Genomic DNA, 57,671 nt, shown 5'->3' with positions numbered 1-57,671 from the left:
TAAGTTGGGGCGCTGACTTAGATATAGCCAATAAACCATTATTTATTTCAGCTTCTGAAGCACCCCTTGTCATGATGGTAATGGGGCGTGACCATAAGCTTTATTATGAGGCTTATAATGATGCCAGTGATTTAAATAACGATGGTAACTTAGATACTACTTATAAACCCAATGAGATGGATTACTTTGGCTATTTTAATTCAACTCTTTGTTATGATTACAATCAAGGTGAAGAAAGATATGAGCCTGTAGCCACAACTGTAACAAAAAACAGGGGTGGAAAAGAATACAAAAAAACCTGTGAAAATAATAAATGGAGTGGTGACTTTTTAAATTACTTAACAACGTCAAGAATGGATGCTTTACGAAAAGTATTATATGGAGGGTATCGCTCGGTTGATGAGTATGAACTGACGGTGCTAAGAAGAAGCTATATACCACAGGATGCCCATAGCTGGGGAAAAGAGTATACCAGCTTAGCGCATGATGGCTATCATATTAATGACTATTCGCCTTTGCCAAGTCCTCCTGCAGATACAAGGCACTTATTTGCCAATACCTCATTGCTTGATTATACAAGGTCTGCAAGACGTGACACTTTAAGGTTGACGCCTGTAGAACCAGCAATTGGCGAAAGTGTTAGTTTACCTCTTTTACGTGTAGTGCCAAGTACTGAAGTTCGCATTTGGGAGTGGGTGTCAAAAGAAAGGCCTGTTGCAGATGCATATACATCTAACCCAGCAACTACAAGTTTTCAACTAAATAGGGGGACTGTAATAAATGGTCCTGTTGCAAATAATTTATACGACTTTGCAGTGCAGGTGGAAGTATGTGATAAAGATTTCCCTACAGAAGATTGTAAAATATATGCAGGAAATCAAAAAGATGATGATGACAATTTAGTTTCTGTTTATAAACCAGTGGGAGTATTACAGGAGTATGGTGAAAATGAAAAAATGCGTTTTGGATTATTCTCTGGATCATATAACAAAAATACATCTGGTGGGGTTTTAAGAAAAGCTATTCGGGATTTTAAAGACGAAGTGGACCTTAGTACAGGGATTTTTACAAACATCAATGGAATTATTAGCACTATTGATAAATTTAGAGTTTTTGGTTTAGCTGGAGAGAGAGATTACTATACTAAAGAAGATAATGGGTATCGTTGTAAAGATAAAAAAGTGACTTATAACGATGAAGGGGAAATAATAGAAAATATTTATTATGGTGATTACTTTAACACCTTTAATGGTGAGCTTCGCCCATTACAAGATGGCAAATGTGTAGACTGGGGTAATCCAATAGCAGAGATGATGTATGAAGTTGTCCGCTATTTTTCAAACACAGGAAATCCTTCGCCGGCATTTACCTTTAACAATAATGGTAGTATTGACGAAGCATTAGGTTTAAATATTGCGCCTTGGAACCAGCCCTATAAAACAGCCGACAATCGCGCAGGCTACAATGTGTGTGCTAAACCTGTGCAGTTGGTAATTAGTGATATAAACCCATCCTACGATTCTGACCAAATTCCTTCTTCAATATTTAGTAGAGGTGTTGCTACTGCAACCAACGATCTGGTGGGATTTAATGTCAACGCTTTAGCACAAAACATATGGAATAATGAAAGCGAAAACCTACCTTCATCTAATGTATTTATAGGGCAATCAGCTTTAAGAAATGATGCAGATGGATCCAATGATCCACTTGATTTAACTATAGAAGAAGGGAACAAGAAGCCAGTTGTACATTATGATGGCGCCCCAACAGCCAAGCCTATCTCTTCTTTTGGGAATATTAGAGGGTTAGCACCGGAAGACCCTAATAGACAAGGTAGTTACCTTTCAGCTGCAGTAGCACTATATGGAAGAAGTAATAAAATCAGTTCTGGAAGGTATATGATTCAAGAAGGGGTTGATCGCCCCAACAACCTGGAAAATACAGGGGAAGAAATGCTAACTTACTCGGTGGCATTGGCTTCTCCGCTCCCTAAAATAAAAATACCAGTTGGTGGTAATACGGTTACGTTAGTGCCTTTTGCCAAAACAGCGAATGGTACCTTTGGGGAACACAAGCCTACCAACCAAATTGTTGACTTCTATGTAGAAGAAATTAAAAAAAATGATAATTCAGGTTCCTTCAGAATTAATTTTGAAGATGTGGAACAAGGTAACGACCATGACATGGATGCAATCGTTCGGTATGAATACCAAGTTTTGGCTGGTAATAGAATACAGATTACCTTGCGCTCAGAATATGCAGGTGGTGGTGCACAACAACATATTGGCTATGTAATTACTGGCACAACTAAAGATGGTATTTATTTAGAGGTAAGAGATAAAGATACCCCTTATATATCTGCACAAAATGCTGGTGACTATCCTTTAAATACACCACCAAGTGAATGGGCTGATGGAACCGTCACAGGTAAAAGATCTTGGCATGAGTATTTGGATGGTAGTGGAACAGAAGGAAGTCAAAAACTACCTTATGAAACAAGCAGAATATTTACTGCAGGGGGAGGTAATGGTAATGCAGTCCAGTTGGAAAACCCACTATGGTATGCCGCTAAATGGGGTGGCTTTATAGAAGAACCAGGTACAAAAAACAATATACTTGATCAACAAGATGAGTGGGATAGTGATGGTGATAACACACCAGATAGTTATTTCCTTGTCACTAATGCTAGCAAATTAAAAGATCAATTAAGAAAGGCCTTTCACAAAATATCACAAAGTACCGGCTCTGCCAGTGGGGTTTCTGCTAGCAGCACCTCTTTGAAGTTAGATACACTGGTTTACAGTGCAAAATTTGATTCTAAAAGCTGGACAGGTGAGGTAACTGCCTCCAGGTTTAATGATGCTAAAAATGGCTTTATTGAAGTTTGGAATGCATCTGAAAAAATTGATACACAATCATATAATTTGGGAAGAGAAATACTCACCTTTGATCCATCATTTGGTACTAAAGGTCGGGGAGCAAAATTTAGTTGGGATAATATTAGTGCAGCCCAAAGGGCTATTTTAACTAATACAGCCCCTGATGTAGTTGCAGATAAAAATGAGTGGGCTAAAAATTTAGTTGACTATATTAGAGGACGTAAAAACTTACCTAACTTCCGTCGTAGAACCAGTGTGTTAGGTGATATAGCCAACTCAACTCCCCAATACTCTGGAAAACCACCACAGTATTATCCTACTTATTGGGATAGTTCTACACCAGAGGGTAAGGCTGGTAGTGAAACTTACAGTAAATTTACCCGTGATAAAAAAAATAGAACACCTATTCTGGCGGTAGGTGCTAATGATGGTATGTTGCATATTTTACAAGCTGATAACTCAGCAAATGGGGGTAAAGAGTTATTAGCTTATGTACCCTCCAAGGTTTTTGAAAACCTACATAAATTAGCAGATAGCCAATACACTAGTACCGATAGCCATACTTACTTTGTTAACGGTACACCTACTATTTCCAGCGCTTTTTATGATAGTGAATGGCACACAATATTAGTAGGTACTTTAGGTGCAGGTGGCCAGGGCGTATTTGCTTTGGATATTACTGACCCCGCTAGGTTTGATGAAACCAATGCTGGCAATATTGCTCTATGGGAATTTAACGATGATACAAACGAGCAAAGTAGTGATTTAGGCTATACATTCAGTAATGTAGAAATTGGCCGATATAACAACGGGCATTGGGCAGCCGTTTTTGGTAATGGTTATAACAGCACTGAAAATGATGGCAATGTGGGATCAGGTAATGCAGTTCTGTATATTTTAGATATAAAAACGGGTGATGTATTAAAGAAAATAGATACTAATGTCGGGCCAGCTCAAGACCCTCAAGGACTTTATCGCCCTAATGGACTTTCTTCGCCAATAGGTGCAGATATTGATGGCGACTTTGTTGTTGACTATGTATTTGCTGGTGACTTATTTGGTAATTTATGGGCGTTTGATGTTAGTTCTAGTGATGAAGACAGCTGGTCTGTACTGGGCGGTGAGCCTATTTTTAAAGCCAGCAGAAATGGTAAACTAAGTTCTATCACAGTGAAGCCAAATCTAACAGGAAGACCAAATACCAATAAAAAAAGTGATTTAATGATATTTTTTGGTACTGGTAAATATTTTGAAAAAGGCGATAAAAATATTGAAAATAACTCAACCCAAACTTTTTATGGCTTAAGATTTGACCCAACTGAACCAAAAATTATTCCTTCAAATAGAAGCACTTTATTACAACAGAAAATTATAACTGTAGAAAATAATAAACGTCTAATTACTAATCATAAAATCTGTTGGAATAAACCCTGTGAAGGTGAAACCGCTCCAGCAGGAGGCCATGATGGATGGTATATGGATTTAGTTGATACTGGAGGACGCAAATCAGATGACAATGAATTAATAGCAGGTACTAATACCGATAACAAAGGCGAAAGAGTGGTAACCCAGGGGTTACTATATGGTAAGAGTGTCTATTTTAACACGATGCTACCTAGCGAATCTGTTTGTGGTATTGGTGGTTCTGGTTGGCGAATGGCACTTAATCAAGAAAATGGAGGTTATATTAAAGATCAACCAGCTTATGACTATAACGGTGATGGTTCTTTTGACGAGAATGACTCTGTGGATGGGCATATGCCCGGGGGAACTAGATATGATGGAGTACCATCAGGAGTGGAGCCTATTGGCGATACAGCAACAGACCAAAGTTCTAAAACAGAACTCAATAATAATAAGCTTAATCCTTTATTAGGCGCAGAAGGCCGCAAAAGCTGGAAACAATTAAAAACACAATAAGGTGTAGTATTAATGCAAAAACGCAGTCAAGGTTTTACCTTAGTTGAACTGATGATTGTGGTGGTAATAGTCGCTATTTTAGCAGCTGTTGCTATCCCGTCTTATCAAGAATATGTTCAAAAAAGCCGTAGGGCAGATGCCCAGAGTGAATTAATGAAATTTGCTCAGGCAGTAGAAAGGCATTATGCAAAACAGTACAACTATAAAACAGCAGAAGCAAAAGATAATAGACCTGCTCCTGGTGTATATGTTAAAGAAGCTCCGAAAGATGGAGATAAAAAATATTATGATTTATATATTTATGTTAATAAAAAAGGTGATGGCTATAACCTTAGGGCTGTGCCAAAAGCAGACTCTCCACAAAAAGGCGATGGAGCATTGACTCTTACATCCTCTAATGAAACCTGCTGGTATAAAGACCAAGACACTATACCTGATGATAATAGTGGGTGTATACGCTGGAAAAGCTAACTCCAACTTATAAATCTAAAAAAGCCGCTTTTAGCGGCTTTTTTGTTGACTGTTTTATAGTCAGATATTACTTTTTATACCAATCCTGTTTATTAGCTTGTTAAAACAGCCCAACATCTGGAGCACAAGCTTTTAATGTTATTTTTCTTATTCACAAATACATTCCATGCCTCACAACAAGACTCAACAATATCATTGAAATTTTTAAAACAACGGTTTGCCAGTGAATCTTCTCTCAGTTTTTCCCATATCCGCTCTACCGGGTTAAGCTCTGGGGAAACGGGTGGTAAATTTAATAGCGTGATATTCGCAGGTATTTCTAGGCGATGAGTCGTATGCCATGCCGCTTGATCAACGATAACCAGTCCGTGTCTTCCCTTAGAAATGGCTTTTGAAATTTCTGTTAAGTGCAACCTCATTGCTTCTGTGTTAGCAATAGGCAATACAAGAGCCACTCCTCTATCTTTAGCAGGACAAACAGCGCCAAAGAGATAAGCTGACTCAAACTGTTGTTGCTTCACCACTCGTGGACGCGTACCTTTCTCTGCCCAAATACGCGTACAGGTATTTTGCTGACCCACTCTCGCTTCATCTTGAAACCAAATATCAACTTTATCTGGAGAAACGGATGAGGGAAGTACTTTTAGGGCCTCTTTTTCAAAGTTTTTTTAAACGCTTGCTGTTTATCTGGGCTATGGTTAGGATGTTTAGATCTTGATGTAATCCAAGAAAGTCCTGCTTTATGCAATACCTCATAAATACTACTTAAGCTGTAGTCTATATTAAATTGTTCTAGCAGCAACTGTTGTATATCTTTACCCTGAATTCTGCCGCCTTGGCGATTGTTTTGTAAGGTAATAACGGCCGCTTTAAATTCATTATATTGTGAAGGACAAAGAAACGGTTTTTTTCCTCTACCGGGTTGTTCATAAAGTCCTTCAAGGCCATCTCGTCTAAAACGGTTGAGCCAGTCCTGAATGGTATTATTTGATTTCCTTAATGCTCGTGCTATTTCAGTTTGAGACCAACCTGCTTGTAAATGAGCCATCGCTAATAAGCGAAGCCGTGTTCTTGGATGTGGCTCTCTGTTAATTCATCTGGAATAGAAGCAATCCTTGCCATTATTAAATTCCTAGTCAAATTAAGTGAAATACTGTGACAAGGTATTTTACAGATTATTTACCATGATTGGTATCAGATATTGCTAATAGTTTGCCTGGCGTCAGTCATGAAACAATACGAAATGTTATTCATGAATTAAAAGCAGCAGGTACTATTCAATTAAAAGGTAAAGGACGTGGCGCAAAATGGTATCGGGCTTAACTACTACCAAAAGACTTACCACAGCAGCAACATTCTTTATCTGTTATACTTCACCAACATCTTAAAACTCTCAACATGGAGCCATTTGAATCAACAAGGATTGAATGAATTGAAAGACGAACGAAAAAAACGAGATGAACGAGCAAAACAAGATAAAGATAGTAGCACAGCATTATATCCAATTTATCTCCATGCTAATGAAAATGGTGCTGTTGATGGCTTCGCACCTGGTGTGACAGGACTGACTTTTACTGGTGAGGATATTGAGTCGTGCATTCGGGATGCTGGCAATACCTTTCATACTCACTTTGCGATGTTGGCTGAGAATGGGCAATCAATACCAAAAGCGACAAGAGTTGAACAGCATCTTACAGATGATGTATGTAAAGATGGCTTCTGGTTTATGATTGAAGTAGATGCTAGCCATTACAGTAAAAAAGTTTCTAAGTCGATTACAGCAAAGGCAACATATAACGTCACAATAGATACCTCTGATATAGCAACAGTTTGCCAAGATTTGGCTGATGACCCAATAATAGCCAAAAACTATATGCTGAGGTTGGCACTTACTCGGGCAATTACAGAGCAAATTAAACGCTGTGAGATGACTAATAATGATGCAGCAAGAGTGCTGGATATTTCACATACGGCAGTCAGTGTATTACAAAACGGCAACCTTGGTAGGTTCGAGTTAGATGATCTTGTTAATATTTCTCATAGATTAGGCTTTAAAATTTGTTTGGACTTGGCAGTTTAGCTAACCAATAGTAACTTGGTAAAATAAGACTAGTAGTTGGTTATTTTGCATCTATACTGAGTTAGGCGTTTAATAATATCAATTATTTGCACAAGGAGTGTTGCATGCCTAACCCAGTTACTGGTACTCAACTGATTAATATTGATCCTAATAATAAGTTAGTTAACGTTGCTGCTTATGCTCAATCTAGTGGTAATCAAACTGTTGTTATTAAAAATTCAAGTGGTAAAGTCGTTTTCCAAGCACAAGGAAAAAGCAGTAGTGGTGGTGAGCTAACTAGCATTGGAGAAGGTTCATTTTTATCTGATGGAAATGGAACCTATACAGTAGAGCTAACACCAAATGCAGGGATCTTACCTTGTGAGTCTGCCTGTGTATATCAAGGTGCTCCCTATATTCACACTTATAGTTTTGCAACCAATGATGGTGGTGCAAATGCTGGTGACAAAGACTTTAATGATTTATATGTAAATATTACTATTTATAAAAATAAAGGTTAATTATTAGCTATTAATGCTTATTTAGCTTAAAAAGAAATAACTATAAAGATATAAAGAAAGATTATCAGGCTGGTGGTGTGAATCACTAGCTTTTTTTATTTTATATATCCTTATCCTGGGAGTGTACTTTAAAACATTCTTCTATTACTATTATCAGGCATAAAAAAATAATAATAAGCCTTAAATTAAAGTTCTTAAATTAAAATTATAGTTGTAATAATAAAAAAAGCGCCGACTAATGAAGCCGGCACCCTAATACTAAGGCATCATACATTTAATGAGTGTATATTAAATAACTTCTTATGCCTGCTCTGCATAGACATTGCTAAGAGATTGTACGGTGATAGAAGCACTTTGACTGTTTTGAGTACTATCAGCATTAATCCAAACGAGTTGTTGTCCATTACCTTGTAGGTTCCAAGGGATTGATTGAGTAGTAGACTCATTTATTTTAACCAGGCTTTGAGAGTTGCCTGCATATTTAATTACATTACCTGGGTCTACAAGTTTGTTTACAATCATCACTTCAGCTTGATGCTCAGCAAATTGAACAGCAATAAACTGGTTTATATCGCTTTGAATTTGCGCAGCATACCAGTGTGATTCGGGAACAGCATAATAACGAGTAAACTTGTTGAAGCTATGCCGATCGCCATCTAAAGGAAGTTGACGGTTTTCAATACCTTGTGTATTAGTAGGCATTTTAACACTACCAATAAATGCTTGAATATCAGCACCAGGGCTGCCTTGAAGAACTGCAGCTGATACGGTATTTGTTTCACTACCATCAACAAAACATAAAGCAGCTAATCCTTGGTTACCAGTTGTACCAGGTACAACAACTTGTACAGGAGGCTGGCTGTTTGACCAAACGACACTAACACTTGTATCTGCATCATTTTGTGCTGCGTTATAGAAAAACAGACAGTAAAGTTGACCATTATTTAAGTTGCCAGTACAGGTTGCAGTATCGCCTTGTTTTAGAGTGATTAACTGACCATCGTTCCAATTAATGCTCATAATATTCTCCATAATATTTTAAATTATTTATGTGACACAAAATTGATGCAATTTTTGCTAATTAAATATTACATCACTCTAAATAAGAATAGACTGGTGTCACTAGATATATGTGAGTGTTAATTTCCTTGAAAGTGCAGTCAAGATCTAGAAAAACCTCACAGCACATTCCATTGCATTACACACGATAGAACTGTAGCAGCAAGAATATAAGTTTGCCGAGAAATAATTAAAAAATTTAAATGATTGATTTTTTTTACAAAATAATAAATAAAGTAAAATTTATAATAAAGTGTTTGATGTTACGGTTATGGGCGGCATTATTTTATTCTGTATTATATTTGTAATAATAAAGCAGTTAGCATGACATATTATTATTGTTAAATATGAGAGTATATTTACGTTAAGGTAATAAATAATAAAAGAGTAAATAAATGAAAAGTTTACCATACAAAGTAATATCTACAGGGGTAGTGGCTTTAATTATACTGTTCTCTCGTGTATCCATAGCAGAAATTAAACCCTATTTACAAAGCCCTACAGATAACTCAATTTGGGTATCATGGAAGACAACAAGAGGTGCTGAGTCATTAGTAGAGTATGGTTTGAGTCCAACAGATTTAGACTACACGGCTTCTGGTAGCAATCAAGCGTTGGAGATTGGTTATCAATATCATGGGGTACAGTTAACTGGCTTGCAAGCAAATACTTTATATTATTATCGGGTTAAAACAGGTACCGCATATTCGGTAGTACATCGTTTTAAAACCCAACCGAGAACAGGTGATAGAGCTGGTCACTATCGTATTTTAGTGATGGGTGATCACCAAGTTCGTAATCAAAAACGTTACGAGCAGTTAGTGAAAGCAGCTAAAAAGAAGCTAGAAGAAAAATACGCTACAACTATTGAAGAAAGTATTAATTTAGTTCTTAATGATGGAGATCAGGTAGATGTTGGTACGCTAGACCATTATGAAAACTTACATTTTGCTCAATCAGCCGCTATTTCTGCAAATATCCCAATAATGACTACAGTGGGTAACCACGAATACTATTCTGATGGCAGTTTAAAGAATTACCAAGCCCATTTTTTTTATGATGGGTTGAGCTATCAGAATATCTCTGGATCAGATAATGAGAGTTATTATGCTTACCAGGTGGGTCGGTTGCTAATTGTACATTTAAACAGTATGAAAGCTGATCAAGCACAGAAAAGCTGGTTAACTAAAGTACTGAATGTGGCAGATGCTGATAACAGTGTGGACTGGGTTATCAGTGTTATTCATCACCCATATCAGGCAGAGCAATATGTGGGAGATATTTCAAAAGTCCTACGCTATTCCTGGATGAAAATACTTGCTAGTACGAAAAAGCATGTATTGAATATTAGTGGGCACCATCATTTATACGCCCGTGGTCAAACCCGTGAATGGCCAATTTATCATATGATATCCGGTGGGACCGCATGGGACCAATACTGGGGACAATCCACGGAAGTGGATTATGATGATGTGCAAAAAACCATTGCCAATTGGGCATGGCAGATTATTGATATTAACCTGTCTACTCGTGAAATGACCGTAGAAACCTATGCAGAAGCCCACCCTCAATTATATCAGGCCAAAGGTTTCCATTATAATAGTCAGTTAATTGATTCATTTCATCGTAAACTGGATTTAACAAGACCAAATAAACCGTTTATTGAGAATAACATAACTACCCCTATAAAATTGCCATATGTGTTCAGGAGTTCATTATTCAGTACTATTGAGTTGGAGACAATTAACAGTACTCAGTTTCAAATTGCTACTGACGCTGGTTTTAAAGCACTTAAAGTAGATAAAATACGTGATTTTGAAAATATTTATGGTGATACGGGTGCTCCGAATTACGTACCTGTAGATATTAATGCAGAGGTAGATATTTTAAGCTGGACAATACCTGAAAAAGGGTTGCCAAATGGTAATTATTTTATTCGGGTAAGGCATAGAGATAAAAATATTCAATGGTCCGACTGGTCAAAAGTGAAAACATTTAAGGTAATTGAGAGTACTGATGGAGAAACTACTATTAGTTTAAATAAAAACAAATATCGCTCAAGTGAGAAGGTGTCAATTACTTATAAAAATGGCTATGGCAATGAAAAAGACTGGATAGGTATTTATAAAAATGACCAAAAACCTGGTTCAGTTTCATCCACACAATGGACATATGCAAAGAGTGCTTCGGGTGAGGTTATATTTAATGGTTTGCCTGATGGGGAGTATTTTGCTGGTTTTTTTGAGAGTGATGGCTATAAAGAAATTGCCGATCGTACTTATTTTTATGTTGGACCGGTTGTGGAGCTTAAGCTGCCAAAAAGTAAATGGAATGAGGGGGAGACAGTTACAGTTAATTGGTCTGGAGCAAGTGGTAACCATAAAGATTGGATAGGTATATATCATATAGACGAAGAGCCAGGTGAGCAGGTTTCAAGCAAGTGGCATTATGCCTCATCATCTTCTAGCACTTTATCTTTTAAAGGATTAACCAAGGGCGATTACTTTATTTGCTTTTTTAGTAATGATGGTTACTTTGAGCTTTCAGATAGGCTGAAGTTTTCAATTGTCAGCAATTAAATTGGTGCCTAATAAAAAATATTCATACTTAAGTCATCAATATAAAGAGTTAGAAATGATAAGAGCAATAATAACCATCACTTTTCTCTGGGCTATTTCATTTATAGCCTCAGCCCATTTAAGTGGATTTACAGATACCTCAATACAAATTGCTAAGCCAGGGGTAAAAATTATTTATACATTACCAAGTGATAATTTATTGGAGCTTATCCCTGGTAATACTGAAATAACACCACCAGCAACCTATATGTCATCTGTAGTTAATGGATGGGGAGTTTTTGCTAATAAGCGTACTTGTTTTCTATTCAATAGTACGGCAAAGGCTTTACCTAAAATTGCTTCTTATCAGTATGTATTGAGTTATGAGTGCCCACAAGGTATGGATGAATTGTCGATTCGTTATGCTCTGTTTACGGAGCAGTGGAGAGGTCACCAGAACTACTCCCGTATTTTTATGGCTGATAACAAGTTACGTATGAGATTTGCTTTTGATAAAAAAGAATTGGTAATTCCTATAAAGCAGTTATTAAATGAATGGGGTAAACCGCTAACGACTTCATTTCTTAGTTCCGATCCTCATCGACAGCTGCAAGTTGAAGGCTGGGGAGATTTACTCAGTAAAAATATCGATGACATAGTTGAACAAAATGTTGTTAAAGAAAAAGTTTCAGATAAAAGTAGTTATGCATTTAGTATTAATAACAGTAATTTAAGTAGCATTGAATCTTCATTTATCTGGATAGGAATAACACACATCTGGCAAGGGCTTGATCATGTATTATTTATTATTTGCTTGTTGTTGATTCCATGCGCGTTTAAACAATTACTACTATGGGTTACTTCATTTACCTTGGCACACTCAATTACTTTAGCTTTATCAGTGTTAGGAGTGGTATCTATATCTCCTTCTATTACTGAGCCATTAATAGCAGTAACAGTGATTATGCTTGGGCTGGAAAATATTTACTATTTGTATCGGCAACCCAACAATAAATTGACAATTGAGAAACGTTATCGCAACCGTTGGTGGGTCATTTTCTGTTTTGGTTTGATACACGGCATTGGCTTTAGTTATTTATTACAAGAATTAAGTTCAGGGGAGGGAATATGGGGACGGTTACTGATGTTTAATCTTGGCGTAGAGCTAGGACAAATTGCAATTATTGCATTATTGTTACTCCCAGTATATGCAATGTTTAAATGGAAACATGGATTGAAGATGGGCGTTATTTCATCACTGCTAACCAGCTTAATAGGTACTGTATGGTTTATACAGAGGATTTAGATTATTGCTATATCTTTGTTACTTTATATTCTATTAAATAACTGAACTTACTTCACACAATTAAAAGCCAGAAATTTCCTTTCAAGTAATTAAGACTAACCTTAATTACAACAGTTGAAATATAGCCAATGTGAATTTTTTTTAGAGTAGGCTGTCCAGCAGCGAAGCCCCATGAGCCTATAAGTAATAGGTGATTGGGGTGAGGTGTGATGACAGTTAATTGCTCCTTCATTAACTGCATTTCCACCATCCGTGGTGGTCACAGCAACCGCTATAAATTATTCACGAAGGGTACATGGATGTGTATTATGAAAAAGGAAATCGCTGGCTTTACCCTCGTAGAGCTTCTCATCACCCTTACAGTCCTTTCTATTACTATTAATTATGCTGTACCAAGCTTTGATAGTATTATCCGTTCCTATAAATTAAGGGCTGAAACAAATAACTTAGTTTCAAGTCTTTATCTTGCTAAAAGCGAAGCAATCAAACGCAATCAAACAATTACTATTGGTAATTCAGGAAAAAAGTCAAATCATTGGGATAAAGGTTGGAAAATTTATACCGATGATGACGAAAAAGGAAATACTGCGTTTGATCCAGATAAAGACAAACTTATTAAAAATATAATGGACATACGTCAAGGTATTTATATTCTCTCTAGTCCTCAGCAACAAAATTATATTAGCTTCAAGCAAAATGGTATGCTTGCTGGCACTCAACGTCAAATAACTTTCTATGTTTGCAGTATTAGTGAGAAAGAAAAAAACAGGGAAATAGTAGTAAATTTAATAGGGCGGCCATCAGTAAAAATTATTGGTAAGTGCCCAGTATAAGCTTGGCAAATAGATCAATCATAAAATAAGAGGTGGCTCGATTATGGATATACCAAATTTCAAAAGACACCATCAGCAGGGTGCCACCTTTATAGAAATATTAATTTCTATTTTTGTGCTGGCCGTTGGGTTATTGGGGCAAGTAATGTTGCAATCGAAAGCGATGAATAGCACATTTGATTCATCGCAAAGATCACAAGCGATGTGGCTAGCTCAAGAAATAGTAGAGCGAATCCGAGTTAATGCTTTAGGATTTGAAAAGGGCCATTATGCAAATGCAATAAACCAATATCGTAATGGTTGTAAAAATAAAACAATGCCAATAAAAATATGTAGTGACTATAGCCATAATAGTGGTAGAACATCCGGCGTTAGCTGTAACTCGGAAGAACTTGCTTATTTTGATGCCTGGGAATTAATGTGTGGTTATGATAATAAAATTAAGTCAGACTTAAATGATACACTGGCAAACATAACAGCAAAAATTGAATGTTATGATGGTAATCAGGCATCGAACTGTCCCAATAAATTATATAGTGTAGTGGTTGGGTGGAATACTTCATTTGACAAAAAAATTAATCTTAATAAACATAATAATAACCTTACTGGCAGAGTAACAGTGGTGGTTAATCATGAATAAAAAAACTATTAGCCTAAAAATTCCACTCATAGCCAAACAACAGGGACTATCACTAGTTGAATTAATGATTGCTATACTATTGGGCTTAATTCTTACAGCTGCTAGCCTGCAGATTTTCCAGTCGCTAAGTATGACATTTAGGCATAATAGCCAGTTGGCACGTACACAAGAAAATGGCCGTTTTTCATTAGAGTTGCTATCTAGGGATATTCGCATGGCTGGTTATCGTAACCCAGATAAAGGCGAACTTTTAAATTATTTTTATGTGGAAGCTACTAATGAATGTAAAACCAGTGATAGTTTTTGTACAAATGATGGTAGATCTAATCAAAGTGATCGTATAGCAATACAATTGGAAGCATCTAATGAGGTAGATTGTACAGGACATAAAGTTGACTCAGAGAAGATAGTGGTTAATGTGTATTATTTAGCCAAACAGGATGATTTGTCTATTCTATACTGCCGTGGTTATGATCCTGATAAAAAAATCTGGTTATCAGATCCTGCTCCATTAATTGCCGGAGTTGATACTTTCCAAGTATTATATGGTATTACTAATGAAGATGGCTATGTTACTCAATATATTAATGCAGCTAAAGTAACAGACTGGTTAAAGGTAAGAGCAGTAAAAGTTGGTATTTTAGTTAATTCAGGTGAGGCTAGTGGTTTATCTTCAAGTAAAACACGTCATTATTCAGTATTAGATAGTGGAAAAATAAGCTTTTATGATAATAAAATGCGTTATATCTATAGCACGACTTTCACAATTAATAATTCTAGTTTGGATATGATAGGAAGTATTTAGCTAATGGATAATTCTAAAAATTTCTATTTTTAGAATTATCCTGAAGATAAACTTATTATGTTTCATTTTTAGATGTTAAAAGACAGCAAGAATAACCAAAGCGAATGGCATAAAGGATTAGTAACGATGAAACAAACAATAAACTCACAACAAGGTGCAACATTAGTTATCTCCTTAATTATGTTATTGTTGTTTATGCTGATTAGTATAAGTGCAGTAAAGTCAGCAAATTTTGAAGAGAAAATGACCAGTAATTCACAGTATGATATACAAATTTACCATGCGACTTACAGTGTTATTCAGCAGCATACAGTTAGCTTAAAACAGGATAATAAACCTTTTGTACAAGCGCTTAAAAGTAATACTAAAAAATATCAGCTTGCTGATAAACTCAATATTAAAAAAGTTAGTCAGGAAAGTGAATTAGAGTATTTATCTACTGGTGCGCCACCACCACAATTTAGCTTGAGTAAAGACTATGCTGGTTATCGTTATAAATTAAAAACCAAAGCTGAAATAACCAATATAGGCGCTTCATCTAATCAAGCTGTGGGTTTAATGTTGGCTGCACCAAAGTCATAATATACTCTTAGCTAACCATTTTTAGGTGTAAACATAAATCAGTATATACTCACAGCGATGGTAACAAGGCATAAAAATCATTCGCGAAGAGTATAGAAAGCCAGGAGAGGCTAATGAAACTTACTAACTTTAGACTACATTATTTGGCTTTCAGTTTTAGTTTAGCGACTGCTGGTTTAGTTATGGCTGATGATACTGAAATATTTTTCAAAAAAAATAGTGATAATAAAATAAAATCTAATGTTTTATTGCTATTAGATACTTCTGGTAGTATGAATGGAATGACAAAAGTATCTAGTGACTATGAATCTAAGTTTAAAATTAAGCCTCATAAGCCTAGAAATGGAAAATTAATGAGGTTGGAGATTGTACAGGATGTTGCATCAAATCTAGTGGAAATAACTAACGATATTAATATTGGCTTGGCACGTTTTGATGAGGGTCATGAAAGATATAAGGGATCAAATTATATAATACATGAGGGCGGTTATATAGACCTGCCATTTCTAGATATTACAGAACGAACTAATAAAAATAAATTTATAGAATCGATTAATAAGTATGAACCTAAAGGTAATACACCACTAAGTGAGTCTTTGCATGAAATGTTTATGTATTACTCTGGTGATTCAGTTGTTTATGGTAATGATACTGAGCCTGGTAAAAGCCATCCAGATTCAAGAGTGGGAAATAAATATAAGTCTCCAATTGATAATGAATGTCAATACAACAGTTTAGTTTTATTCACTGATGGGCAGCCTAGAGGAGATATCACGTCAAATAGCGATATTAGAAGATTGCTTCATGCTCTCAATAGAACACTTCCTAATGATTTAAATAAAAACTGTGGTAAAAGTATTTCAGGGTACGAGCAAAATGGAATGTGTTTAGATGAGTTGGCCTGGTATATGAAAAATAATGACATGGCCGATCACCTAGATGGAAAGCAAATCGTTTCGACTTATACGATTGGTGGCTTTGGTTTGAGTGGTGATGCAGTTGACTTACTAAAAAGTACTGCGAAACATGGAGGGGGAAAATATTACCCGGCTGATGATGTAGAAGGTTTGCAAAAAGCATTAGATGATATTATTAGCCGGGTGTTAGATATCAATACATCCTTTGTTACCCCTGCTGTTACGATTGATGCTTTTAATCGTTTGCAAAATAGCGATGAAATCTATTACACCCTGTTTAGGCCAGATAAAGGACCACGTTGGAATGGAAATTTAAAACGTTATCGTTTACGTGATGATAATACTGTTGTTGATGTGAATAATAATCCAGCTTTAAACCCAAGTGAGGGTGGTTTTAGTAAACAAAGCCAAAGTTATTGGAGTAGTGAAAAAGATGGTGCAGATGTATTGAAAGGAGGTATGGTTAGCCAGTTAAGCTTAAATAGAAATATATACACTTATACTGACTCCATTCCTCCTATTAATGTGAACCTAAATTTGTCAAGTAACAAATTTCACGAAGATAATAGTAATTTAACTTTTGATTTACTGGGTGAGCCCAATGCAGATGATAGAAAAGAAATCATCCAGTGGGGGAGAGGTGTTGATCTTGATGATGATGATCTGGATGGGCGTAAAGATGATATAAACCAGCGGATAGGTGATCCACTACATACTGCCCCCAGAGTTATTAACTATTTTAGTGATGTTAATAGTAAAACAAAAGATACAACAGTATTTTTTACAACGAATGAGGGCTTTTTGTATGCAGTTGATGTGGAAACAGGCGAAGAAGAGTTTAGTTTTATACCTCAAGAGCTATTACCCAATATTGCTGCATATCGTCGTAATGAAGCTAAAGATAATCAGAAGAAATTGTATGGTTTAGATGGCCCAATTGGTGTATGGCATTTTGATAAAAATGATGATAACGATTTATTGAGCAGTAATAATGGAGCGGCTGATACAGGAGAGCATTTATACCTCTATCTGACAATGCGCCGTGGTGGCAATAATATTTATGCATTAGATGTGATTAATCGACATTCTCCTATTCTGAGTTGGGTTATTAAAGGAGATTTAGATAAAGACGGTAAGGCTGATGTAACAGGTGATTTTAGAGAGTTAGGACAAACCTGGTCTAAACCAACTATTGCGAAAGTAAAATGGGAAGGGAAAGAAGAATTTAAGACGGTTTTATTTTTTACTGCTGGGTATGATCCTAGTCAGGATGAAAAGTCGACGATGACTCCTGATCAAATTGGACGAGCCATTTACATGGTTGATCCATCTACTGGTGAAAAACTCTGGGAAGCATCAGCACAAGCCAGTGCTAATGAAAAACTAACAGAAATGAAATACAGTTTTCCTGCCAACCTTTCGCTTGTTGATATCAATTCTGATGGAGCAGTCGATTATTTCTATGCCATTGATATTAGTGGACAAGTGTGGCGGTTTGATATTAATCAACAAAACAGTGGTAGTAATAACTTTGCCAAAGGATATTTACTGGCCAAGCTTGGTGAACCGACAGGTACTAGTGTGCGCCGTTTTTATTCGGCAGTTGATCCAGCATTAGTACAAAAGCGTGGCGCAAATAATAGCTACATTGCTCTTTCAGTAGGTTCTGGTTTTCGAGCACATCCCCTTGATAAAACGAATGCTGACCGTTTTTATATGATTAAAGATGACCGTCCATTTGGGCCAATAAATAGCGGTAGCTTAAATACAATTAATGAAAGTGATTTATATGATGCCACTGAAAACCTAATTCAGGATGGGTTAGATGATGATACTAAACAACAAGAGCTGGCTAAGCTAGATAATGCTGGAGGGTGGTTTATTCGGCTGGAACATGAAGGTGAAAAAGTGTTGGGTGAATCAACAACCTATGCTGGTGTTTTATTATTTACTACTCACCAACCCACTACTTCACAGCAAAATAAAGACCCATGCAAGCCTTCAGCGGGATCGGGTTTACTCTATGCCGTGAATTTACAAGATGCAACAGCTGTTGTGCCCACTGGTAACAGTAATGAACCACAGAAGAAAAACCGACATTTTATTTTGAAGAACGGGGGTATTCCCGGTACCCCTGGTGTTATTCAAAAAGGAGGTATTCCTGTTGTAGCTGTTGGCACTGAAATAAACAAAGATGCGTTAGAAGGCCGGGATACTTTATATAAAACGTTCTGGCGAGAAGAGTAACAGCTTTATACCCTTCTCGAATGATTTTTAGGGTTTGTTGTCGTCGCTAAGCACCATGGATGGTGTGAATGCAGTTTATGCAGGAGCAATAAACTGTCTTCACCCCAATCATTTATAAAAACATAAACTCGTGGGGGCAAGTCTGATACAGCAAGACTGGCGGTAGCTACTTTAATTTACATAAAAGTGCTACTGGAACTCATCGCTTGACGGCCGCCCCTAAAAACCATTCGCTTTGGCTACATATAAAAGGGCGTGAATATGGAAATTAGGTTTAGCAAAAATTCAGGTTATACACTGATTGAAGTCTTAATGGTTGTTGTTATTGTATCCCTACTGGCAACAGTTGCTTTACCAAGTTATCAAGACCAAATGATGCGAACAAGGCGAGCTGATGGCAAAACCATGTTGCTGGAAGTCATGCAGGCGCAGGAGCGGTATTTTACGGAGGAGCTTATTTACACAAAAGATCTTACCCAGCTTGGTTATGGTGATAAACGGGTGCCGAGTCATGAAAACTTTTATTTGGTTTCTGCCCATGAGTGTAGTACAGCTAATCCAGTTAGCATTACTGAATGCATTGAGCTAAAGGCTGAACCTGTCGGCGCACAGTTTGATGATGGTATTTTAGTTATCGATAGTTATGGTAATCAAAACCCACCTGAAAAGTGGAAATTGTAAGCAAAGTTATCACTGCAAATAAATTAAGCTTTTTTAGTAATTTCGTTGTTTGGTCTAATTCGTGCTATATTCGTTTCAAGCACAAGGAGTAATTATGACTGAACAGCATTTCTCACCTCTCCATTGGCAAACACCTGTTATCCATCATCAGCGGCTAAGTTTACAGGCGCAAAAACAAATATTGTTGAAAATGGAATGTTGGCAACCAACTGCGTCTTTTAAAATTAGAGGTATTGGTTTAGCTTGCCAGCATTATGCGTCACAAGGAGTCAAACACTTTGTGTGCGCTTCAGGTGGGAATGCGGGTTATGCTGTTGCTTATGCTGCTCGTCAGTTAAATATCCCAGCTACTATTGTTGTGCCAGAGACAACACCGGAGCATGCCCGCGAACTTATAGAAGAACAACAAGCAGACCTTGTTGTGATAGGTAAAGTGTGGGACGAGGCTAACCAGCATGCATTAGAACTGGCCGAAGAGTCTGATATAGCACTGATTCATCCATTTGATGACCCCTTTATCTGGCAGGGACATGCTTCAATAGTCACTGAGTTAAAACAGCAAATTGAAAAGCCTGATGCAGTTGTGCTTTCTGTTGGTGGCGGAGGGTTACTTAGTGGTGTAATAAAAGGCTTAATGACCGAAGGCTGGGGTGATGTACCGGTTATAGCTGTGGAAACTGAAGGAGCAGCTTCTTTTAATGCAGCAATGAAAGCGGGTGAACCAGTTGCCATAGATAAAATCAGGACCATCGCCACTAGTTTGGGGGCCAGGCAAGTAGCGAAGCAAGCAGTGAGAGCAGCCAATGAGCACCCGGTATATTCTATAACCGTTTCAGATCAACAAGCAGTGGCAGCCTGTTTAGCATTTGCCAACCATCAGCAAGTCATCGTGGAACCTGCTTGTGGTGCCACATTGTCACCTATCTATTGTGTCAATGAAGTACTGGAACCCTATGAGAAAATAGTGGCGATTGTTTGTGGGGGGATAACTACGGACTTTAGTACATTATGCGATTGGCACTATCATTTTTGAGAAGGTGGCAAACTACTGGGCTTGCAAATACGGCGTTAAAAGTCGGTTCAAAAGGTAGGTACAAACTCCGCTTTTTCAACGCCTTTTGCCTTGTCTTTGCTTCGCTCATAACTCTTTGCAACACTCTCAATCAATTCTAAACTAAATGACTGGACTCCACTCCTCGGCAATTGCTCCTGCTTGTTCTATTGGAGGTCATCTATAAAACCATGCATTGACTGCATTTCCACCATCCTTGGTGGTTAATAACTAAGGTAACAAAGCCTAAATTGTTATTCTCTGTAGCTATTGATAGCTTTTATGTGTCAGCTCTGTGATTGCTCCACTAAATATTGATTCTTCAGCTTTACATAATTTTCTGCGCTGTATTTAAAGTAACTCAACTCTTTATCTGTTAGTGCTCTCACCTGTTTGGCTGGGCTGCCTACATATAAATAGCCGCTCTCTAAAGTTTTTCCTGGGGGAACCAGGCTTCCTGCACCAATCACGACTTGTGACTCAACTACAGCACCATCCATTATTGTTGCTTTCATGCCAACCAATACTTCGTTGCCAATGGTGCAGCCATGGAGCATTGCCAAGTGGCCAACAGTAACATCATCACCGATGATTAGTGGATACCCATCTGGGTTGTAAGTGCTAGCATGGGTGATGTGTAAGATAGAGCCATCTTGGATACTGGTTCTTGCTCCAATTGTAATCGAGTGCATATCACCACGAACCACTGCTTGAGGCCATACGGAACAATCTTCACCAATAGTGACATGACCGATAATAGTGGCAGTTGGGTCAATCCAAACCCTATCAGCTATTTGGGGGCGGTGGCCTTGAAACTCGCGTATTATTGTAGACATATCGTTTTATCCTCTATAGGCATCAAGCAATGGTGTGACTGCCTGCTCATTGAATAATGAGCTGATCAAACCCATTGTAATAGGTAATTAGTAGCTATCTTAGACTGATAAGGAACACTATGACTAACCCACTGTTAGAAAGCCATGAACTGCCTCCCTTTAGTGCTGTAAAACCTGAGCATGTTGAGCCAGCCATAAATAAGTTAATCGAAGAAAGCAAGCAAGCTATTGATGAGCTGGTCAAACAAAATTCTACAGTGAGCTGGGATTCAGTGAATGTCCCGTTGGAAGAAATTAGCGACCGCTTTAATAAAGCCTGGTCTCCAGTAAGCCATTTAAACTCTGTGGTAAATAGCCCAGAGTTAAGGGAGGTATACAATAAGTGTCTTCCAAAGCTTGCTGAATATGGCACTTGGTTGGGTCAACACCAAGGTTTATTTAAAACCTACCAGGCATTGGCTGACTCTGTAGAATTTAAAAAGCTGGATGTTGCTCAACAAAAAGTGGTTACCAATGCGTTAAGAGATTTTCGTTTATCAGGCATAGCCCTAGAGGGTGAAGCAAAACAGCGATATGGTGAACTGAAAAAGCAGCTGTCAGAAAAAACCAGTCAATTTTCCGACAATGTGTTAGATGCAACTCATCACTGGGAAAAGCATATCACTGATAAAAGTGAATTAGCAGGGTTGCCAGAATCTGCATTAGAAGTAGCAGAAGCCGCTGCTAAAGCTAAAGACTTAACGGGTTATTTATTAAACTTGGAATTTCCCAGTTATTTACCAGTGATGACTTATTGTAAAAACCGGCAACTGCGACAGGAAATGTACACGGCTTTTTGTACTAAAGCATCTGATCAAGGTCCAAATGCTGGCAAGTGGGATAATAGCTCGTTAATAGATGATATTTTAACCTTGCGTCATGAATTAGCTCAGTTACTTGGTTTTAATAATTATGCAGAACTGTCATTAGCTACCAAAATGGCAGAATCTCCTGAAGAAGTGGTGGGCTTTTTGAATGAACTTGCTGAAAAAACCTATCCAGTTGCCAAACAGGAGTTTGCTGAGTTAACGGCATTTGCCAAGCAACTGGATGGCTTAGAGCAGCTAGAAGCTTGGGATGTTGCTTATTATGCTGAAAAGCTAAAACACGATCGCTATGATATTTCTCAAGAGCAGTTACGGCCTTACTTCCCTGCTGAAAAAGTTGTTTCTGGTATGTTTGAGGTGGTCCATCGCTTATTTGGCATTAATATTGTTGAAGTTAATGGTGTGGATGCCTGGCATAAAGACGTTAAGTTTTTTAATGTGGTTCGTGACGGTAAAATTGTAGGGCAGTTTTTCTTAGACCTTTATTCCAGAAGTAAAAAACGCAGTGGTGCCTGGATGGATGAGTGCCAGGTAAGGCGCAAAGTAGCGGATAAAGTACAAATTCCTGTTGCTCATTTGGTATGTAATTTCACACCACCTGTTGGAGGTAAACCGGCATTATTAACCCATGATGAGGTCACGACTTTATTTCACGAATTTGGCCATGGGTTACATCATATGCTTACCCAAGTGGACTATATGGATGTTTCTGGTATTAATGGAGTGCCTTGGGATGCGGTGGAACTACCTAGTCAGTTTTTAGAGAACTGGTGTTGGGAAAAAGAAGCATTAACATTGATTTCTGGTCACTATCAAACCGGTGAGGTGTTGCCTGAAGAGATGTTAAATAAGCTGTTGGCAGCAAAGAACTTTCAGTCGGGCATGATGATGGTACGGCAGTTAGAGTTTGCGTTGTTTGACTTTAAATTACATCTGGAGCATCAGCCTGGTATGGATGTTCAGAAAGTAATAAATGAAGTTAGACAACAAGTAGCTGTGGTACCTGCCCCTGAATTTAACCGTTTTCAAAATAGCTTTTCACATATTTTTGCTGGTGGCTATGCGGCAGGTTATTACAGTTATAAATGGGCGGAAGTATTATCAGCAGATGCTTTTTCAAAGTTTGAAGAACATGGAATCTTTGATCAAATCACCGGCCAACAATTTTTAACCAGCATATTAGAAAAAGGTGGCTCTGAAGATGCTATGAAGTTGTTTGTGGATTTTCGTGGCCACAAACCCAGCATTAAGCCATTATTAAAACATAGTGGAATCACGCAATAGAGGGTGACCCAGCCACTGTAGGGCGAACAGTAACTTTAATTGAGATTAAGCTGGACAAGCCAAAGCGAATGATTTCTAGTGACGACAACAAACCCTAGAAGTCATTCGCGAAGGGTATAATTATGAGTATTACTAAACGTTTTATAGCAGGGGCTGTTTGCCCCCGTTGTGCAAATATGGACCGTATAGTCGTTTATCAAGAAAATGACCATGAAGTAAGGGAGTGTGTTGAATGTGGTTACACTGATAGTATGGCGACAATTGGTTCACCTACAGAATTACCCACCCGAGTTAATCATCCAAGTACCAGCGTTTCTCAACCTGTCAGTCAGCCATTGAAGTTTTATCCAAATCCAAAACTAAAGCCGAAACAACAATACCAAAAAGACTAGTGGTATAAATTCTATTGGCCATATAAAAAACCCTGCATTTGCAGGGTTTTTTATGGCTAGTAGTAGTTTCTATGGTGAGACTAATCGTAGATGACGCTCTCGTAGTTGTAAGCAAATACCTAGCTGGGTGCTAAAACAGGGCCAGTTTTGTTCTAATAAAGAAACCTGTTGTGTATCAATGGTGGTATTAGCTGCCAATTGGTAAAGATCAAACTGACTGGCGGATTCCTGCACTATATCTTCGAGTTCACAACCATGATTATCACCAATCATGCCATAGATAATTAAATTAGCTTTGGTGGTATCCATTGGTAAAATAGGCATACCGGTTTGCAGCATAAAAGCATCATTTAACTCTTCTAATAAGCGATGAGCTAAATAAGCTTGATCCATTAATTTATATAGATTACCTAAATGATTAAAGTGATGTTTAGTCCTCACTTGCTTAGGAGGGTGTCTAAAAAAAACCATTGCTTGCTTAACAATTGGTTCAATAGACTTCAGCAAATCCAGTTTCGCTGCTGTATTCAAGGCATGCTCAATAAAGCCTGGAACAGCCTCAATATACTGAAGCACAAAGTTAAAAAGGGCTTGATCCCCTTCTGCCTCAGGTAATTTGATGGTTCTATGTAATTGTCTACTTTCTACCGCTAGCTGAGCTATCCACTCGGAACTGACCAGATCCTGTTCCTTAGCTTCAGTCATGGCTTGTTTCATACCACTCACTATCATAAGCATCACCGACTAGAGCCTAACTCCATTAAGGTCTAAAAATTAAACTGCTTGTTAAAAATTAATACGTTGAAGCGGATTGCAATTTGCACAAAAATCGAAATAAATAATTAGCATAAAAATTAGTAATTTTAACAAAAAAGCTATAAGGAAGCTTTTAAAGTGAATAAAAAAACCACTTACTCTTTGTCAATTGTAACTAATCCCAAATTTTTAATAGCTTTTTGCAATAAAGTTAAGTTAAACATTCTGCCAGAAGGCTATATTTTTAGAATTAAATGCTATAAGTAGCATGCTTTTAGGAAAACCGTAACAGGGAATTAAATCCCTGGAATGTGTATTTGATTTTTTATTTCAGGATCAATGAAAACCAAATATCCAGGTATTACTGATATAAGGTGGAAGTCCGGCTTTCTTATTTTTTAAGAGGCTATTATTACGATCGTCCATAATACTTTCTCCATTCCCCTGTTGTACTTGGGCTTTGCTTGGTATTTTTGGATGCCTGAACGTTAGTGAAGCTGTTCCACTGCTATAGTGGGTAAAATGTAAAGAGTTGACGAAAGATAATAATGATTTAAGCGATATATCTGGGATTCATTTACTACACATTATTACCTACACGAGTATAAAACAAGTGTTAGATTAATGGTAGGCTATATGAGCTGAACGGCAAAGTTTTATGAGCATTGTTCCCCCTTTCAAAGTTAAAAATCATTTGAAAGAGGTACAGCTGAACCAGGCTTGCTTTTTACTCATATAATAAAACCCTGCCACTGAAAATAAGCTTCGAGCGGCTAAAAAGGAAAAAAACGCCAGCCATAATCCAGTATTGTCAAACTGTCTAGTAAACCACCAAACTGGTAAATAAATAAGCAGACAACTACCTAGCACGGTATACATCATTAGATCTGTTCTTACTGAGCCAATAAATACACCATCTAACCAATAGCTCCAAACGGTAACTAAGGGTAGCCAAATAAGCCAAGGTAAGTAGGTGATGGCAAGCTCTCTGACAGACTCAATATTAGTTAAAGCAAAAATAATCTGCTTACCTAGCAACCAGAATAAAATCATAAAGAAGATGCTGCCAACGAGAGACCAAATACCTGTTGATTTAATAGCCGCTTGTAAATGGTTGAGTTTTTTTTCACCAATAGCTTTACCAACTAATGCTTCAGCTGCATGGGCAAAACCATCCAGGCCGTTAGAAATAATGAGTAAAAAGTTGATCAATAATGCATTCGCGGCCAATATTTGTTCTCCTTGTCGGGAACCTTGTGCTGTAAAAAAAGCAAAGCAAAGTAATAAGCACAGCGAACGAAAAAATAAGTCCTTGTTAATCAGGATTAATTGTTTAATGCCTTTGATGCTAATAGTCGTGAATAAAGGTTGACCTAATGTGTTTAATACCTTGCTGCAGCAGAGTAGACCAATAAACAGTGTCAAATAATCGGCGGTGATTGTGGCAATGGCAACGCCTGCTGTATTCAACTTAAAAACCATGACTAGTAGAATGTCTAACACAATATTAGTAGAATGAGCTATCACTGTTAATAGCAGTGGTAATCGTGTGCGTTGAACACCAATAAGCCAGCCAATCAGGGTAAAGTTAATAAGTACGGCAGGTGCAGACCAAATCCTAATCTCATAATATATGCGTAGTTCACTGTTCACTTGAGAAGGAGGGTCAAAAAATAAACAGCCTAGCCAGAAAATAGCAGACTGACAGATAATAACGACAGTGCCAATTACTAGCGCAATAATGATAGATTGGTAAAAGCATTGTTGAATGGCAACATAATTATTTTCACCAAAAGCTTGGGCAACAATACCGGTTGTGCCCATACGTAAAAAGCCAAAACTCCAGAAAATAAAGCTAAAAATAGCAGAGCCAATAGCGACAGCGCCTAAGTAGTAAGCCTCTGGTAAATGTCCTAATACCGCCGCATCAACTAATCCAAGCAAGGGAGTAGTGATATTAGCTAGCATCATAGGCCAGGCAATGGCCCATACTTTTACATGAATACTCTTCATACAATTAATGACTTATACTCAAACTACTGTTGTGAGTATATGCTTTTCAATTTATACAACTCCCAAAGCCCAATAACAGGGCCTAGTAAGAGTAACATACTTTTAATAAAACTGTTTTTTTATAATAAAATATTATTTGCCTTATTTTATTAGCTAACTCATTGATTCAGCTCAATTATTTTTAATCACTTCGCTTTAGCATTGTTTTTCTGTGTTACCGCCAGTTGCCGTAAGAATGCGGTTCGTTATAATAAAGCAGTTGTATAAAATGGTGAGCTAAGTGTTTACTTAAGTTCAGTGACAAGCAGTGATGGAAAATAAAAAGCAATTACCACATACAAATAGATAATTAATGATCAGCTAACCAAGGAATAGCTAATAAAAAGGGAAGCTTAAGGGAATAGGTAGGTGGTTGCGTTAAAACAAGTAGTCTTAATAAAAGTCAGCGAAAATTTAGTTAACTGTTAGCAATTTATACCCTCTAAATCATTAAATTATAAAGTAAGTTTAGCCTGTAGCCTAACATATGCACCACTAGAAATAACCAAAGTGTAGGGTATAACCCGAAAAGTCATGGTATTAAAGGACTAGATGTAAAGCTTCTTTGGTCTGGTGAAATAGCTGGGCTGGCACATAAATATAATCAAGAGGCATAAGGAATGTTGTTAGGAGAGAAACCGAAGCTAATAGCAGCTATCAGCATGCTACTGGCATGTGGATCGGTGTATGGGGATTGGGAAGTTAACTTACCCCAAGGGGTTACTGAAGTTAGCCGCTCCATCTACGATCTTCATATGACGATATTTTGGATTTGTGTTGCCATTGGCGTGGTCGTTTTTGGCGTGATGTTTTGGTCTATGTTAATGCACCGAAAATCTCTTGGTGCCAAGCCTGCAGCTTTTCATGAAAACACGCTAGTTGAGGTCATTTGGACAGCAATCCCTTTTCTTATTCTTGTCTCGATGGCTGTGCCAGCGACACAAACCTTAATTCAAGTATACGACACCAAAGAATCTGATATTGATATTCAAATAACAGGCTATCAATGGAAATGGCACTATAAATACCTTACTGATGATGTAGGTTTTTTTAGCAACCTGAGTACACCTAGAGCAGAAATAGCTAATGAAGAACCAAAGGGTGACCACTACTTACTTGAAGTGGATGAACCTCTGGTTGTGCCTGTTAATAAAAAAATACGTTTTTTAATTACGGCTAATGATGTTATTCATTCCTGGTGGGTGCCTCAACTTGCGGTTAAAAAAGATGCTATTCCTGGGTTTATTAATGAAGCCTGGACACGTATCGAAGAGCCTGGCATTTACCGTGGTCAATGTGCAGAACTTTGCGGAAAAGATCACGGTTTTATGCCAATAGTGGTTGAAGCAAAATCTGCAGAAGATTATCAAGCTTGGTTAGTCGCTAAAAAAGAAGCTGCGGAAAAAGAGCGAGAACTACGGGATAAAGTATGGTCTCAAGATGAACTCTATAGTCGTGGTGAAAAAGTTTATAACACAACATGTGCAGCATGCCATCAGCCTAATGGAGAAGGTGTGCCTCCTGTTTTCCCTGCTATTAAAGGAAGCAAGATTGCAACAGGTGATCCGCAACAACATATAGCAACTGTCGTCAATGGTGTACAGGGTACGGCAATGCAAGCATTTGGCAAACAGCTTAATGAAGTAGATCTTGCTGCTGTGATTACTTATCAGCGTAATGCTTGGGGTAACAATGCAGGCGATAAAATAGTGCCAATGGATATTGTAAAGTTTAACGAAGCAGGGCAATAAAAAGGATAGGAGTCAGCTAATGAGTGCTGTTATTGATGATCATACCCACACAGCTGATGACCATCATCATGGTCCTGCTAAAGGGTTTATGCGCTGGGTATTAACCACTAACCACAAAGACATTGGAACAATGTATTTATGGTTTAGTTTTGCCATGTTTCTTACGGGTGGAATCATGGCAATGGTTATTCGCTCGGAGTTATTTCAACCAGGCTTACAAATTGTTGAGCCTGAGTTTTTCAACCAAATGACCACCTTGCATGGCTTAATTATGGTATTTGGTGCAGTTATGCCCGCTTTTGTGGGTTTAGCCAACTGGATGGTGCCAATGATGATTGGTGCACCTGATATGGCTATGCCAAGGATGAATAACTGGAGCTTTTGGATTTTACCTTTTGCCTTCTTTATTTTAATCAGCTCATTGTTTATGGAAGGTGGTGCACCAAATTTTGGTTGGACTTTCTACGCGCCACTTTCAACAACTTATGCACCACCTTCGGTTACTTTCTTTATTTTGTCTGTGCACATGATGGGGATGTCTTCCATTATGGGAGCGATTAATATTATTGCAACCATCCTTAATTTACGTGCTCCTGGTATGACGATGATGAAGATGCCGTTATTTGTCTGGACTTGGTTAATCACGGCATTTTTGTTAATTGCGGTTATGCCTGTATTGGCCGGTGTAGTGACCATGATGTTGATGGATATTCACTTTGGCACCAGCTTTTTTAATGCTGGTGGTGGTGGTGATCCTTTATTGTTCCAGCATGTTTTTTGGTTTTTTGGTCATCCTGAAGTATATATTATGATTCTGCCTGCCTTTGGGGCTGTGTCAGCAATCATACCAACATTTTCTAGAAAGCCCTTATTCGGTTACACCTCCATGGTTTATGCAACAGCATCGATAGCTTTTCTGTCGTTTATTGTATGGGCTCATCACATGTTTACTGTGGGTATACCATTGACTGGTGAATTATTCTTCATGTATGCCACCATGTTAATTGCTGTGCCAACAGGGGTAAAAGTATTTAACTGGGTAACTACTATGTATCGGGGATCACTAACTTTTGAAACCCCTATGCTGTTTGCAGTCGCCTTTGTTATCTTATTCACCATAGGTGGATTTTCAGGATTGATGTTGGCTATTGCACCTTCGGATTTTCAGTACCACGACACTTATTTTGTAGTTGCACACTTTCATTATGTGTTAGTACCAGGTGCAATTTTTGGTATTTATGCAGGCGTTTATTACTGGCTGCCAAAATGGACCGGTCATATGTACGATGAGCTGCTGGGCAAAACCCACTTTTGGTTGTCTTTCATTGGGATGAATATGGCCTTTTTCCCAATGCATTTTGTTGGTTTGGCTGGTATGCCAAGAAGGATTCCTGATTATTCCTTACAATTTGCCAACTTTAATATGATGTCCAGTGTGGGAGCCTTCTTGTTTGGTGCAACCCAACTCTTATTTCTTTTTATTGTTATTAAGACAATTGTGGGTGGTAAAAAAGCACCTGCTCAAGTGTGGGAAGATGCAGAAGGCCTTGAATGGACTTTACCATCACCAGCGCCTTACCACACATTTTCTACGCCACCTGATGTCAAGTAAGTTCGTGATGAATGTGGCGCAACAGGCAATCAGAAAGACTGTTATCAAACTTAGCCTAGTGGTAATAGGTATGTTTGGCTTTGGTTTTGCTTTAGTTCCTTTATATGATGTGTTTTGTGAGGTAACTGGGCTGAATGGTAAAACTAATAGTCAAGCTTACCAATATAAAAGTACGCCAGCTGCAATAGATAAATCACGACAAATCACGGTGCAATTTATTACTAACCTGGGCGAAGGTGCTAGGTGGGAATTTAGACCTATTGTGTCACAAGTTAAAGTTTATCCTGGTCAGTTAAATAGCGTTGAGTTTTTTGCTAAAAATCCAACAAATATTACTCGAAGTAGTCAAGCGGTACCCAGTATAAGTCCAACAGAAGGGACCACATTTTTACAAAAAACAGAATGCTTTTGTTTTGAACAGCAAACATTACAGGCAGGTGAAGAAGTTATAATGCCTATGCGGTTTGTTATTGATCAGGAAATACCAAAACATATAACAAAGTTAACCCTGTCATATACCTTATTTGATGTGACGGAAACAATTGCAGGCAATATGGATAGTTAGTGCCTAAAAGCAGAATACAGAAAAATAAAATGCAATGGAGATTAGTGTAAATGACAACCGAAAGCTCCTATTATGTACCGGCCCAGAGTAAGTGGCCAATCATTGCTTCAGTTGGGCTCTTCACCACTGTTTACGGCGCTGCCAGTTTATTAAATGACAGTGCACAAGGAGTGAAAGACTCTTCTGCTCACTGGATTTTATTTACTGGTGCAGCAATTATGGCTTATATGCTGTTTGGCTGGTTTAGTAATGTTATTAGAGAAAGCCGGGCAGGTCTTTATAGCCCACAAATGGATCGTACCTTTCGTTGGGGAATGTGCTGGTTTATTTTTTCTGAAGTTATGTTCTTTGCCGCTTTTTTTGGCACTTTATTCTATGTGCGTAATCTTTCTGTACCTTGGTTGGGAGGGGAGGGGCATGCGGATATGACTCATAAATTGCTTTGGCCTGAGTTTGAAAGTGCTTGGCCATTGATGAGTAACCCAGATAATAAACTATTTCCAGGTGCTAAAGGTATTATAGAGCCTTGGGAAATTCCTTTATTAAATACCATACTTTTGGTGACTTCTAGCGTAACATTAACTTTTGCACATCATAAGTTAAGAGAAAATGATCGAGGTAAAGTCAAGGGGTGGTTAATTGCAACTTTAATACTTGGTTATGCATTCTTATTCTTTCAAGCAGAAGAATATATCCATGCTTATAATGAGTTAGGTCTTACTTTAAATGCTGGTATTTATGGCTCAACATTTTTTATCTTAACGGGGTTTCATGGTGCTCATGTAACACTCGGTGCCATTATGCTCACCATTATGTTAATTCGGATATATAAAGGGCACTTTAGTGGTGAAAAACATTTTGCTTTTGAAGCAGCAAGTTGGTATTGGCACTTTGTCGATGTAGTATGGATAGGATTGTTTATCTTTGTTTATGTGTTTTAAATACCTTTCTATCAGAGAAAGTGTTACGGTAGGAGTATAGTAAATCTTGCCTCCCCCTTTAAAAAATGGGGGAGAAAGCATGAAATTTACTCAAAAGTATGTATCCATGGGGTGTTAGGAGCTAGTTCACCAGAATAGTAACCATAAATAAGTAGAATAATAATCATCACAGTAAGAGAAACTCTTAATGTTAATGATTTAACTAAGCGGCCAGTTTTACTTTCATCGTGGATAAGAAAGTAAAAGCCTGCTACTAAGCTTGAAACAACAGCAAATAATAAAATAAGAATAGTAATTTTAATCCACACAATAGCAACCTGCTGTTTATAAGTTGAGTGAAAGTTCTACATGTATTTAAACAATTGAGCCTTTAAATCGTTAATAAGGTAATATGATTTAGATTAATGAAGTTATTACTGAATAATATTGTAAAGCACTATCAACTATCAATACTAGTATTAATAGTAATTACTACTACAACTGTATTGGGAATTTGGCAAATATCCCGTGGCTATGAAAAGGTAACTTTACAAGAAAAATTCATCCAAAAAAGCTCTGGTGAGCCAGTCGATCTTGATCAGTTTCTGAGTAGTACTGAAAATAAAAATAATCGTGATGATATTAATTACCGGTATGTGATAAGTAAAGGAAGCTTTATTCGCAATCAACATATTTTACTTGACAATCAGATAGTTAATGGAAGAGTAGGATTTAATGTTATTTCACCTTTTGTAACAGAGCAAGGGCGGTTAGTGCTAGTGGACAGAGGTTGGATTGGGCCAATAACAAGAAGGGACCAATTGCCAGAAGTGCCTGAATATAATGAGCAGCTAAAATTAGTGGGAATATTATTCAATCAACTGTCTAAACCCTTTCTACTTAGTAAAGAAGCATTAGCCAGTGATTGGCCAAAAATAGTACAAGCGCTGGATACTAAACAACTAAAAAAAATATTCAATTTAACAAATTTTTATTTAATAAGACTAGATAAGCCGCAAGAAGGGGCTTTTACTCCCCATTACAAGTTGATAAATATTTCACCAGAAAAACATTGGGGGTATGCAGTGCAGTGGTTTGCAATGGCTGTAATTATTTTATTACTGTTTTTGCGATTTATATATAAAAATAAATAAATATAGAAGTGAAGGAGTCATACAGTTGAGTAAACAAACTAAAGCAAAGCTGCTATTAACGAGCATACTAGGTTTGCCTATTCTGGGCATAGTGGCAGCTTACCTTAGCTATAATACGGGTATTTTTAAAAATATTGGTCGAACTAACAATGGTGAGCTAATTTTACCGCCGGTCGACTTACAAGTATTAAAGCTAGAGTCGTTGTCATCCAATGATCGGCCTACGACTTTTGATGATCAGACTTGGAAATTGATAGTCCTGGCAAATGATGGCTGTGATAAGCAGTGCCAGCAGCAACTATATTTAACCAGGCAAGTACATATTGCGCTTGGAAAAGAAGCTGATCGATTAGAAAGAATTTTTATTTCGTTAAATAACACACCACTAACTCATAATAAACAGCAGTCAGAGTTTAACAAAGTAGTAAATGTAATTATGAAATTACACCCTAAGATCAATATTGCCAGTACTGACAAAGAAAATATAGAGCAACAACTAAAAAATAAGGTTCCTGAACTGAAAAATAAAATATTACTAGCAGATCCACTAGGTAATATTATGATGTATTACACCCAGCAGCATTCTGGAAAAGAAATATTAACAGATATTAAGCATCTACTAAAAGTATCAAGGGTTGGTTAATTGTAGTGGAGAGTAATAGATGAAGGTAAAAGCAGGTTATTGGTTAGCTCTCTTAACCACAACTTTAGCTGCCTGTGTTGTTATTTTAGGTGCTTATACCCGACTAGTTGACGCTGGGCTTGGCTGTCCTGATTGGCCGGGTTGTTATGGGTTTTTAACTGTGCCAGCTACTAGTGCAGATATAGCAGAAGCCAATTTACGTTATCCTGAAATGCCGGTTGAAATAGCTAAAGGTTGGCCAGAAATGATCCATCGTTATCTTGCTGGTACTTTAGGTTTATTTATACTAATGATAACAATTGTTGCCTACCGGGAGCATAAGAAAGATAAGTGTTACCCAATTAAATTACCTCTATTTTTACTTGTTATGGTGATTATTCAAGCGGCATTTGGCATGTGGACCGTTACTTTGAAACTGTGGCCTCAAGTGGTACTTGCGCATTTAATTGGTGGTTTTACAACATTCAGCTTGTTATTTTTACTTACGCTTAGACTACGAACTGTCAAAAGTATAAGTACCCAACAAAAAAGAGTATCAGTTGGAAATAACTTATCAAAATATAGAGCTTTAGCGAGTACTGGACTTATCATTGTAGTGTTTCAAATTATGTTAGGTGGATGGACTAGTTCAAACTATGCGGCTATTGCCTGTTTAGATTTTCCAACTTGTCATAATAGTTTTTGGCCAGAGATGGATTTTAGCCAAGGATTTAATATTTTCCAGCAAATAGGCCCTAATTATTTAGGTGGAATAATGGATAGTAATGCTCGTACAGCTATTCATATGACACATCGTATTGGGGCAATGATAACCACTGTTTTTCTTGGTTATATGTGTTTTAGCTTGTTTCGTAATAAGCACAATTATATTGATAAAACTAGTCAAAAAATTATTAATAATTGGACTGTTAGTGTTTTGATAATACTTATTGCTCAGCTTTCGCTCGGTGTTAGTAATATCATGTGGTTTATTCCATTGCTTGTCGCTGTAGCACATAATGCATGTGGTGCATTATTGCTTGTGTCATTAGTTGGATTGAATTATCAGCTATATAAAATTAATAGGCAGGAAATAAGTAATGCATAATTTGGTAGCGTAGGAGGGATAATGATATGAATAAAATATTAACAGCTACCCAGGCAAATTGGCGTGACTATTTGGAGTTATGTAAACCTAAAGTGGTTGCTCTATTAATGTTAACAGCCATTATTGGTATGTGCTTGGCTACATCGGGTTGGGTTCCACTCAATGCTTTAATTTTTGGTAACTTAGGTATTGCTGCTTGTGCAGCATCAGCCGCTGTGATTAATCATTTAGTTGATAAACGCATTGATCAAGTAATGGCTAGAACAAACAAGCGGCCAATCCCACAAGGTAAAATTGATAACCACCAGGCTATGATATTTGCAGCATTACTGGGCTTATCTGGAATTTGTATCTTGGTTTGGCTGGTTAATCCATTAACAGCTTGGTTAACTTTAGCCTCATTGATTGGTTATGCAGTTATTTATACAATGTTTTTAAAGCGGGCTACTCCACAAAATATTGTAATTGGCGGTTTAGCCGGTGCTGCGCCACCGTTACTTGGCTGGACTGCTGTCACTAATCAGTTGGAGCCAAATAGCTTATTACTGGTATTAATTATTTTTGCCTGGACCCCCCCTCATTTTTGGGCTTTGGCAATTCATCGTAAGAAAGAATATGCGGCAGTTGATATACCTATGTTACCAGTTACTCATGGAGAGCCTTATACAAAGCTGCATATTTTGCTTTATACCATAATTTTATTATTGGTTAGTGTACTGCCATTCCTTACTGGCATGAGTAGTTTACTATACTTAGTAAGCGCAATTTTACTTGGTTTGCGGTTTTTCTATTGGACAGTGTTACTTTATAAAGATGCTGTTCCTCATGTAGCAATTAAAACATTTAAATTTTCAATTACTTACTTGATGCTCTTATTTGTTGCCTTGCTTGTGGATCATTATATACCTATCAACTTAGCTACATATTAAAAGACTAAGGAAAAGTTAATGAGTAAAAATATAAAATTTACAGTAGCGGGCTGTATCATATTTATCGTTTTATGTGTTGTATTGTTAGTGAATAAAGTAACCAGTATGCCATTGTTATCACCAGAACAGCTGCAGCTTCAAGGTGCTTATATACTGAAAACACCGCGTTCACTGGCTGATTTTAAACTCTCTTCCCATAAAAAGCAGCCATTTACCAATGAACAATTGAAAGATAAGTGGACAATTATGTTTTTTGGTTATACATCTTGTCCTGATATATGCCCGACCACCCTTACAGAATTAAAGCAGCTCAAACAACAATTAACTGAAAAGTATGCAGATATTGCAGAACAAATAAACTATGTATTTGTGAGTGTTGATCCTAATCGTGATTCAGTTGATCAGTTAGCAAGCTATGTCCCTTACTTTGATGAAACCTTTCTTGGAGTAACAGGGGATATTAAATCTATCTATAATCTGGCAAATCAACTAAATATTCCCTTTTCACCTGTTGTTAATCCTAAAGATGAAAACTATTTGGTAGACCATAGTGGTAATTTAATCGTTATCAATCCAAAGGGAGACTATCATGCCTTTATTAAACCACCATTAAATACAGATAAGCTAGTTACGGTGATGGGTTCAATTGTTGGACAGTTTAATTGAGTTGAAGTGACTATAAATAGTTGTCACTATTTTACTGGTGGTAATCGCTTAGTTCTAAGGGTAACTGTACAGTCACTATCAGTCCTGAGTGATCATCACTTCTGTTAGTAAACTGTATATTCCCATGATGTAATGCAACTATTTTCTCGACGATAGCCAATCCTAGTCCAACACCGGATGAGCTAGAAGAATTTCCTCTATAAAATCGTGTTGTTAAACGTGGTATATCTTGATCGGGTACACCTGGTCCCGAATCTTGTATTTGCAGTTCAATTTGGTTTTCTTGTTTTTTTAGGTTGATGTTAATCTTTCCTTTAACAGGTGAATAATGAATTGCATTATCCAATAAATTGCTTGTCAATATTTCTAACCAAGTGGGTTGGCCTTTAAATAAAATAGTTTTCTCATCTGTATTAAATGTTACTTGCTGTTGCTTGTGTAGTGCTAGTGGCATCCGTTCTGCAATTGTTTCCCGCACAAGGTCATTTAAAGAAATGGATTCGAAATCCAATTGTTGAACGTTATCTACCCTTGCTTGAGTTAATAACTGTTTAACTAACCTGCTGCAACGTTCGATGCCTAATATAAGCTTATTCAATGCATTATTTCTAGATTTTGTTTCCGTTGCTTGCAGTGCATTTTGTGCATACAAACCCAGAACAGCTAAAGGAGTACGTAGCTCATGTGCAGCCTCAGATGTGAATTGCTTTTCCCTAAGTATTGTTTGTTGCAGTCGTTTAAATAGTTGATTTAGTGCTGTAATAATAGGCTGAATTTCTCGTCTATATGGAGCACTTGTTACTGGCTCAAGATTGTTAGGATTTCGACTGGCAATATCTTTGGCGAGTTGCTGTAAAGGATGCAAACCATAATGTAGAACTTGCCATAGTAAAAAGCATAATAGTGGAATAAGTAATACCATTGGCTTGATACCTTGTTCTACGATTTCCTCAATTAGCTCTCCGCGAACATCATCTCGTTCTGCGACTAATAGCCAACGTTGGGTTTTAGGATTTTGCAGTAGAAAACACCGCCAATTATGCTGCTGATAGCGTATATTGACATATCCTTGTTGTAGTTTAAATAGGGGTTCTGAGGGAGCGCTAGCAGAATGAACTAATAAATCACCTCTTGGATTTAAAAACTGAAATGCAATTTTTTTTTCGTATCGATGGCCAGTTTCCTCATTAAATGGTAAGTTTTCATTAGTTGGATATGATTTATTTGATTTTATATCATCAGTATCAGTTAATGCATTTTTTTGCGTATAATAATATTCGACGATAGGTAGTAATACTCTAGCTTGTTCTGCTAATTGAGCATCAAATAACTCTTCTATCTCATGATGGGAGTTTCGATAAGATATAACTAAGCTAATCAATGTACTAAATAGCACTAATCCCAGGACACCAGAAAATAAAAAAAGGCGTATTGAAGGCTCAGGAAGATACTTTTTCAACACAATATCCGACTCCGCGGATTGTTTTAATTAATGTAGAATAAAATTTTTTACGTAAATGATGAATATGTACTTCAATTGCATTGCTTTCTGGAGGGTTATCCCAACCATATACTAAATCTTGAAGAATGTCTTTAGTGAAAACTTTTCCAGGTTGGGCTATCAAAATTGACAACAGTTTAAATTCATGACGACTTAGTTTTACTTCTTGATTTTGATAATTTACTTGGTGTGTTTCAGGGTTTAAGAGAATATTTTCATAATTGATAGTGTTGTCTAAGCGACCTTGAGAACGGCGTAGTAATGCCCGTAAACGAGCTTTAAGCTCTTCAACTTCAAATGGCTTTACTAAATAATCATCAGCTCCTGCATCGAGACCTTTAACGCGGTCATCAATATCATCCCGAGCAGTAAGAATTAAGATTGGTATATCAAATTTTTCTCGCCGTATTTGACGAATAACTTGAATTCCATCGATATCGGGTAAACCGAGATCTAGTACAATTCCTGCAAATGTATTATGACGTAAACTGCTGACGACTGGTTGCCCTAAGGCTAACCAGTCAATGGTGTAACCCGATAATTGTAGGGCATCACACAAACCATCAGCTAACATGCTATCATCTTCTACCAGTAACACCCGCATTATTTTTCCTTTATACCTTACCTATATTCTAGTCGCTTGCTGTAAGTGGTTATTACCCTATTGGTCTTTCGGCACAACGGCGTATGATTGACCATTGTTTGTGGATAACTCGACTTACTAGAGCAGGAAAAAGCTGATTGACTTTCACAAATAGTTTTTCTGGCCAGCCAATAAACCATTCTGCTTTGTTAGAACTTAACGCTTGGATAATTTGTTGAGCAACTTGCTCAGGTGTATCTAGTTGGCTGTTAGTTGTATTGATTAATTGCCGGATTGCTGTGTCATTTAATGATGTATCAGTAGCTCGAGGAGCAATGTATTTAACCTTGACTCCTTCATTGCGGAGTTCTCGCCCCAATGCTTGAGCAAACCCACGCAAACCAAACTTAGAGGCACAATAAGTTGCAAAACCAGGATAACCAATAACGCCATAGGTAGAACCAATATACGCTAGTTGTACCTTATGTGTTTTCACATAAGGTAAAAGCGCATGGGTTAATAAAATGACAGCAGTTAAGTTTGTCATGATTAATTCACTGATTTTGGTATTTGACTGTTCTTCTAACCAACGAAAATCATTAATTCCTGTACTAAAAATAATACTATTGATGTTTAAACATGCATTAACCATTTGAATTATTTGTTTACGACCTTCTTCGTTTGCAAGATTTGCAGCACAATATTGATGTTTTGTTCCTGGTAACAGTTTGATTAGTTGCTCTAAACGCTGAGCATTACGAGCAACTAATAATAGATTAGCGCCAGACTCAGCCAACTGCTGGGCTAACGCTTGACCAATTCCCCCTGTTGCACCTAATAAAACAATATATTTACCCTCATAAGTTACTTTCATTACTAATTCCTCGCTTAGCTGACCAGTGCAAATGGTTCGTTTGACGTGGTATTGACTGAGGATAGAGGTAATGAATACAACATTTGTCCATATAGTTGATAAACTCGCACAGCACTATGCATAATAGCTTTCTGATCAACTGGATCAGTTATTTTATTCATTAGGCTAGTAAAAAACTTCCAGTGATCTTCATCCAGCTTACCGTGAGATCGAAGATAACTGAATGCTTGATCTGGTAGTCCCAGAGCAGTTTGAAATGCATCTGCCATATCATTGGCTTTATTAATACTAGTGCCTTCCAATACCTGGACCATTCCAAATAGGCTATGTGGATTACCTCGTTGTATTGCGTCGTATAAAAATGCAACCATTAGTTCTATAGGTGCGTCAGGCTCACCGTTGCGAATAAATTCTGTTGGTTTTCCACACGCAGCTATATCAGAAAGGATCCATTCCTGATGGCCAATTTCTTCCTCAATATATTCAGCAATAGCCTGTTGTAGTTCAGGGTAACGAGGGCCAAGCTTCGCACCACATGCCATCAGTAACGGTACTGTGTGTTTAACATGATGATAGGCTTGTGATAAAAAATAGGTATAAGTTTCTAGTAAGACGTTACCTGAAGGCGCTGCGCTAAAAACAGGTGCAGACAGCATATGTTGACGAGCAGCTTCAGTTGCATCTTGTAGTTGTGCATAAAACCCCATAGTTAAAATCCTCAATTAATGATGGTTATTGGCCCACAGCTTGTACTTCCTTCTTTTTTAAAAGAGTGTCAAAAGGTACGCTGTGGAGGTTTGACGGTTCTGCTTGGAGCAGAGGGTAGAAATAGTTTTGAATTGACTGGCGGCGTAAGCGTCCATTGGCCGTCAACATGCCATTAATAACTGATAACGGTTCATTCAACTGATACCAGCGTTGGACTTGAGCATAATCTGGTAACGATTGATTAAGTTGTTGTAGTGACTGTTCGATGGCATTGAATGATGCAGAAGAAAATACTAGAGCAGTATTCACCATTTGCTCATCACCCAGCAGTACTAACTGCTGTAGAGCAGCAAAGGAAGAAGCTTCAGACTCAATCCATTCCGGATTAATATTTCGCCCATAGCTGTTTATTATCACTTGCTTGCGGCGACCGGAAATAGTGAGTAGGCCATCAGAGGCTAGCTTAGCCAAATCACCAGTTTTCACTTTACGAGTTGGCTGTGCGTGCTGCCCTAAATAGCCTAAAAAGGTATTTCCTCGTAACTCCAGCTCACCTTGTTTATTGCAGTGGGCTTGCAAGTGGGGGAGGATTCGCCCAACGCTACCTGCCACATTATCAAATGGTGTATTTACTGCTACTACAGATGCACATTCAGACAAGCCATAGCCTTCGTATACAGGTAGTCCTTGTTGCTGAGCCTGTTGTAACAGTGATATAGGCACTTTCCCACCACCTACTGCAATAAAACGAACCTGTTCAGCAAGCTTTTTTCTTAACGGTGCTAACGTTTGTTGTTGGATGACTTGTCTGAGTATTTCAGGTAACCAGATTAATGAGTGTGGTTGTAACTGTTCCCAGGTTTGCAAATAGCGAGGCCAGTCCATTAAACGACTTTGTTGCCAACCTTGGTTAGCTAAAGATGGTAAAAGAACGGTTGCTCCTTGCCATAAACTACAATAAACACCTGCGACGTTTTCCAGTAGAACAGCCAATGGCAAGCTACAGCCATGACGTTTTAAACCTAATGGAGCAAGCCGTTCAGATAAGGCGTGTGCTACGCGTAATTGATGGGTGGCACTTAACATCACGCCTTTGGGGGTACCTGTGGTGCCAGAGGTATAGGTTATCTTAGCAACACCTCTGGGTAACAACTTAGAAGGGGCTGTGGTTGCTAACTGAACCAGCGACAATCCCATTGGCAAAGGCTGCTGTTGTAGGATTTGCTCCTGTTTCATCCATGTTGGTAGCCGATCAATAACAAACCATTGCAACCCTGCATCTTGGATTACATGCCATATTTGTTGTTGACTAAAAAACTCAGGTAGAGGGATTGTGGCATTACCATTAAATAATAAGGCTAAATCTGTAATAACCCATGGGCATCCATTATCTAATATCAGTCCAACAGGTTGCTTTGACGGTAGGTATAAGGCTTCAGACATGGCTGTAATTATTTCAGGCAGCTGCTGCCAAGTGATATTTGTTACATCGTCTTGCAGTGCTGATGTACTTGGGTATTGGGACTGCCAGTGATGAAGACGTTGCCAAAAATGCCGTCGCATTAGCCTATCTCCAAGTTTGTGATTATCTGTAAACCTTGCTGTAGGCGAGGAAGCACAGCCGCAACATCGGTTACTAGCAATGCTGAAACTTGTGGTTGGTGTTCATAGTAGCTCCCCCAGCCCTGTTGGTTTGTCGCTAAAGCAGAACCTGAGGCATTACCGATTATATACAGTGGTATTCCCAGGCGTTGGAAAGAGTGAGCAAGCTGTTTGGTCGCTGTAAAAACAACATAGGGTAATTGTTGCGATTGACATAATTGCAAAAAGAAAATGATGATCGCACGTAGTCCCCCTGGGAAGGTGGCAAACAAATTGCCAATTTCTAAGATGTCATGACGTTGAACTGAGCGTTGCCAGCGTAACCCCAGTAACGATTCAATAGGCTTATTTAAGTAATGTTCTAAAAAAAGAGTATGATTTGCAGCAGAGCAATAACCCGCTGCGGCCTTTATTTGCCCATCAACCCATAAGCTGGTTAAAGTAGGTAAAAAGGAAATTTCTGTAGCTTGAAAGTGATGCCGATATCCATTGCGGATGAACTGTTCTGTAGCATCACGTAATGGGTGATCGTTGTCCAGTGACCATAACCACTGAGCAGACTGCTTTGTTTTAATAGGTTGTTGTTGCATACACCTTTCTCACATGGTCCTAACTGACTTTGAAATAAGCGTACGCAACTAAACTTAAGGAAAACTTAAGGTTGAGAATTTTTTCTTAAAAGATGGATTCTTTAACAGTGGAGCTACAAAAAGTTTCCATGTAGCCCCCAGGAATCAGAGCTTTTAGCATTTTTATGGTATTTACTACTTGTACCCAATTAAGTTTGTTAGTCTTCTCATGCTACATTTGGCTTCATTACGGTCAAGCCTTGGAGTTGCTAAGGCTTTTCAGAAAATGAAGCAAGCAGTTTAACTTAAACACCAAGAAAAAAATAATTTATGCAAGGAGCAGTTTTTACTGAAGTACATATTTAAAAGTATGTGCTGCAGATATAGCTCCAAAGGTACGACCAGGATTAAATATTAAAGTATATGTTCTTTTGTTCTTTAAGGTTCCTGCTGGGAAGTTTATTGAAACTATACCTGAAGAATCTGCAGGAGGTCTTTTCATTTCAAGAATTGGTTGTGTGCCTTGGGTTGAAGAACCTTCTAAAGAGCCATCAAATACTCTTAACCATGTTAAATTCTCACTGGCTATGACATTGGGAGGGCTGTTAAAAACAGCAGTTATTCCGGTTAATGCTCTTCTGGTAACAGCTATGGCACTACCCCCTGATTGAGCAGGCTGACCAAAAATCATTGCTCTTGTTGCAGCAACAGTTCTCTCATCTTTTCCGGCAGTAATTGCTATTGTATATATACCTTGCTGAAAATTAATTTGATCAGAATTCAGTATATAGTGGCCTTTATTTGAAGTGAGTGGTGCTTTAAAAGTAGGTTTTATAGAGAAATCAACTTCTGTAGTATCACTCCAGACCATCACCCATCCAAGTTCCAAATCATTTGGTGTAACAAAATCAAATGAAACTGTTGTAGCATCCAAGATATTAAAGTTTGATATTGCTGAATAATGAGAGTTAGCAAACACTCCTGCTGAGCAACTTTCATGGTTATAAACACTGTTTACAGTGCTTTCACTAACTCTATCTATACAAGCATTATTCTCTAACTCAGCATTTGCATAGGTGTTAAATAATAATGTAGAAAAAATAGCAAGATTTATAGGTAATTTACTTTTCACTGTGTAAATCCTTTTGAGTATAAGGTTGTTAATTTCTTTGAATGCTTTATTTGCAAACCAATATCTTTGGCGAGTTGAAGAATAGTAGATATAGAATATTTAGAAATTTAATATTTAGCTATAGTTATATGGCATTAATTATTAAAAGCTATCATGAAAAAATTCTGCATTGCGGTGAAGAAATTATTATGCTAATACTTCAGGAATAATAACCACTGTACTATTATTCAAAATGAATAGCTGTTAGGAATGCACCAAAGAATGAAGCTATTTCATTCTATAAGCATTCACCATTAGTTTAAAACGAATGTCAATATGAAAATTATATGGTTTGTAGTTATTTATGCATTAAGCTGCTTAACAGTCCAATCAAGCGAACGAGAAGTAAAGTTGGCTTATGGCGAGTACCCCCCTTACTATGGTAAAAATCTAGTAAATGGTGGGGTTATAACTGAAATTGTGAAAGAAGCATTCAAGCAAGTAAATTATGAAGTAAAAATTGATTTCATCGCTTCTTGGGCAAGACGTTTAGAAATGGCAAAGCAAGGGGGTTATGATGGTATTTATAGTGCTTGGTATAGGAAAGATAGAGAAGAATTTTTTGTTTTTTCCGATCCATTGCCAGCAAATGTTATTGGTTTTTATAAAAGGAAAGAGGATGATATCAGTTTTAAGAGCCTTGAAGAGCTAAAGTCATATAAAATAGGAGTAATCGTTGGGTATTCTAATGCGCCTAAGTTTAAGCGTGCTAAGTTGCAAACATACCCTGTAGTTAAAGAAAAAGCAAATATTGGAAAATTGATACTAAAAAGAATCGACTTGGCCCTAATAGACAAAGGTGTAGGAAAATATATTTTAACTAATGATTTTCCTGAAAGTGTTGATAAAATTGAATGGTTAAGCCCTCCTATAGAAGTAGTGAATCAGCACCTGATAATATCAAAAAAAGCTAAAGACTTTCAAAATAAAATCAGCGATTTTAATAAAGGTCTTGATATTATAACAAAAAAAGGGCGTTTGGAAGAAATATTAGAAAAACACGGATTTTAAGTATCGATTAGAGTAAGTGACTTCGGTTTACTACCAGCCACCTGCTTAGCTCCTAAGTATACTTATAGTTTTATTAGAAGTAATTATATATTCATTCTCATAATATGTTGAGGTCCTGCTGGCCCTTCCTGATAAAGTTGACCAGTATCAGTAAAGCCTCCTGTTAAATAACATTTATATGCATTTATGTTTTTACAATTAACAGTCAATACAATGGAGTCCCACTTTTGATAAAATAACTGTAAATAAGGCTTTAGTGCTATAACTGACTGTTTGCCTAGCCCTTTACCTTGTTGGTTTTTGTCAATAATAAAGCCCCGCAAGCCAAGCTCTTTGTCTAAAGTGAAAGAGTAATGTTGTTTATAGAGGGTATCAATAATGAAAAAACCAACTATATTCTCATTGTCTAGAATAACATGGAAGTGGTTGGTTGCTGGATCATCACATAGAATTTCTGATATGTGACCTACATAGGCGAGCTGACTTTCTTCAACAGACAGTGATTTAACTTCCGTTGCGTCATACTCAGTCATTTTTCTTATAACAATCATAGGGACAACCATAATTTACTACCAAAATAATCAATTTATTTTTTTCTTAGCATCCAAACACTATTAGAACTTAGTACTCCTTGTGTATATATATTATACTCAATTTGCAATGTAGACCTAGAGGCACTAATAGTTCTGATTATTTCTTGAGCTATGCTTCCCTTGATAGTACCATTTTGACGAGTTGGAATCCTGTATCGTTGAGTGAATACTACCTTGTTTTTTGTAATCTGATCTAGGCTTACGTCACCCATTTTGCTATTTTTATCTAGTCTCAATTTACCTGCACTAATAAATAGCCTCATATTCTCTTGACGGGATGTTTCTTTTGCTTGTGAAAATAACTGAGCACTTAAGACTAAATCACCGGATGAGTTGGTATTCACGTCCATTGATTCGATGATATAATTATCAGGCTTTTGTCTTAGCGATTTTTCTGTTCCCATGCAAAAAAAGCCTGTTGCTGTACCTGTCCAGCGGCCACCCATATTTTTGAAGATATTTCTAATACTTCTTTGTTCAGAGCGACTTAAGTTTTTTTCTGTTACTGGCTTAAAACTATCTTCATTCTGTTTGTTATTTGGTGATGGGCTAAAGCATGAAGAGCCAAGTACCTGGGCAGGTAGTAATAAGGCAAAAGCTATGTTAAATACAAAAGATGTAATACTTTTAGGCGTTGTAGTCATTTGAGTAGTCAATTTCAGGTTAAATGCAACAGATTAGTTTTTAACAACAAAAGCATATTACTTGGTCAGTTATTATATAACTAACTTTAAAAATCACCCCATTGTGCTTGTAGTAACGCTAATACAGCAATAGGGGCTGTTTCTGTTCTTAGCACTCTAGGTCCCATAGTGAGGGATGAAAAATTTTGTTGTTCAGCTGCTTGTATCTCATTACTGGAGAGTCCTCCTTCTGGACCTATAAGCACTGCAACTGAATTAGGTCTATTCATTGACTGAAGAGTCTGATTGGTACGATGGTGTAAAACAAGTTTCTGTTCTGCTTGTACTTGGCTTAGCCAGTCAGTCAACGATTGTGGTGAATTAATAATCGGTAACTGATTGCGGCCACACTGTTCACAAGCACTAATGATGATTTGCTGCCAATGAGAAAGACGTTTTTTTATACGTTCTCCACTAAGCTTAACTTCACAGCGTTCTGAGAAAAGTGGTGTAATTTCTGAAACACCCATTTCTGTAGCTTTTTGGATTGCAAAGTCCATACGTTCCCCTCGGGACAAACATTGGCCTAAGTGGGTATGCAAGGGAGATTCGGTATTAGTGGTATTTTCTTTTTCCAGTTGTACTAAGACATGCTTTTTAGAAACTTCAATAACAGTCGCTTGATAGCTGATTCCTTCACCATTGAATATTGTAATAGGCTGACCTGGCTTTATTCGCAATACACGACCAAGGTGCCCAGAGGCACTCTCAGATAGCTCAACTACTGCTTTCTCTTGTGGGGTAAAAGGTGAATAAACTCGGATTTCACGCATAAGTCAGTTAAAGTATCATGAATGAAAAAGATATTAGGGCCTGTTAACAGACCCTAGTGTATGAGTATGTATATTGAATTGCTAGCAGTTGTATGTTTTGAATGAGGTTAAAATATAATCAATTAAAGATTATAGGTTTATTGATGGTAGATGTACCTGTTATTAAGACTAACCGATTAATATTGCGTGGCTTTGACCATAGTGACTTGGATGCTTATGCCCGCATTTGCCAGAATCCGGACTTTATGAAGTTTCTAAGTGCAGGCAAGCCCCTTACCAGAGAGCAGGCTTGGGAACAGATCGAGTTTATTATCAATCATTGGTCTGAGCATAATTGTGGGCTTTGGGCAGTTGTTGAACAATCAACAAATGAACTTATAGGTCGTGTTGGTTTACAATATTCTGATGACTGGGATGGGCTACAAATAGGTTGGGCACTAAGTCCTGCTCATTGGCGAAAAGGGTATGCAACGGAAGCTGTACAATCTGTTATAGATTGGATATCAAATCGCCAAATAACTTCGGAATTGCTTTGTTTGATATTGCCGGAGAATATAAAATCGATAGCATTAGCCGAAAGATTAGGCTTGTCATACAGTCATGACATGAAGTATCAAGGTAAAAAGGTTTATGTTTATACTCTTATTTTAGTTACAAAATAGTTTTATGTGTGCTTATTAGAAAGTTCTCTATTGCAAATTATAATGTCAAAATTTTTTTGTTTTCCTATTGTTCTATGAATAGTTAAAAAGTTTGAACTGGTTCTCTAGTTAAAAATGAATTAGCTGCAAGACTGTTTATTGTATCCACTAAACGCCTTCCGTAAATCCAATAATGCATATCTTTATACTATTTACGAATAGCATATAGGGTTTGTAACTATTTATAGACAAGGATTGTTGCTATGAGAAATCAAAGTAGAAAAATAATTTTTTTTAAAAAAAGATTGTTAAATGTTTCTACAATTATCTTTGTTTTAAGTTCGTCTGGAGCAGCTCTTAGTGCAGAACAAAATAAAGTTATTAAAGATGGTTATGCCTTTGAGCAAAATCAGCTCATATATACTACAGATGAAATGTTTAATTTTGATATAAAAAACTATCTTGAAAATAATGCTCCACATCTAGTGGACTATGCTGAAGTTATCTCTCATTGGAGTGGTTTTTCGAGTATAAGTCCAAGAGTTATTATTGCGTTAATAGAGCAGCAAACAGGATTAATTTCAAGTGAGTATTTAGATGTATCTATATATTATAAGCCAATGGGTAGCTTATCGGAGAAATATGGGTTTTCTGAACAAATAGAGGATGTTGCAGTTAAGCTTGCAAAATATTTTTATAAAACCAATGGTAAAACAAGATTAATTGAAAAAACATCTTTAGAGCAACTATACGAAGCTACTCAAAGTCAAGGCATTACTAATAACAACAGTATGGATGATTTCTATGAGACTTATTACCGACTGTTCCCAAATGAACCTACTATTGACAGTGACTCTTCAAAGTTATCAAATAAGCAATACTTTTTCGATTTGCCGCCCGATAATCTCTTACAACTACCGTATTTAGTAGGAAAAGCATGGCGCTATGGTGGCACCCATACTAATAATGGGAGTGGCAGTTTTCCACAATCGTCATTAGACTTAAATAATGGAGGCAGTTGGGGATCGAATACTTCTAATATTTGGGTGGCTTCTGCTGCACCAGGTAGAGCAAAGGTTCATTCATCATGTAACTTGGAAATCATCCATCCTGGTGGTTGGTCTACAACTTATTATCATTTAGATAATATTCAAGTAAGAACCAATGATAATATTGCACGTAATCAAAAAGTCGCTAATTACGCAAATAATAAACCACAAGCCTTATGTCAAGGTGGTCATTCAACAGGTCCTCATCAGCACTTTAGTTTAAAGAAAGATGGTAGGTATCAGCATCTAAATGATGTTAAATTATCTGGCTTTAAAGTACATACTGGTAGAAATAGCTATGATTCTGATTGTCGCTATTTCTGGCTAGAAAAAAATAATAGTAAATATTGTGCTTGGACAAAACTAACGAATCCTGGTGTACCTGGTGATCCAGACCCTGATCCAGATGATAAAGTACTGAAAAATGGCATGCCTGTTACAGGGCTCTCTGCCAGTAAAGGTAGTCAGGATTATTACAAAATAGCAATTCCAGCTGGTGCTTATAATTTAAAAATTAAAATAAATGGTGGTTCTGGTGATGCTGATATGTATGTTAAGTCTGGCACCAGACCTACTTTATCAAGCTGGGATTGCCGGCCCTATAAAGTCACTCAGCTGGAAGAATGTAGTTATCAAACACCAAAAGTGACAACCTACTATGTAATGCTTCATGCTTTCAGTAATTACAGCAATATCAGTTTGGTTGCATCATATGATACGCAAGTTGTTAAAGATCTGAAAAATGGTGTGCCGGTAACAGGGCTTACTGCTACAAAAGGTGATCAGGAGTACTATAAAATTGATGTACCAGAGGGGGCTAGTAACCTGGAGATCAAAGTAGAAGGAGGCTCTGGTGATGTTGATATGCATGTAAAAGAAGGAGCAAAGCCAACACTATCAAGCTGGGATTGCAGACCGTATAAAACAACCCAGCTGGAAGTATGTAATTATAAAACACCCAAATCTGGCAGTTACTATGTACTGTTAAATGCATTTAGCAATTACAGCAATGTAATCTTGGAAGCATCTTATAGTAATTAGTTTTAAAAGGGCCTATTGGCTTTTTTCTTTTGGGATGTTGCAAAACGAGGTTGAAAATAAGATTGGCGAACGATATGAAATGACAGGCTATTTTTCGCCGTGCTTGAAGGGCCTTCCATGGCCCATCAAGTGCTAAAAAGGCATAGCTCTAAATACCCTATTACTCCATATCTGTTAACTTTTGCAGTAGGCTGTTGAGTGGAAAAGAATTTGCTTGCTAGCGCCAACAAACACCCTCCTTTTTAACTACACTTCTAGTGAGGTGATTCCTAAGTTATCCACAGTAATTAGAGTTTTAATCAGAGTGTAAAGTTGTATGTTGCAGTTAACCCTCTTCCCATTCCTCTTATTATATAGTGTCTTTTCAAACATACCTGTTACCAGTATTTACTGCATTACAGCTGATACATGTAGTGACCAGTGCCTGAAGTGTAGCATTCCAGGGAGGGTTGTATAATGGTAATGGGGATAGGTAACACTAGCCGTTTTACTTTTACTGTTAAGGGCATTGAAGAAGAATTGCGGGTAATCGAGTTTCATGGCCGTGAAGGTATTTCCCGCCCATTTATTTTTAATATAGTTACCGCTTGTGAAAACTTTGATTTGGAGTTTGACGACCTTTTAGAACAGTCCGCTCAATTGGTTATTCATGAGGCTGAGGAGCCGCGTTATGTCAACGGCATTATCCATGCCGTAGAAATGGGAGATGTAATAGGCGATAGGTTTTGTAAGTATGAATTTGAGCTGGTACCGAAAGTCACGCTACTGCACTACCGGACTAACCTAAAGATTTTTCAGCATCTCACGGTAGAAGCCATTATCCGGCAGGTGTTGGAGAGTGCTGAACTCACCGCTGATGATTTTAAGTTTCAAATTACCACTGAATTACCCACCCGGGTTTATTGCACCCAATATGAAGAGACTGACTTAGACTTTATCCACCGTTTAATGGCAGAAGATGGCCTGCATTATTTTTTTGATCATACCGAAGACCAGTGTCTAATGATGATCAGTGACAGCCATTACAGCTTTAAGCCTGTACCTGTTACCCCTGAAATTGAATATAAATTTCAAAGCGGTCAGGTTACGACAGATTATTTTATGAGTCTATTTTATGCTGGCGCTGAAGCCGCACCGGATACGGCTGTATTTCGGGATTTTAACTTTGAACGGCCTAGACAAGATTTAGAAATTACAGAAAAAGCCAGTGACGAAGGATCTGAACTGAGTGGGTTAGAGGTCTATCATCACAATGTACCCTATAGAACCCCTGAAGCGGGTCAGAAGAAAGCCAAAACGGCACTATTAGCCTATCGTGCAACCCGAGTCTTTGGCCAGGGTAAAAGCAATAACCCTTATATTTCTGCCGGTAACTTCTTTTTGCTGCAAAACTATGATGACCCTCGCTATGACATTCAATGGTTGATTAATGATGTATGGCACTATGGTAGCCAACCCCAGTCAGTAGAAGAGTTTACTGGAAGTAGCAACAGTGGCTATGGCAATAAAATGGATGTTAGTCCCAGAGACCATGTATTTAAAACCCAGCCATTAGCCCCCAAACCTAAAATTAGAGGCTCACAGACGGCCTTTGTCACTGGCCCTAAAGGGGAAGAAATTTATTGTGATAAATACGGCCGAGTCAAAATTCAATTCCACTGGGATAGAGACGGTGAATACGACGAAAACAGCTCTTGTTGGGTGCGGGTCAGGCAACCTTTAGCGGGTAATAAATGGGGTGATTTATTTATCCCAAGAATCGGCATAGAAGTATTGGTGAAATTCATCAATGGCGACCCCGACCAACCGATTATCATGGGTTGTTTATACAACGGCAAAGACAAACCACCCTATAAACTCCCCGACAATAAAACCCGCACTACCTTTAAAACCAACAGCAGCCCAGGGGGCGATGGTTTTAATGAGATTCGCTTGGAAGATAAAAAAGGCAATGAAGAAGTATTTATACATGCCCAGAAAGACCTGGATATTCAAGTTAAAAACGACAAGCGAGAACACATCAATAACGAGCGCCACTTGAATGTGGACAACTGCAGCTATGAACATGTTAAAGGTGAATTTCACCAAAAAATAGATGGCAACTACAACCTAAATGTCAGTAAAGACATTCACACCATCATCAACGACTGTTTACATAGCACCACCGGCGTTAAATACAGTATTCAAGCAGGTAATGAAATCCACATTAAAGCTGGCGACAAAATCGTATTTGACGCCGGAGTAGAAATGACCATTAAAGGCGGCGGCAGCCAGGCCAAACTTAATCCCTCTGGCGTGCATTTTACTGCACCGAAAATAAAGATAGGTGGCGGTACACCTGGCAGTGGAAGCGGCTTGAGTATTCAGGAACCGTTTAAGCCAGAAGGTGTTCAAGAGTCTTTTGAGGCTCTACTTAAGAAAGCCAACGCAAATGCAGTACCACTAGTCAAAGACTGTAAAAAGGAGGGTGAATAATGGAACGTTTGTATCAGTCAATAACACATTGGCTACTTAGTACAGTTTCGGAATATCAATATGTTATTTTAAATGGAATATCAGATGATAAGCCTGTAGCTGCTTTTTATTCGGTGTTGGAGGATGTGAGAGCTACTCCTATATTTGCTGGCACACGATTTTCAGGTGATAGTGAGATTGGACCTTGGTTAATCCAGCTAATGGAAATTAACATGCCATTATCGCTGAAAAAAAGTAAAGATTGGGGGTTTTTCCTTGTTAGTTCCTTACCTTTTGAAAAGCTTGTTAACCATTTAAAGCATCATCTTGAGGCAAGTATTGGAAGCGAGAAATTTCTTGTCAGATGGTGGGATCCTCGAGTGGTATTTTATTTACTCCAAGATTTTACTTCAGAGAACAGCTTTCTCTCATGTGCTAAGTTATTCTGTATTCCGTATGATAATAATTATTACCAGTTTGAAGGCTCTAATCAGAAGAAAATCCTTGAAAGTCAAGAGCAAAGAGTATGGCAGCTTAAAAATAGTGACTTCAACTCGTACAGACAAAGCGAGTATTATGCTTTGCAGCTTGCCAGTAGTATTTCTGAACGCTGGTTACGTTTTGATGCTGATCAATGGCGTCAATTAACACTTAAGCATGGTTCATTAGAAAAAAAACTAACTCCTTTTATTCATATATTATATAACAAAGGCGTAACTGATGCTGATAAACTTGAGGATTTCATGCTTAGAATTATTAAACAATCAATAACAGTAGATCAGATTTTAGATAAGCAAACTGACAACATCGATAGTTGGTTGAAAAAACTTGAGCGGCAGGTCCACTATGAGTGATACACAAGATGTTTGTCAGGAATGTCTTGCAAAAAAATGGATAAAAATTAGAGTTGTTGATGAACAGAATAAACCTTATCAAGGCATTTCCTATAACCTTGTAGGTTCATCTGAGACCGTAGAAGGTGAGTTACCATATAGTGGTATAATTTACCATGAGGAATTAATAGATCAAACATATCAACTAGTATTACCTGTTTGGGATACGGTTTCTTCTCGCCGCCTTAAACCAGAAGAAGGTACTGCTCCTGTCAAGGAGTGGCTAGCTACTAAGCCAACAACAGAAGCTTGGCAATATCAATTTCATGCATATCCAGAAGATATTAAACAAGGGTTATTAGCAGATCTTGATGATGGTGGAAAACAAGCTTTTAACGAAAATGGTGAGATCATATTTATCACTCTCTCAGAGCAAGAGTATTTTGGTCATCTTGAAACTTCAATTAATAATTTGTGTGTCTGTACTAATCACTGTGTTGAAATTGAATCGTTAATAGCCTATGTACCAGTACTAATTGATACAATTGAATATCACTATGTAAATGCATATAACTTAGCTGTTGCTAGCCAATGGGTATATGCAGACTGGGATATAAACGAAAATGATAACTACTTGGGATCATTAGAAGATGTAGTTAAAAAATACGCTACCTATGAATCAGTAAATCAAATTAATACTGATCCTAGTAATTTTGTGGTACAAACGGCACCATTTGCAGATCGAATTATTTTTCCTCGCTTGATGATTAATATAAAATTTGGTGCTGAGGCTTTAATAGCTTGTCAAGGAAAAAGTTTGCTGATATTTGTGAGAGGCACTGAGGGTAGCGAATGGGATTTAGACAAAGTTGAAAGGGTATGGAATAAAGAACTTTCTAAACTACCACATATGAGAATTGCTAGAAGTATCGTAGTACGTTATTTATTTGATATAGAGCAAGAAGATAAGGTTAAACATTCACTTGAAATAATAAGCAATTCTCAAGCATTTAAGGATGTTGTTAGTGATGCAGAGGCTGAGCAGATTCCATTTGTTCCTGCGCAAGGCTGGTTCGATAAAATGCTTGATGATTTTGTACCAATAGTTGATAGTAGTGCGCCTAGAGTTCATAAAGGCTTTTTTAACTTTTTCATGGCTTTATGGGAATGTATTTTAAAGTATCATGAGATTCATAAACAGCAAATTGAAAATTTTTTTGTTGCGGGGCATAGTTTAGGTGGTGCAGGGGCAACACTAATTGCGGCAGCAATAAAAGAATTATTGTCTGCAATACCTTTACTTTACACTTATGGAAGCCCTCGCGTAGGCACTAAGCGTTTTGTTGGCCGATATAAGACAATACCTCACTTTCGCCATGTTAATAATCGTGATGCTGTACCAATGGTTCCTTTTCAATGGGTCAATGGAGGCCTATCTCAACTAGTAGAAACATCAGAGCGACAGAAAGTAATTTTTAGTTCAGCGATAAAAGCAGGCATACTAGCACCAGAAGCAGCATTGACAGGATTAGGTCAAACTGCTGGCAATATTGGGTTTGGTATATTGGATACGGTTGATTTTGACTTTGATAACTATCTCCATCATGGGGAGCTTCAACAGATACTTACCATAGGAAACGTAAATTTTGTGGTTGGTATACAAAGCTTAGGTTTCAACCAGCAGGGAATGGCAAATTTAATGTATGCACTTGCACAACAAGAAGGACAAGATTTGAGAGTTGATGGTGATGATGTTTTTAAAGATTTGAAACATGCATTTTTTAACAATTTTATTGCTATTGATAAAGATACTCTTAAAAAATTTAATTTAGACCCTATGGCAAACTTAGCTCAGTCTGGAGCTGATCACTCTGTAGCACAGTGTTATGTACCAAAGCTAAAAGCTGTTCTTAAACAGCTACTCCTTTCTAGTCAACAACAGCAACAAGGTATACAGCATGCGATACAAATACTTCAAGCGAATAAGAAAATGGTTGTACAATTACGGAATCAGATTTCCTCTATTTTGAAACAACGAGTTAAATCGATAAGAGAAGCTTTAAGAAGCCCGTATAGTACTGGTATTCATCGTCGTGATAAACTCCACCGAAGTATTCAACAGCAAGAAGAAATGGCGCAAAAAGAAATAGATTATTATAATATGCAAATTAAAAGTATTAATTCAGATATTCAGCTATTCGAAAAAATGCTAGAATCAAATATCGATCCTAAATATTTTGATGTATCTGGTTTTGAAAGGATAAAAATAATAGAGCAGCTTTAGTGCTATGACAAAAAAAGACAAAAAAGTTATCTTGGTCGTTGCTGTTTTAGTTATGTTTGTTTATATCTTTCGTGGTCTTAAAGAAGACTTTGAGTTTTGGTTAACTAAGGGAATACCAGAAAATTATATTCAAGTGAACAATATATGGATAACAGAAACCGACTTGAAAATTTATGGTATAGATACGGAAAATAACTTACTTACAATAAAAGGGAAAAAACCATCAAACTGGTATGTTAGAGCATATAGTGAATGGCATTCTGGTGACAGAAAATGTTTAGTACGAAAAGACTGGACTGATAACCCTACTATGATTCCGAGCCGATATATGCAAGTATACTATGGTATTGATAAAGGAGATAGCTATATAATTACCATTCCGCAGCAAGTTAATAATGATATTAATAAATGCAGTGATTATATATCTGAGATTTCTTTTGGCTTCTATAGTAAAAATAATGGTGGTGGTGGTAATAACGTCAAATATTATCCTCGTTCAATTCCTTTATCTAAAAAAAATAGAGGTTATCCTGCTTCCCCAAGAAAACACTACTGTAAAGAAGGAAAAAGTGATTATTTTAACGACAAATATGTATTACGTTGTGAAAGAGATATCCCAGAAGGCCATGACGGTTACCAGGTTTATCATGATGAAATCAAACCATATACTATTGAGTTAGACTTTTATGTGGATGAAAGTTGGTTTTAAAGAAATATGCTTAGGTTTAAAAATATCTCATCTTGAAAATTTTATGATTGATAAAGACGTTAAATAATAAATTAGCCAAACATTAGATACATCTGCACGAAAAGTACTTTTACAGTTTAAAGGCATTGAAGGTTTGGCAAAAAATTCCTAGCCCGGATATTTCATCAAACCACAGAGCTTGTAAATCCTAACAAAGGCTCTGTGGTGATAATCTAAGCCTAAAGAACTTCAAGAAAGCCTTAACGTCTTAGCCTTAAAACATTAACCCCCTTAAGTGTAGGACTTAGTAGGAACTTTGAAAAATACTTAGTAAATTCAATATCTACTACAGCTTTCTTAGTGGAACTGGCATGACGAAAATATAGCTGGCCATTTTTACGAATAGCTAAACCTTGATGAGACACGTTCATATTTGTTCCAATCCACTTTTTAAGATTCCAGTTGGGTCTGACTACATTAATAATGCTGCCGGTGGATATTTTATCAAGTAGTTGCTGGTCAATTGCTGAGTCTGCTATTCTGTTTTCCAGTTTAAACTTTTTTATTTTTGCTTTACGCTCTTTTTCTGATAATAACTCATCGGTTTGAATTGACCTGAGCTTATCTTCTCTTTCTTGTAAAACCTCTGGGGTTGGTATTGTTCTGACAAAGATAGTATCTAGTGGGATATAAGGTAAGCTTGCTTGTTCAGGTTCAAATTGGCTTCCTTCCTCTTTTAGTTGTTCCAGGAGTTGTTGTTTACTGTTCTTGTTTATATCAATTGATTGGATTTTCTCTATTTTGCTGGCTTCGTACCAGGCTTTCTTATCAATGATAGCTACTGCAGTTGCAGTTGATTCTCCAGCTATTGAGCGAGTGATGTCTTCAAAAAACACCTGATTATTAGGAATCCAATCAAGACTAGGGAAGTGGTTACGAGTTGTATATGAGACATAACCACCTTTATATCTGATATTATTTATATTATTTAAAAAGTTATCGGAACTATCTGAGATAGCAACAGCCATTACTGTTTCAACAAAGGTAGTGCAATCGAACTGATCAAAACGGTAAAGAGGGTCTTTATCGTATTTACCATTGATCCCTTCACCTAGCTTTCCATCAGCATAGGGAGTTCCAAGTAATAATTCACTTATTTTATTCACTTTGTTAATAGTGCTTAGGTTTTGTGTTGTGTTTATTAAGCCTTGTGTGATTTCAGGGGTTGCAAGTAAAGATGAAGAAAAGAATATTGAAAAAACCAGAGTAAAGGTTTTGTTGCTAGTAGATAGCATATAGTGACCTATAATAAAAATTTAAAATCAAAGGCCTAATAATACCAGGCTTGTTACATTTAAGTAACAAGGCTTTTGGTAAATTTAGATGGTATTTTTTAGGGTTGTCTACAGAGCTGTATTTTAGTGAAGGTTTCAATAATTTCTATCGGCAACCACTCCAATACCAATAAATAAAAGTAGCAATATTGGCGATAATATTTGATTATGCAGAGAAATGAGTAGATCTGCTAACCAAGGTGTTAAAAATATTAGTACTGCACCATAACCTACGGCACAAACTAGGATAAATATAGAAGTTCGGATTATAAAATTTAGTCGATTAATATGGCCTTTTATGACTAAATTTACTTTGTTGCCAAAGAGCACAATTAATGTTGCCATAATTGCTAGGGCTGTTTCATAACTATATTTTTTGCACCATAATGAAAGTTGAATAAAAATATCTAAAAATGCATCCATAAGTTGTCGGTTTGCTTAGTTCATGAATATTTCAAGAAGATCGTTTAAATATCTGCTACCCAATGGTGTAGGCTTTATGGTGTTATTTGATGTATCAAGTAGTTCTTTGTCAACAGCCTGTTGTAGTAGGTATTTAATTGATTCACTGGAAAGCCCGGTGCGCTCGTTAAAATAGTTTTTAGGAACACCTGCTGACAGGCGCATGGCATTCATCATAAATTCCAATGGGAGTTCTGCTGGGGTAATAATTCGTTCACCAGCAATGAATGCTTTGTCTGGGGACAAATAGTCTTTAGGCAGCCGGGTTTTCCAGCGGCGGATGATTTGTTGCTGAGTGAGGCTGGTGATTTTTCCATGGGCTCCTGCACCGATGCCAATAAAATCGCCAAACTGCCAGTAATTTAAATTATGTTGTGCTGGTTTGTTAGGTTGACTGTAAGCAGATATTTCATATTGTAAATAATCATGTTCTGCCAGTAGTGTTTGACCTGCCTGCTGAATATCCCACAATACATCATCAACAGGAAGTGCTGGTGGTTTTGAATAAAAAACTGTATTAGGCTCAATGGTCAATTGATACCACGAGATATGAGTTGGTTTTGCCGCAATTGCAGTACTTATATCAGTTAAAGCTTGCTCAACAGTTTGATTGGGTAAGCCATGCATTAAATCTAGATTAATATTTTTAAAACCTGCCTGTTTTGCAATATTTACCGCTAACAGGGCTTCATTGGAACTGTGAATACGACCAAGTACTGTTAAGTGATCAGGGTTAAAACTTTGAATACCAATCGATAGTCTATTAATTCCTGCC

Annotated in this window: 52 protein-coding genes (2 of these 52 only partly in view); 32 read left to right on the top strand and 20 right to left on the bottom strand. The window is 37.3% G+C overall.

From position 1 onward, the window contains the following. Both G4Y78_RS27925 and G4Y78_RS27920 read left to right on the top strand, forming a co-directional pair. On the top strand, positions 1–4,799 hold the 3' portion of the coding sequence (locus G4Y78_RS27925; protein WP_163836212.1) for a pilus assembly protein. Its footprint begins 70 nt before the window's first position; the window shows 4,799 of its 4,869 coding nt (coding positions 71–4,869); the start codon falls outside the window, past its left edge; the stop codon is at positions 4,797–4,799. A 12-nt stretch (positions 4,800–4,811) separates the two neighbouring features. Then, positions 4,812–5,270: a type IV pilin protein gene (locus G4Y78_RS27920; protein WP_163836211.1), complete on the top strand. Its 459-nt coding sequence runs from the start codon at positions 4,812–4,814 to the stop codon at positions 5,268–5,270. Positions 5,271–5,362: 92 nt separating this feature from the next. Here the strand turns inward: G4Y78_RS27920 and G4Y78_RS31485 are convergent, their stop codons facing one another. Beyond that, entirely contained in the window at positions 5,363–5,875 is a 513-nt protein-coding gene (locus tag G4Y78_RS31485) for an IS630 family transposase (RefSeq protein WP_163836355.1), read from the bottom strand. Positions 5,876–5,913: 38 nt separating this feature from the next. After that, entirely contained in the window at positions 5,914–6,363 is a 450-nt protein-coding gene (locus G4Y78_RS31480; protein ID WP_268935115.1) for an IS630 family transposase, read from the bottom strand. 95 nt (positions 6,364–6,458) lie between these two features. Between G4Y78_RS31480 and G4Y78_RS31475 the strand changes: the two genes are divergently transcribed. The 3 genes from G4Y78_RS31475 to G4Y78_RS27895 all read left to right on the top strand — a co-directional run bounded on the left by G4Y78_RS31475 (position 6,459) and on the right by G4Y78_RS27895 (position 7,850). Then, positions 6,459–6,593, top strand: coding sequence for a winged helix-turn-helix domain-containing protein (locus tag G4Y78_RS31475; protein WP_163836209.1), 135 nt, complete (start codon positions 6,459–6,461; stop codon positions 6,591–6,593). Positions 6,594–6,702: 109 nt separating this feature from the next. Beyond that, positions 6,703–7,350, top strand: coding sequence for a type II toxin-antitoxin system HicB family antitoxin (locus tag G4Y78_RS27900; protein WP_222937603.1), 648 nt, complete (start codon positions 6,703–6,705; stop codon positions 7,348–7,350). Positions 7,351–7,454: 104 nt separating this feature from the next. After that, the gene (locus tag G4Y78_RS27895) at positions 7,455–7,850 is read left to right on the top strand and encodes a hypothetical protein (RefSeq protein WP_163836207.1); all 396 of its coding nucleotides are present in this window, start codon (positions 7,455–7,457) and stop codon (positions 7,848–7,850) included. A 300-nt stretch (positions 7,851–8,150) separates the two neighbouring features. On the opposite strand, the gene G4Y78_RS27890 is transcribed toward G4Y78_RS27895, so the two are convergent. After that, on the bottom strand, positions 8,151–8,870 hold the full coding sequence (locus tag G4Y78_RS27890; RefSeq protein WP_222937602.1) for a hypothetical protein: 720 nt from the start codon (positions 8,868–8,870) through the stop codon (positions 8,151–8,153). Between the two features lie 434 nt (positions 8,871–9,304). Here G4Y78_RS27890 and G4Y78_RS27885 point away from each other — a divergent pair, with 434 nt between their 5' ends. The 9 genes from G4Y78_RS27885 to G4Y78_RS27845 all read left to right on the top strand — a co-directional run bounded on the left by G4Y78_RS27885 (position 9,305) and on the right by G4Y78_RS27845 (position 20,511). Continuing rightward, positions 9,305–11,488, top strand: coding sequence for a purple acid phosphatase family protein (locus G4Y78_RS27885; protein ID WP_163836206.1), 2,184 nt, complete (start codon positions 9,305–9,307; stop codon positions 11,486–11,488). Between the two features lie 55 nt (positions 11,489–11,543). Continuing rightward, positions 11,544–12,773: a HupE/UreJ family protein gene (locus G4Y78_RS27880; protein WP_163836205.1), complete on the top strand. Its 1,230-nt coding sequence runs from the start codon at positions 11,544–11,546 to the stop codon at positions 12,771–12,773. 308 nt (positions 12,774–13,081) lie between these two features. Then, entirely contained in the window at positions 13,082–13,606 is a 525-nt protein-coding gene (locus tag G4Y78_RS27875; RefSeq protein WP_163836204.1) for a GspH/FimT family pseudopilin, read from the top strand. 43 nt (positions 13,607–13,649) lie between these two features. Then, positions 13,650–14,246 (top strand): type IV pilus modification protein PilV, encoded by a 597-nt coding sequence (pilV, locus tag G4Y78_RS27870; protein ID WP_163836203.1) that lies wholly within the window; start codon positions 13,650–13,652, stop codon positions 14,244–14,246. Further along, entirely contained in the window at positions 14,239–15,051 is an 813-nt protein-coding gene (locus G4Y78_RS27865; protein ID WP_163836630.1) for a PilW family protein, read from the top strand. The genes pilV and G4Y78_RS27865 overlap by 8 nt, the downstream gene beginning before the upstream one ends. A gap of 126 nt (positions 15,052–15,177) precedes the next feature. Continuing rightward, positions 15,178–15,633 (top strand): PilX N-terminal domain-containing pilus assembly protein, encoded by a 456-nt coding sequence (locus tag G4Y78_RS27860; RefSeq protein ID WP_163836202.1) that lies wholly within the window; start codon positions 15,178–15,180, stop codon positions 15,631–15,633. A gap of 113 nt (positions 15,634–15,746) precedes the next feature. Next, positions 15,747–18,797, top strand: coding sequence for a PilC/PilY family type IV pilus protein (locus tag G4Y78_RS27855; protein ID WP_163836201.1), 3,051 nt, complete (start codon positions 15,747–15,749; stop codon positions 18,795–18,797). A gap of 261 nt (positions 18,798–19,058) precedes the next feature. After that, positions 19,059–19,478 (top strand): type IV pilin protein, encoded by a 420-nt coding sequence (locus G4Y78_RS27850; RefSeq protein WP_163836629.1) that lies wholly within the window; start codon positions 19,059–19,061, stop codon positions 19,476–19,478. A gap of 94 nt (positions 19,479–19,572) precedes the next feature. Next, positions 19,573–20,511: a pyridoxal-phosphate dependent enzyme gene (locus G4Y78_RS27845; RefSeq protein ID WP_163836200.1), complete on the top strand. Its 939-nt coding sequence runs from the start codon at positions 19,573–19,575 to the stop codon at positions 20,509–20,511. 305 nt (positions 20,512–20,816) lie between these two features. On the opposite strand, the gene G4Y78_RS27840 is transcribed toward G4Y78_RS27845, so the two are convergent. Continuing rightward, complete coding sequence (locus G4Y78_RS27840) at positions 20,817–21,365, bottom strand: gamma carbonic anhydrase family protein (protein WP_163836199.1); 549 nt, start codon at positions 21,363–21,365, stop codon at positions 20,817–20,819. A gap of 119 nt (positions 21,366–21,484) precedes the next feature. Here G4Y78_RS27840 and prlC point away from each other — a divergent pair, with 119 nt between their 5' ends. Then, positions 21,485–23,515 carry an oligopeptidase A gene (gene prlC / locus G4Y78_RS27835; RefSeq protein WP_163836198.1) on the top strand — a complete coding sequence of 677 codons (2,031 nt, stop codon included), beginning with the start codon at positions 21,485–21,487 and terminating at the stop codon, positions 23,513–23,515. A gap of 122 nt (positions 23,516–23,637) precedes the next feature. Continuing rightward, the gene (locus G4Y78_RS27830; RefSeq protein ID WP_163836197.1) at positions 23,638–23,907 is read left to right on the top strand and encodes a YheV family putative zinc ribbon protein; all 270 of its coding nucleotides are present in this window, start codon (positions 23,638–23,640) and stop codon (positions 23,905–23,907) included. 69 nt (positions 23,908–23,976) lie between these two features. On the opposite strand, the gene G4Y78_RS27825 is transcribed toward G4Y78_RS27830, so the two are convergent. Together G4Y78_RS27825 and G4Y78_RS27820 are read right to left on the bottom strand one after the other, a co-directional pair. Then, positions 23,977–24,624, bottom strand: coding sequence for a hypothetical protein (locus G4Y78_RS27825; RefSeq protein WP_163836196.1), 648 nt, complete (start codon positions 24,622–24,624; stop codon positions 23,977–23,979). 729 nt (positions 24,625–25,353) lie between these two features. Continuing rightward, complete coding sequence (locus G4Y78_RS27820; RefSeq protein ID WP_163836195.1) at positions 25,354–26,676, bottom strand: MATE family efflux transporter; 1,323 nt, start codon at positions 26,674–26,676, stop codon at positions 25,354–25,356. A gap of 659 nt (positions 26,677–27,335) precedes the next feature. Between G4Y78_RS27820 and coxB the strand changes: the two genes are divergently transcribed. Genes coxB through G4Y78_RS27800 form a run of 4 tightly spaced genes read left to right on the top strand, consistent with a single transcriptional unit; the run spans position 27,336 to position 31,584 of the window. Continuing rightward, complete coding sequence (coxB, locus tag G4Y78_RS27815; protein WP_222937601.1) at positions 27,336–28,466, top strand: cytochrome c oxidase subunit II; 1,131 nt, start codon at positions 27,336–27,338, stop codon at positions 28,464–28,466. Positions 28,467–28,485: 19 nt separating this feature from the next. Beyond that, positions 28,486–30,078: a cytochrome c oxidase subunit I gene (ctaD, locus tag G4Y78_RS27810; protein ID WP_163836194.1), complete on the top strand. Its 1,593-nt coding sequence runs from the start codon at positions 28,486–28,488 to the stop codon at positions 30,076–30,078. 7 nt (positions 30,079–30,085) lie between these two features. Then, complete coding sequence (locus G4Y78_RS27805) at positions 30,086–30,643, top strand: cytochrome c oxidase assembly protein (RefSeq protein WP_163836193.1); 558 nt, start codon at positions 30,086–30,088, stop codon at positions 30,641–30,643. Positions 30,644–30,693: 50 nt separating this feature from the next. Continuing rightward, positions 30,694–31,584: a cytochrome c oxidase subunit 3 gene (locus G4Y78_RS27800; RefSeq protein ID WP_163836192.1), complete on the top strand. Its 891-nt coding sequence runs from the start codon at positions 30,694–30,696 to the stop codon at positions 31,582–31,584. 86 nt (positions 31,585–31,670) lie between these two features. Here G4Y78_RS27800 and G4Y78_RS31820 read toward each other — a convergent pair whose 3' ends face one another. Beyond that, positions 31,671–31,892: a twin transmembrane helix small protein gene (locus G4Y78_RS31820; protein WP_163836191.1), complete on the bottom strand. Its 222-nt coding sequence runs from the start codon at positions 31,890–31,892 to the stop codon at positions 31,671–31,673. A gap of 96 nt (positions 31,893–31,988) precedes the next feature. On the opposite strand from G4Y78_RS31820, the gene G4Y78_RS27790 reads away from it, so the two are divergent. The 5 genes from G4Y78_RS27790 to G4Y78_RS27770 are packed head-to-tail and all read left to right on the top strand — an operon-like array spanning position 31,989 to position 36,042. After that, positions 31,989–32,717: an SURF1 family protein gene (locus tag G4Y78_RS27790; RefSeq protein WP_163836190.1), complete on the top strand. Its 729-nt coding sequence runs from the start codon at positions 31,989–31,991 to the stop codon at positions 32,715–32,717. 25 nt (positions 32,718–32,742) lie between these two features. Next, positions 32,743–33,360 carry a hypothetical protein gene (locus G4Y78_RS27785; protein ID WP_163836189.1) on the top strand — a complete coding sequence of 206 codons (618 nt, stop codon included), beginning with the start codon at positions 32,743–32,745 and terminating at the stop codon, positions 33,358–33,360. A 19-nt stretch (positions 33,361–33,379) separates the two neighbouring features. Further along, positions 33,380–34,447, top strand: a complete 1,068-nt coding sequence (locus G4Y78_RS27780; protein WP_163836188.1) for a COX15/CtaA family protein — start codon at positions 33,380–33,382, stop codon at positions 34,445–34,447. A 26-nt stretch (positions 34,448–34,473) separates the two neighbouring features. Beyond that, complete coding sequence (gene cyoE, locus G4Y78_RS27775) at positions 34,474–35,376, top strand: heme o synthase (RefSeq protein ID WP_163836187.1); 903 nt, start codon at positions 34,474–34,476, stop codon at positions 35,374–35,376. A gap of 18 nt (positions 35,377–35,394) precedes the next feature. Continuing rightward, complete coding sequence (locus tag G4Y78_RS27770; protein ID WP_163836186.1) at positions 35,395–36,042, top strand: SCO family protein; 648 nt, start codon at positions 35,395–35,397, stop codon at positions 36,040–36,042. 31 nt (positions 36,043–36,073) lie between these two features. Here the strand turns inward: G4Y78_RS27770 and G4Y78_RS27765 are convergent, their stop codons facing one another. The 7 genes from G4Y78_RS27765 to G4Y78_RS27735 form a co-directional block, all read right to left on the bottom strand. Then, on the bottom strand, positions 36,074–37,438 hold the full coding sequence (locus G4Y78_RS27765; RefSeq protein WP_222937600.1) for an ATP-binding protein: 1,365 nt from the start codon (positions 37,436–37,438) through the stop codon (positions 36,074–36,076). A gap of 43 nt (positions 37,439–37,481) precedes the next feature. Then, a complete protein-coding gene (locus G4Y78_RS27760; protein ID WP_163836184.1) occupies positions 37,482–38,147 on the bottom strand; it encodes a response regulator in 666 nt (221 codons plus the stop codon). 52 nt (positions 38,148–38,199) lie between these two features. Beyond that, positions 38,200–39,000, bottom strand: a complete 801-nt coding sequence (locus tag G4Y78_RS27755; protein ID WP_163836183.1) for an SDR family oxidoreductase — start codon at positions 38,998–39,000, stop codon at positions 38,200–38,202. 14 nt (positions 39,001–39,014) lie between these two features. Beyond that, positions 39,015–39,707, bottom strand: a complete 693-nt coding sequence (locus G4Y78_RS27750) for a TenA family transcriptional regulator (protein ID WP_163836182.1) — start codon at positions 39,705–39,707, stop codon at positions 39,015–39,017. A gap of 25 nt (positions 39,708–39,732) precedes the next feature. Next, positions 39,733–41,271 carry an AMP-binding protein gene (locus tag G4Y78_RS27745; protein WP_163836181.1) on the bottom strand — a complete coding sequence of 513 codons (1,539 nt, stop codon included), beginning with the start codon at positions 41,269–41,271 and terminating at the stop codon, positions 39,733–39,735. After that, positions 41,271–41,900, bottom strand: a complete 630-nt coding sequence (locus G4Y78_RS27740) for a thermostable hemolysin (RefSeq protein WP_163836180.1) — start codon at positions 41,898–41,900, stop codon at positions 41,271–41,273. The genes G4Y78_RS27745 and G4Y78_RS27740 overlap by 1 nt, the downstream gene beginning before the upstream one ends. A 325-nt stretch (positions 41,901–42,225) precedes the next feature. Further along, complete coding sequence (locus G4Y78_RS27735; RefSeq protein WP_163836179.1) at positions 42,226–43,011, bottom strand: hypothetical protein; 786 nt, start codon at positions 43,009–43,011, stop codon at positions 42,226–42,228. Positions 43,012–43,326: 315 nt separating this feature from the next. Between G4Y78_RS27735 and G4Y78_RS27730 the strand changes: the two genes are divergently transcribed. Further along, on the top strand, positions 43,327–44,061 hold the full coding sequence (locus tag G4Y78_RS27730; protein WP_163836178.1) for a substrate-binding periplasmic protein: 735 nt from the start codon (positions 43,327–43,329) through the stop codon (positions 44,059–44,061). A gap of 83 nt (positions 44,062–44,144) precedes the next feature. On the opposite strand, the gene G4Y78_RS27725 is transcribed toward G4Y78_RS27730, so the two are convergent. The 3 genes from G4Y78_RS27725 to G4Y78_RS27715 form a co-directional block, all read right to left on the bottom strand. Further along, positions 44,145–44,612 (bottom strand): GNAT family N-acetyltransferase, encoded by a 468-nt coding sequence (locus tag G4Y78_RS27725; protein ID WP_163836177.1) that lies wholly within the window; start codon positions 44,610–44,612, stop codon positions 44,145–44,147. 35 nt (positions 44,613–44,647) lie between these two features. Next, positions 44,648–45,298 carry a hypothetical protein gene (locus G4Y78_RS27720; protein WP_163836176.1) on the bottom strand — a complete coding sequence of 217 codons (651 nt, stop codon included), beginning with the start codon at positions 45,296–45,298 and terminating at the stop codon, positions 44,648–44,650. Positions 45,299–45,384: 86 nt separating this feature from the next. Beyond that, positions 45,385–46,110 (bottom strand): 16S rRNA (uracil(1498)-N(3))-methyltransferase, encoded by a 726-nt coding sequence (locus G4Y78_RS27715; protein WP_163836175.1) that lies wholly within the window; start codon positions 46,108–46,110, stop codon positions 45,385–45,387. A gap of 143 nt (positions 46,111–46,253) precedes the next feature. On the opposite strand from G4Y78_RS27715, the gene G4Y78_RS27710 reads away from it, so the two are divergent. The 6 genes from G4Y78_RS27710 to G4Y78_RS27685 all read left to right on the top strand — a co-directional run bounded on the left by G4Y78_RS27710 (position 46,254) and on the right by G4Y78_RS27685 (position 55,121). Then, positions 46,254–46,772 (top strand): GNAT family N-acetyltransferase, encoded by a 519-nt coding sequence (locus G4Y78_RS27710; protein WP_163836174.1) that lies wholly within the window; start codon positions 46,254–46,256, stop codon positions 46,770–46,772. Between the two features lie 242 nt (positions 46,773–47,014). Next, entirely contained in the window at positions 47,015–48,841 is a 1,827-nt protein-coding gene (locus tag G4Y78_RS27705; protein ID WP_163836173.1) for a pre-peptidase C-terminal domain-containing protein, read from the top strand. 456 nt (positions 48,842–49,297) lie between these two features. After that, on the top strand, positions 49,298–51,316 hold the full coding sequence (tssI, locus tag G4Y78_RS27700; protein ID WP_163836172.1) for a type VI secretion system tip protein TssI/VgrG: 2,019 nt from the start codon (positions 49,298–49,300) through the stop codon (positions 51,314–51,316). Then, entirely contained in the window at positions 51,316–52,149 is an 834-nt protein-coding gene (locus G4Y78_RS27695) for a DUF4123 domain-containing protein (protein WP_163836171.1), read from the top strand. The genes tssI and G4Y78_RS27695 overlap by 1 nt, the downstream gene beginning before the upstream one ends. Further along, positions 52,142–54,412: a lipase family protein gene (locus G4Y78_RS27690; protein WP_163836170.1), complete on the top strand. Its 2,271-nt coding sequence runs from the start codon at positions 52,142–52,144 to the stop codon at positions 54,410–54,412. Before G4Y78_RS27695 ends, G4Y78_RS27690 begins: the two co-directional genes overlap by 8 nt. 4 nt (positions 54,413–54,416) lie before the next feature. Further along, a complete protein-coding gene (locus G4Y78_RS27685; RefSeq protein WP_163836169.1) occupies positions 54,417–55,121 on the top strand; it encodes a hypothetical protein in 705 nt (234 codons plus the stop codon). 239 nt (positions 55,122–55,360) lie between these two features. Here the strand turns inward: G4Y78_RS27685 and G4Y78_RS31210 are convergent, their stop codons facing one another. The 3 genes from G4Y78_RS31210 to hemW all read right to left on the bottom strand — a co-directional run. Then, on the bottom strand, positions 55,361–56,395 hold the full coding sequence (locus G4Y78_RS31210; protein WP_230425661.1) for an N-acetylmuramoyl-L-alanine amidase-like domain-containing protein: 1,035 nt from the start codon (positions 56,393–56,395) through the stop codon (positions 55,361–55,363). Positions 56,396–56,530: 135 nt separating this feature from the next. After that, positions 56,531–56,857 (bottom strand): DUF3392 family protein, encoded by a 327-nt coding sequence (locus G4Y78_RS27675; RefSeq protein ID WP_163836168.1) that lies wholly within the window; start codon positions 56,855–56,857, stop codon positions 56,531–56,533. A gap of 15 nt (positions 56,858–56,872) precedes the next feature. Further along, a protein-coding gene (gene hemW, locus G4Y78_RS27670) for a radical SAM family heme chaperone HemW (protein WP_230425660.1) crosses the window boundary here: on the bottom strand, positions 56,873–57,671 show its 3' portion. The gene runs 347 nt beyond the window's last position; only the last 799 of its 1,146 coding nucleotides appear in the window; the start codon falls outside the window, past its right edge — the gene reads right to left on this strand; its stop codon occupies positions 56,873–56,875.

The organism is Spartinivicinus ruber (assembly GCF_011009015.1).
In the GTDB taxonomy this organism is placed as follows: Bacteria; Pseudomonadota; Gammaproteobacteria; order Pseudomonadales; family Zooshikellaceae; genus Spartinivicinus; species Spartinivicinus ruber.
This window is presented reverse-complemented; position numbering and strand designations above follow the sequence as displayed.

Coding starts and splice junctions, on each gene's coding strand:
- G4Y78_RS27920 (WP_163836211.1), top strand. CDS start 4,812: ATGCAAAAACGCAGTCAAGGTTTTACCTTAGTTGAACTGATGATTGTG.
- G4Y78_RS27895 (WP_163836207.1), top strand. CDS start 7,455: ATGCCTAACCCAGTTACTGGTACTCAACTGATTAATATTGATCCTAAT.
- G4Y78_RS27890 (WP_222937602.1), bottom strand. CDS start 8,870: ATGAGCATTAATTGGAACGATGGTCAGTTAATCACTCTAAAACAAGGC.
- G4Y78_RS27885 (WP_163836206.1), top strand. CDS start 9,305: ATGAAAAGTTTACCATACAAAGTAATATCTACAGGGGTAGTGGCTTTA.
- G4Y78_RS27880 (WP_163836205.1), top strand. CDS start 11,544: ATGATAAGAGCAATAATAACCATCACTTTTCTCTGGGCTATTTCATTT.
- G4Y78_RS27875 (WP_163836204.1), top strand. CDS start 13,082: ATGAAAAAGGAAATCGCTGGCTTTACCCTCGTAGAGCTTCTCATCACC.
- pilV (WP_163836203.1), top strand. CDS start 13,650: ATGGATATACCAAATTTCAAAAGACACCATCAGCAGGGTGCCACCTTT.
- G4Y78_RS27865 (WP_163836630.1), top strand. CDS start 14,239: ATGAATAAAAAAACTATTAGCCTAAAAATTCCACTCATAGCCAAACAA.
- G4Y78_RS27860 (WP_163836202.1), top strand. CDS start 15,178: ATGAAACAAACAATAAACTCACAACAAGGTGCAACATTAGTTATCTCC.
- G4Y78_RS27855 (WP_163836201.1), top strand. CDS start 15,747: ATGAAACTTACTAACTTTAGACTACATTATTTGGCTTTCAGTTTTAGT.
- G4Y78_RS27850 (WP_163836629.1), top strand. CDS start 19,059: ATGGAAATTAGGTTTAGCAAAAATTCAGGTTATACACTGATTGAAGTC.
- G4Y78_RS27845 (WP_163836200.1), top strand. CDS start 19,573: ATGACTGAACAGCATTTCTCACCTCTCCATTGGCAAACACCTGTTATC.
- G4Y78_RS27840 (WP_163836199.1), bottom strand. CDS start 21,365: ATGTCTACAATAATACGCGAGTTTCAAGGCCACCGCCCCCAAATAGCT.
- prlC (WP_163836198.1), top strand. CDS start 21,485: ATGACTAACCCACTGTTAGAAAGCCATGAACTGCCTCCCTTTAGTGCT.
- G4Y78_RS27830 (WP_163836197.1), top strand. CDS start 23,638: ATGAGTATTACTAAACGTTTTATAGCAGGGGCTGTTTGCCCCCGTTGT.
- G4Y78_RS27825 (WP_163836196.1), bottom strand. CDS start 24,624: ATGAAACAAGCCATGACTGAAGCTAAGGAACAGGATCTGGTCAGTTCC.
- G4Y78_RS27820 (WP_163836195.1), bottom strand. CDS start 26,676: ATGAAGAGTATTCATGTAAAAGTATGGGCCATTGCCTGGCCTATGATG.
- coxB (WP_222937601.1), top strand. CDS start 27,336: ATGTTGTTAGGAGAGAAACCGAAGCTAATAGCAGCTATCAGCATGCTA.
- ctaD (WP_163836194.1), top strand. CDS start 28,486: ATGAGTGCTGTTATTGATGATCATACCCACACAGCTGATGACCATCAT.
- G4Y78_RS27805 (WP_163836193.1), top strand. CDS start 30,086: ATGAATGTGGCGCAACAGGCAATCAGAAAGACTGTTATCAAACTTAGC.
- G4Y78_RS27800 (WP_163836192.1), top strand. CDS start 30,694: ATGACAACCGAAAGCTCCTATTATGTACCGGCCCAGAGTAAGTGGCCA.
- G4Y78_RS27790 (WP_163836190.1), top strand. CDS start 31,989: ATGAAGTTATTACTGAATAATATTGTAAAGCACTATCAACTATCAATA.
- G4Y78_RS27780 (WP_163836188.1), top strand. CDS start 33,380: ATGAAGGTAAAAGCAGGTTATTGGTTAGCTCTCTTAACCACAACTTTA.
- cyoE (WP_163836187.1), top strand. CDS start 34,474: ATGAATAAAATATTAACAGCTACCCAGGCAAATTGGCGTGACTATTTG.
- G4Y78_RS27770 (WP_163836186.1), top strand. CDS start 35,395: ATGAGTAAAAATATAAAATTTACAGTAGCGGGCTGTATCATATTTATC.
- G4Y78_RS27760 (WP_163836184.1), bottom strand. CDS start 38,147: ATGCGGGTGTTACTGGTAGAAGATGATAGCATGTTAGCTGATGGTTTG.
- G4Y78_RS27755 (WP_163836183.1), bottom strand. CDS start 39,000: ATGAAAGTAACTTATGAGGGTAAATATATTGTTTTATTAGGTGCAACA.
- G4Y78_RS27750 (WP_163836182.1), bottom strand. CDS start 39,707: ATGGGGTTTTATGCACAACTACAAGATGCAACTGAAGCTGCTCGTCAA.
- G4Y78_RS27745 (WP_163836181.1), bottom strand. CDS start 41,271: ATGCGACGGCATTTTTGGCAACGTCTTCATCACTGGCAGTCCCAATAC.
- G4Y78_RS27740 (WP_163836180.1), bottom strand. CDS start 41,900: ATGCAACAACAACCTATTAAAACAAAGCAGTCTGCTCAGTGGTTATGG.
- G4Y78_RS27730 (WP_163836178.1), top strand. CDS start 43,327: ATGAAAATTATATGGTTTGTAGTTATTTATGCATTAAGCTGCTTAACA.
- G4Y78_RS27725 (WP_163836177.1), bottom strand. CDS start 44,612: ATGATTGTTATAAGAAAAATGACTGAGTATGACGCAACGGAAGTTAAA.
- G4Y78_RS27720 (WP_163836176.1), bottom strand. CDS start 45,298: ATGACTACAACGCCTAAAAGTATTACATCTTTTGTATTTAACATAGCT.
- G4Y78_RS27715 (WP_163836175.1), bottom strand. CDS start 46,110: ATGCGTGAAATCCGAGTTTATTCACCTTTTACCCCACAAGAGAAAGCA.
- G4Y78_RS27710 (WP_163836174.1), top strand. CDS start 46,254: ATGGTAGATGTACCTGTTATTAAGACTAACCGATTAATATTGCGTGGC.
- G4Y78_RS27705 (WP_163836173.1), top strand. CDS start 47,015: ATGAGAAATCAAAGTAGAAAAATAATTTTTTTTAAAAAAAGATTGTTA.
- tssI (WP_163836172.1), top strand. CDS start 49,298: ATGGTAATGGGGATAGGTAACACTAGCCGTTTTACTTTTACTGTTAAG.
- G4Y78_RS27695 (WP_163836171.1), top strand. CDS start 51,316: ATGGAACGTTTGTATCAGTCAATAACACATTGGCTACTTAGTACAGTT.
- G4Y78_RS27690 (WP_163836170.1), top strand. CDS start 52,142: ATGAGTGATACACAAGATGTTTGTCAGGAATGTCTTGCAAAAAAATGG.
- G4Y78_RS27685 (WP_163836169.1), top strand. CDS start 54,417: ATGACAAAAAAAGACAAAAAAGTTATCTTGGTCGTTGCTGTTTTAGTT.
- G4Y78_RS31210 (WP_230425661.1), bottom strand. CDS start 56,395: ATGCTATCTACTAGCAACAAAACCTTTACTCTGGTTTTTTCAATATTC.
- G4Y78_RS27675 (WP_163836168.1), bottom strand. CDS start 56,857: ATGGATGCATTTTTAGATATTTTTATTCAACTTTCATTATGGTGCAAA.